Origin of the sequence: Solemya velum gill symbiont (genome assembly GCF_002020255.1) — a bacterium.
Taxonomy (GTDB): domain Bacteria; phylum Pseudomonadota; class Gammaproteobacteria; order Chromatiales; family Chromatiaceae.
The window spans coordinates 1-57,245 of record NZ_MPQG01000008.1 but is presented as its reverse complement, the minus strand read 5'-3'; the positions used below and the strand labels follow the sequence as shown (position 1 = coordinate 57,245).

Here is a 57,245-nt window from a genome sequence, read left to right as displayed (position 1 = left end):
GAGGAAGCACGGGACCAGTGGCTATTATGCATGAATAAAGCTATGGATGACATGGATATAGAGCCTAAACTTCGAGCATTTCTTGATAATGCTTTTTTGCGTACGGCGGATCATATGCGTAACCAGGAACACTGAGTATTTTCAAAGTATCATCGTGGGGCGATTATGCCATCAATCACAGGGCTTTCATTAGTTCTCCACCTGTTCTATACTGAATTTAGTAGAACACAAAGAGAACCTCGATATGTTTGACACCCTGACTCGCAGACAACAGGAGATTTACGATTTCCTGTTCAACAACCAGGAACAGTTCGAACACCCGCCCACCCTATCCGAACTCTGTACGGCAATGGGATTGAGTTCCCGCGGCTCCATGCATAAGCAGGTACAGGCATTGATTGAAGCCGGGCTTGTCGAACCAATGAACAACCAGCGCAGGGGCATTCGCCTGACTGCAAGCTCGATGCAAAGCAGTGGACACGATAGCGGACTGCCGTTGCTGGGGCGCATCGCCGCAGGACAACCGATCGAGGCCGTCTCCACACCGGAAACGCTCGATGTTCCAACATGGATGCACACACAGGCTCCCTGCTACGTGTTACAGGTAAAAGGAGACTCAATGATTGATGAAGGGATTCTGGATGGCGATTTCGTCGTCATAGAGAAGCGTTCGCACGCACGTAATGGTGAAATCATCGTTGCCCTGGTCGAAGGTGAAGAAGCCACCCTGAAACGGATTGAACAACAGGCGACGAGTACAATTCTTCACCCTGCCAACGCGAGCATGTCACCCATGACATATCGTCCTGACCAGGTCGAGATTCAGGGTGTACTGGTGGGGCAGATGCGTAGTTACGTGCATTAGAAAACCCGATCGCGGCGGGGGCGCCGCGTTTAATATGACAATGACACAGCCTAAAACAGGCCTGGACTCAAGCGCTGACCATCAGCTCTTTCATATCAGCAACTGCTGCATGCCAGCCAGAGAAGATTGCACGACTGACAATCGAATGACCGATATTCAATTCGATGACACCCTCTAACCTGGCAACAGGCTGTACATTGTCATAATCGAGTCCGTGTCCCGCATTCACCTGCAGACCGAGCTCACTCCCCTGGATAACTGCCTTACGCACCTTCTCCAGTTCGGCTTCACGCTGCAGCTGGTCTGCGGCATCCGCATAGTGACCGGTGTGAATCTCGATAACAGGTGCACCCACCTCTTTAGCAGCTTCCAGCTGAACTGGATCGGCATCGATAAAAAGTGAAACCCGAATACCTGCCTCTGCAAGTGCAGCACAATAATCTGTCAGCATCTCCTTCTGGCCTGCAACGTCAAGCCCACCTTCAGTGGTGAGTTCCTCGCGCTTTTCGGGTACCAGGCAACAGTCGGCCGGCCCGATGCGTTTGGCAATCCCGAGCATCTCTGTTGTTGCTGCCATCTCGAGATTCATACGTGTTTTCAAACGGCCAATGAGAATTTCAACATCATTGTCCTGAATGTGGCGTCGATCTTCACGCAAGTGAAGCGTAATGGCATCGGCACCTGCCTCCTCGGCCATGAGTGCTGCCTTTACCAGGTCGGGATAAGGTGTTCCGCGCGCCTCACGAAGTGTTGCCACATGGTCAATATTGACGCCAAGTAATCTCTTCATCATGGTCAATTATCCGAAAAGCTCCCTGCTTTTTAATGGTTTGTAATCAAGGTGATAGTCAATCACGCGACGCAACAGCTGCTTCGCTTCCTGACGTAGCTGAATATCATCACACGTCTTATTGTGCAGTGCAATCAATGTCCTGCCCGAGATGATATTCGAGGTGTCTGCTGATAGCTCGACAGGAGATTCAGAAAAGCCCCTGCCCTTTTGGTAAAGGTAGTTTCTGCCCGGTTCAACTGGCTCGTTTTCGAGCGTCACGTCGGTTACCAGCTCATATCCTGCTGCCTGCAGCAGGCGCATCTCAAACAGGCGCAGACTCCAATCCAGGGGGATCTCCCCAACGAGGCTTGAGAGTGTTCTGATGTAATCACCGAAGAGTTGGTCATGTGGCTCAGATCTTGGCACCAGGCGCATCAGCAACTCGTTGAGATAAAGGCCGCAGAAGAGAGGTTTGCCAACCAGGCGATCAAGCTGATAGTCATCCGGCTCAACCTCGTGCAGGCTTTTCACTTCCCCACGCCCTCCCCAGCCAAGCCTCAGTGGAGTGAAGGGCTGCAACAGTCCGGCCGTACTCCCCTTGGCACCGCCGCGAGAAACTGCAGGGAAACGTCCTTCGCCTTCAACGAAAAGTTCCAGCAGCAGGCTGGTGTTTTTGAAAGGACGCCGATGAAGCACAAAGGCGCGCCTCAGCAGTATGCTCATTGATCGGTATAGCCCAGGCTGGCGATAGAGCGCTCATCGGATGACCAGCTCTTTTTAACCTTGACCCACACGTCCAGCCACACCTTGCGTCCGAAACTGCTCTCCATCGACTCACGTGCGATGCGTGCAGTCTCTTTCATGGCTCCACCCTTGTGGCCAAGGAGTATGCCCTTCTGACCCGGCTTTTCGACCCACACAACCGCCGAGATTCGATAGCGTGATCCCTCGTCTTCGAATCGCTCGATCTCGACCGTCACTGCATAGGGAAGCTCCTTTGCATAGCGGCGCGTCAGCTGCTCTCGCAGCAATTCGGCTGCAAGGAAACGTTCAGACCTGTCAGTGACTTGGTCTTCCGGGTACCAGATATCGGCTTCCGGAAGCAGTTTCATCACTTCTGACTCAACCACGTCGACCTGTTTTCCCTGTAATGCAGAGGTTGGAATCATCTGCTCGAACGCATATTTTTTACTCAGCTCTGCCAACAACTGCAAAGCCTCTTCACGCCGTTCGAGCTTATCCATTTTATTAAGCACGAGAATGGTCGGTCTGCCTGAACGTTTAATACCCGCGAGGACTTTCTCATCCTCTTCAGTCCAGCTGCCTGCCTGCACGACAAAAACAATCACATCGACATCGGGCAAGACAGATTCTGCCGTCTGGTTGAGGATACGATTTAGCGCCTTGCCGCCGCGCTTGTGAATGCCCGGTGTATCGACAAAGAGTATCTGGCCTTCATCGGTGGTTTTGATTCCGAGAATTGCATGGCGTGTGGTCTGGGGTTTATGTGAGGTAATCGCGATTTTCTGACCAATCAGACGATTGATCAGCGTTGACTTGCCGACATTTGGACGTCCAACGATAGCTGCATACCCGCAGCGCGTGACTTTATCTTCACTCTGCATCGACTTGTTCCAGTAGTGCGGCTGCGGCAGCCTGTTCTGCCTTGCGGCGTGACCTGCCTATCCCTTCGGATGTGAGTTGCAGGGATTTCACGTTGCACTGTACGGTAAATGTCTGGTGATGCTGTTTACCTTCTGTGCGCAGGATTTCATATTCGGGCAGTTCGAGATTGCGCGCCTGCAGGTATTCCTGCAATCGTGTCTTGGAATCCTTGCCGCAATCATTCAAATCGACCGCCTGGAGACGACTGTCAAACAGTGACAGGATCAGCTTATGCGCCTTGTCGATGCCGCCATCGAGATAGACGGCAGCGATGATAGCCTCGATCGCATCAGCCAGGGTTGAGTCACGTGAGTGTCCACCACTGCGCTGCTCTCCGACGCCCATCTCAAGATATTTTCCAATATCGAGTTCTCGCGCCAGGGAAGCGAGTGTCTCGCGCTTGACAAGTGATGCACGCAAACGGCTTAGCTGCCCCTCACTGGCCGCCTGGAAGCGCTTGTAGAGCCAGTCGGATATCACCATGCCGAGAATGGCATCACCGAGAAATTCAAGGCGCTCGTAGTTGTTACCGCCGGCACTCCTGTGTGTCAGTGCGAGTTCCAGCAGCGCAGGCGAGTCGAACTGATAGTTGATCAGCTCGGACAGTTTCATCAGGGGAAGTTTCAATTAGGAGGAATTTCCACGGAATCGTCAAAATGCAGCAACAGATCGATATTTAACATATATTTTTTCTGTACCGAGTAAGTGACACGTAATACCGTGTGCCTCGTCTCTTCCTTGACAGTGAAATTCTTCTTGTCAAATTCGTAGATCGAATTGGTTCTCAGACGTTTGAAAAACAACTCTTTCATTTGGCTTGTGCTCTTCCCCTTCATGGTCGGATCTTGCTGAAGCTCCTCAAGAATACCGACGATCGTCCTGTTTTGCATGTAAGCCGGCACCGCCTTGAACGCAAAAGTACCGACCAGCACTGCGGCAACGATCAACAACAGGATCGAGAGAGTTGATTCGCCCCGCTGATTTTTCTGTTTATTTAATAGTTTCACCAATACGACTCCACTCAACAGGGAACCCCGGTAAATCAGAATCAAAATTCATCCAGATCATCGAGGCTCGACCAACCAGATTTTTCTCGGGGACGAGACCCCAGCAACGGCTGTCGTTACTGTTATCCCTGTTATCCCCCATTGCAAAATAGTGCCCCTCAGGGATTCTCACGGGACCATCAGCCAACACCTGGCAGCCCGGTCCGAAATCGGGACGGCGCCGGTTAATCAGCACACTATGCTCAACGCCATCCAGTTTCTCACTAGCATGTAATACACCAGTCTCGCGCTTTCCTCCGCCAACACCATTGTAGATTTCCAGTCCTTCAACCTGCTGCGGCTGACCGTTGATATAGAGGATCTTGTCACGATAGGCGACAGTGTCTCCGGGAACGGCAACCACTCGTTTAATATAGTCGATAGAATCATTCATGGGAAATCTGAACACCACAACATCACCTCGTTGCGGTGATCCGGTATCCATGATCTTGCTGTGGCTAACGGGCAGCCTGAGTCCATAGGCATACTTGTTGACGAGAATAAAATCACCAACCAGCAGTGTCGGCATCATCGAGCCCGAGGGAATTCTGAATGGCTCGAAGACGAAAGAGCGCAGAATCAGGACAATCAGAAAGACTGGCAGCAAAGAGTGCGACAGGTCGACCAGGAAGGGTTCCTTGACATCCTTTTTGCGTCGTTTACGCAGGTAGAGTCGATCCAGAAGCCACACGACTCCCATTACAACGACAACTAATACCAGCACTGTTTCTATATCAAAACTCATTCCTGCTCCATTTAGAGATTAAAGGTCATTATGCCTTTTCAGTTAATCCTGGCCAACCTTGAGTACTGCCAGGAATGCATCCTGGGGAATCTCAACACTGCCAACCTGCTTCATGCGCTTCTTGCCCGCTTTCTGTTTTTCGAGCAGTTTTTTCTTACGCGTGATATCACCACCATAACACTTGGCCGTGACATTTTTGCGTAGCGCCTTGACTGTTGAGCGGGCAATAATCTTGCTGCCGATCGCAGCCTGGATGGCGACTTCGAACATCTGTCTTGGTATCAGCTCTTTCATGCGCTCGGTCAACTCGCGACCACGGCTCTGCGATGCGTCCCTGTGGACGATGACAGAGAGCGCATCAACTGCTTCGCCGTTGATAAGGATATCCAGCTTCACCAGTGGTGCAGGCTGGAAACGCCTGAATTCGTATTCAAAGGAGGCATAACCGCGACTGACTGACTTGAGGCGATCGAAAAAGTCGAGCACCACCTCGTTCATCGGCAGCTCCCAGTTAATCTGTACCTGGCCACCGAGATACTGCATGTTCTTCTGGACACCACGTTTCTCGACACACAGTGAGATAACCGGACCAAGCATATTCTGGGGCACGAGAATGGTCGCCTCGATGATGGGTTCACGGATCTCGTCGATCTTGGAGGGATCGGGCAAATCTGCCGGGTTATCAACCTTGATCACCTCGCCGTCGTTACTCAGCACCTCGTAAATTACAGTCGGTGCTGTTGTAATCAGGTCGAGATCATATTCACGTTCAAGGCGCTCCTGCACGATCTCCATGTGCAGCATGCCAAGGAAACCGCAGCGGAAACCGAAACCGAGTGCCTGCGAGGTCTCGGGTTCGTAATGCAAAGCCGCATCGTTAAGACGCAGTTTCTGCAGCGCATCGCGCAGACTCTCGTAATCATCGGAGCTGACCGGGTAGAGACCGGAAAAGACACGCGGGCGCATCTCCTCGAAACCGGGCAATGGCTGTTCGGCCGTCTTATCGAAATGGGTCACGGTATCACCGACAGGTGCACCGTCGATCTCCTTGATACCGGCGATCAGAAATCCAACCTCACCCGGGCCGAGACGTCCGGTAACTGTCTTCTTGGGAGTAAAGACACCCACGTTGTCAGCCTGGTGCTGACGGCCGGTCGACATGATCTTGATCTTGTCCTTGTTCTTCAGCACGCCATTGATGACACGCACCAGCGAGATAACCCCGACATAGGAGTCGAACCAGGAATCGATAATCAATGCCTGTAGCGGCTCATTCTCGTCGCCCTCGGGCGGTGGAATGGTTTCAACCAGCTTGTCGAGCAACTCCTTGATACCAATGCCTGTCTTGGCGCTGACATGCAGGGCATCCTCAGCCTCGATGCCGATAATCTCCTCGATCTCGTTAATGACGCGATCAGGCTCGGCAGAGGGAAGATCAATCTTGTTCAGTACCGGCAGTACCTCGAGGCCCATTTCGATTGCCGTGTAGCAGTTGGCTACGCTTTGCGCCTCAACACCCTGGGCTGCGTCAACAACCAGCAATGCACCCTCGCATGCAGCGAGTGAACGCGACACCTCGTAGGAGAAATCGACATGTCCAGGGGTATCAATGAAGTTGAGCTGGTAGGTCTCACCATCGCTCGCGGTGTAGTCGAGAGTGACGCTCTGCGCCTTGATGGTAATTCCGCGTTCTCTTTCGAGATCCATGGAATCAAGCACCTGGCTGTCCATTTCGCGCTCGGTGAGACCGCCGCACAGCTGGATAAAACGATCTGCAATCGTCGATTTACCATGATCGATGTGCGCGATGATGGAGAAGTTACGTATGTGGCTCAGGTCTGTCATTAGTGGTGATGTTTGTGGTGTCCGGCACTGAAGGAGACCGCCTGCTTCTATCGCACAGCACGGTCAAAAGTTTGCATATTCTAACGAATTTCTGCGCAAACAGGGAGATTAATCCGGATTAACCAGAAAGGCGTCGAGAAGTTCCGGATCGAGAAAATAGTTACAGATGACACGTTCACCGTGGGCCAACACCGGGACCATATCTCCGTAGCGTGTTTCGAGACTCTCATCACGCGAAATGTCGATACAGCTGAATTCAAGGTTATTACGGGAGCGGTAGTCACCCAGCTCGTGCCACATCGACTCGCACAGGTGACACCCCTCCCGGTAATAGAATTCCAGCCTGACCATTCAGCAGCCCCGGCTAAACTCTAGATCAATCAGAGAGTCGAAGCGTCAGCCAGCGTGAACCTTCTTTTTGTTGTACCAGGATCGCAATCGGTTTCTCTTTTGGCAGTTTTTCTACTCCCTTCCTGAAATCATCAACATCCATTATGCGGTGACTCCCGATCATGGCGATGACTTCACCAGTACGAATACCCGCCTTGCGTGCAGGTCCCTCCTGCACCTCTTCGACGATGACGCCGCCCTCTGCGATTCCGAGTTCATTTCGCTGCATCTGGGTCAGGTTCGAGACCACGAGACCCAGAATTGTCTCTTTCTCTTCAGGCTCAGGCTGCGGCTCTTTTTCCAGCATGGCAAGCTGCTCATCAGGCAGTTCGCCTATATTGACAGAGATAGTCTTCTCGTCACCCGCGCGCAGCACAACAACCTGTGCCGGACGGTCGATACTTGCCGAGCCAACCATGGGTGGCAGCTTGGATGACTTCTCAACTGGCTTGCCGTTGAAACGAATGATGATATCGCCGACCTGCATGCCCGCCTTTTCAGCCGGACTGTCAGGCATGACACGAGCCACAAGCGCTCCCATCGGTTTTTCCATATCGAAGGATTCCGCAAGCTCCCTGGTTACGTCCTGGATCAACACACCCAGCCAACCACGCGAGACCTTGCCCTTGGAGCGCAGCTGATCAGCGACATTCATTGCCACCTCGATCGGAATCGAGAATGAGAGCCCCATAAAACCACCGCTGCGGCTGTAGATCTGGGAGTTCACACCGACGACTTCACCATCGAGATTGAATAGTGGTCCGCCTGAATTACCCGGATTAATCGCCACATCCGTCTGGATGAAGGGCACGTAGTTCTCTTCGGGAAGACTGCGACCTTTTGCACTGACAATACCTGCAGTGACCGAGTGATCAAAACCGAAAGGCGAACCGATAGCCAGAACCCATTCACCAACCTTGAGATCTGCCCCGTTGCCAACTTTCACGGTTGGCAGTCCATCCGCATCGATTTTCAGTAGTGCAACATCAGTCTGCTTGTCAGAACCGATAATTTCAGCAGTGAATTCGCGCCTGTCGGCAAGACGTACAATCACCTCATCAGCATCATTCACAACGTGGTGATTGGTCATGACATAACCATCTTCACTGATAATAAAACCGGACCCCAGCGACTCGCTTTTAAAGTCAGGCATCTGGTCAAAATCGAACTGCTCACCAAAAAAACGTTTCAGCAAATCATCAAATGGTGCGCCACCAGGCATCTCGGGTATATCAAAATGATGCTTCCCGGACTTATTACCGGATGTGCCATTCTGCTTAGTGCTGATATTCACCACCGCAGGTGAATTCTTCTCTGCCAGCTCGGTAAAATCAGGCAACTGCGCATGCGCAACTGCAGAGAACAGAAGAGTTAGCGTCATCAGAAATGCACTTACTGGTGCAGTGATTGTCCTTATCATTCAGGTTACCTCGTCAGATTATCCAGTGATACATGATTTCCGGAGACGGAATCAGTTGAACGGCGCAGTTGAATCTCACCAAGCGCTTTTTGTCGGCGCATACGGCTTACCATGAAAAGTACCAGTCCCATGCCGAATAGACCACCGACAACCTGAAATAGTTCCTGCGGCAGTGCTAGCTGGATAGCAATGGAATTTAGCAGCATGGCACCGGCAATCAAGCCCAGCAACGGAAACAGGTAGAGTCGCAGGCTGCCGGAAATAATCGCCTCTTCTGCGATCGACAGGACAACCCTCTCTCCGACAACTGCATTGATGGTATTTGGCAATTGCAGCTGTTGCTGGCGACCGGGAAAAAGTGAAGCGACAATGGAGGTACCACATCCAGATTTGGCACTGCATGAACCGCATGCAGACTGCTGCTCAACCCTGACCTCGATCAAATCACCTGCTACAGCAGTGACAACTGCCTGCTCCTCGATCATTTCCCTGCCGAATTGCGCCTGGCACTACGCAGGAATATCTTGAGAGTATCAAGCGGCGCTTCACCGACTACTGTCAGCTTATGACCATCGACCTTGGTAGAAAGAATACCGACGCCCCCCACGCTGGTCTGGCGGTTATCCTGACCACCACTACCATTCTCTATGTAGAGAGAGAGACGCGTAATACCGTCCGAAAAAACAAAATGGTCACGAGCCTGTCCCGCCGGCTCTGTGTGACTGTAAAGCTCAATAATGAAGCCCGCAGGGATCCCATCAAAACTCCACTCGCCGTCATACTCAACCGCTTCGACGGGTGTCTCGCTAACCTCCTGCGGCTGCGTATCCATTTCCGAGATTTCGATCGTCGTAAACATCATTTGGGAGATGGTGGCGCCTTTGCGGTCAACCACAACACGCCTCAACGGCAGCGCAGTCTCTTTATCAAGATAGAGTCTGTGTCCGTAGCGAAAGGCATCCTTGGGCATTACTGCAACAAGTGTGACCGGGCGGCCTGCAACACGCTCATCACCAATCACCTCAATTCGATAAAGGCTTGCGAGACGCTCAGGGTCAAACGATGCAAGTGTTGGTAAATGTGAACGTCTGCGTTCGGATACTGAAGGCCTCTCTTTATCCGGAGTCAGGCGGGTGATGGTGTAGTCGTCACGGATAATTTCACGTTTCGGGCCGGTCAGTGTCGACAGGTGTTCTTTTTCAAAACCTTCCCTGACGCTATGCACAATATGCATGGCATTGAGGACTTCGCCGGTCTGGTAGACGAAATCGCCCTCATAGTTAAGATTACGCACAGTTTGCGTCATGCGATCGAGAAGCGTTGTTGCCTCGTCTTGTGCAACTGCAGGGGTAAAAAGCAGGAGAGTCAGTGCGAGACTGATTAAGGTACGTTGCATAAACGAAGGATCGACGGAAAGTTTCAGAATCCCTCGTAACCTACCATGGTTGCCAATGGTAGACCAGTGCCAAGTGAACCCCTTGAGAGGCTCTCGTGTTCTTCAAGATAGATCTCAAGTCCATGCCTGTCTGAGCTTGGTTGCTCTGCGTCAGCAGGGGAAGAGACTGTAGTGGGCGCCATCACAACCGCAGGGGCATTGCCACTATTTGCTACAAATGCAGGCTCCTGCACATTTGTTGAAAGGGAGTTGACGCCGAAAATGACTGCAGCTGCAACACCTGCGGCAAGTGCACCGCCGGAGGCAAAGCGCTTGATGCCCTGTGAAATCCCGCCTTTTATCGCAGCCGGTGCCAGAATAACAGGCTCCTCTGCCAGCTGGTTATGGATGCTCTCGAAAAGGTCTGCGTGGTTGATTTCAGCTGTTTCGCCATTGAGACAGGCACGAACGGTCTGATACCTGGCAAGTGTTGCTTTCGCCTCCTCTCGGCTCAGCAAGCTGTCGACTAGCTGCTTGCCATCCTTGTACGAAATTTCACCATCAAGCAGAGCAGAGAGTTGTTCCGGTTCGGGATTTGTCATCTTCTTCATGTTCTCTTTGACTTACGGATTCAATAAAGGTTTCAAACTGTTATCAATTGCTTCACGTGCCCTGAAAATACGTGAACGCACGGTGCCGACCGGGCATGCCATGGTTTCTGCAATCTCTTCGTAGGACATACCGTCAATCTCGCGCAGTGTTATCGCAGTTCTCAGCTCCTCAGGCAGCGAATTAATCGCCTTCCAGACTGCTGCCTCAACCTCGTCACGCATGAGGTGATCTTCAGGCCGCGCACGCTCTTTAAGGCGCTCACCGGCATCCAGCTGTTCGGCAACCTCGGCGTCTACATCCGATCCCGGCGGTCTCCGTGACTGGGAGACAAGGTAATTTTTAGCCGTATTGATCGATATCCGGTAGAGCCATGTATAAAAGGCGCTGTCGCCGCGGAACTTAGGCAGTGCACGGTATGCCTTGATAAAGGACTCCTGCACCACGTCCAGCACATCAGCCTGCTCACGTACATAGCGTGAAACAACCGCTGCAACCTTCTGCTGGTATTTCAGTACCAGCAGGTCGAAGGCACGCTTGTCACCACGCTGCGCGCGCTGTACCAGTTCCAGATCACTCTCTTCAGCCATAGAGCGGGCTCCATGGCTCCGTCTTGCTCAAATTTCCCGATTTAAAATGGGACAATGAAGACGCGGTGAAGTTCATAAATAGTTGCATCAATATCCAGTTCGGCTAGCATCATATATATATTCTATCTTTAAATGCTCAACAAATGCCCTCTTCCCGCTTTAATCATGATGTATTAATCATCGGCAGTGGTGCCGCCGGACTCAGCCTGGCATTGCGACTGGATCAGAAACTGCGCATTGCCGTGATTGCCAAGCGCGAGCTTGAAGAGGGCAATACTTTCTATGCGCAGGGTGGCATTTCCGCAGTTCTTGACGAGGAAGACTCGATAGAATCACATGTACGCGACACCCTGGTTGCCGGGGCCGGCCTGTGCGAAGAGTCGGTGGTACGGGATACTGTCAAGCGCGGCCCCGAAAATATTCAGTGGCTTCTGGACAATGGTGTGCGATTCACTCGCGAGGATGAGCAAGACCCGCGTTCCGAATTCCATCTCACGCGCGAAGGCGGGCACAGTCACCGGCGTGTGATCCACTCGGCCGATTCAACCGGGCAAGAGGTCGAACTCACTCTCGTCTCTCAGGCAAAAAAACGTGACAACATCGACCTGTTCGAAGACCACATCGCTATCGACCTGATTACCAGTTCACGTGGCAGCAAGGCGAAAAGAATTCTCGGCTGCTACATTCTTGATGTCGGTAACGACAGGGTCGAGACCTATGCAGCACCTGTGGTAGTACTCGCCTCAGGCGGTGCCAACAAAGCGTATCTCTATACCAGCAACCCGGATGTCACCACGGGTGACGGCATCGCCATGGCATGGCGTGCAGGTTGCCGTGTCGCCAACATGGAGTTCATCCAGTTTCATCCGACATGTCTTTTCCACCCGCATGCCAAATCATTCCTCATCACCGAGGCACTGCGTGGTGAAGGGGCAACACTGCACCTGCCGAATGGAGAGCGGTTCATGCCGGCATTCGATGAACGTGCCGAACTCGCACCTCGCGATGTTGTTGCGCGCGCCATCGACCACGAGATGAAACGCCTGGGCGCCGACTGCGTTTATCTTGATATTACCCACAAGCCGGCCAGCTTCATCAGGGAGCACTTCCCGACTATCCATGAACGCTGCCTTGAATTCGGTATCGATATCACTCGCGAACGCATTCCGGTGGTTCCTGCCGCACACTACACCTGCGGTGGCGTCATTACTGACAAGGCAGCTCACACCGACATTCCCGGCCTCTATGCAATCGGTGAGACAGCTTATACCGGGTTGCATGGCGCCAATCGCATGGCAAGCAACTCACTGCTGGAGTGCCTCGTTTTCGGCCAGATTGCTGCTCAGAATATCGAAAAACAGATTGCCGACATTGAACCTGTTGGTGAAATCAAACCATGGGATGAAAGTCGCGTCTCGGATTCAGACGAACGCGTTGTCGTCTCACATAACTGGGATGAACTCAGGCGCTTCATGTGGGACTATGTCGGTATCGTTCGTTCCAACAAGCGGCTCGAACGCGCCAAGCGCCGCGCCAACCTGTTACGTCACGAGATTGATGAGTATTACAGCAACTTTCGTGTCAATAATGACCTGCTGGAACTGCGTAACCTGGTTGAAGTGTCAGACCTGATTATCCGCTCGGCTCAACTGCGTAAGGAGAGTCGTGGCCTTCACTACACCATCGACTTCCCCAATAAAGACAAGCAGCAGAAAAAACCGACCGTGCTCATTCCGAACAACTACTACCCGGTCGTCGAGGAAGAGTAACCAGCTTCAGGCTTGCTGGCTGATTGTGTCGCGGTAAGCATGCCAGCTGGCGTGTCCGAGCAGCGGGAAGACGACAATCATGCCGATGCCCAGTGTCACCACCCCGGCAAGCAGAAGGGCACCGATCAGCGCAGCCCACACCAGCATCGGCAGCTTGTTGTTGAGCACGGCATTGATACTCGTCAGGGCACTGGTGATCGCATCGGTGTTCCTGTCCAGCATCAGGGGCAGGGAAAAGACGCTCGTAACGAAGACCAGTGCAGCGAAAAAACTGCCGACGGCAGTGCCGACAGCGAGGAACTGCATCCAGCCCTCGATACCGATATCGTCACCGAGGGGAAAGAAGATGTGCACCATTGATGCGGCGCGCGCCCAGATCAGCAGGATCACCAACAGGATCAGGACGAACAGCAACTCGTTGCGCATGTGCTTGCTGGCCTCCCTGAAACAGTAGCCGGGACGCGGCTCCAGTCCCAGTTCGATCTGGCGGCTGATCGAGTAGAGACCAAATGCGAGCGCCGGACCTACCAGCAAGGCTCCCATGCCGATGGTAAACAGCATGGTGGTGTTCCCGCCCTGGTAGACCAACCAGAAGACCAGCAGCGTAGACAGGTGAATGACACCGCCGTAAGTGAGACTGAAGAGCGGTGCACGGCGAATATCAGCCCAGCCTTTGGCAAGCCACTCGAACGGTGCACGAACACTAATTGTATTTGCCGAAATAAGAAGCGGCTTGATCTCTTCGCCGTTCTCGTCTCTCTCCACTACCACTTCTTTATTGTTATCCAACCTATCCTCCTCCTGTTTAGCTGCTATTGATTGCAACTTTCATGGGACTGTAGAGGTTTTGACCGGGCACGTAATCATGCAGCGCAGCAGAAAAAGGTCGTTAGTTGCTGGTCAGCAAACAGATTCGTGACCAACGACTATCGATTAGTTCTGCAGTATTTGACTCAGGAACAGCTTGGTACGATCCGACTGCGGATTGTTGAAAAACTCGTCCGGTTCATTCTGCTCAATGATCTCGCCACCATCCATAAAGATCACGCGATTGGCAACCGTCTTTGCGAAGCCCATCTCGTGAGTCACGCAAATCATGGTCATACCAGTCTCCGCGAGGCTGATCATGGTATCCAGCACTTCTTTGATCATCTCCGGATCCAGCGCCGAAGTTGGCTCATCAAAGAGCATGATATTGGGATTCATGCACAGACTGCGGGCAATCGCCACGCGCTGCTGCTGACCACCGGAAAGCTGTCCGGGATACTTCTTCGCCTGCTCCGGTATCTTGACCTTCTCGAGGTACTCCATAGCAGCATCCTCGGCCTCCCTGCGCGGCATCTTGCGCACCCATATAGGTGCCAGGCAGCAGTTTTCCAGTACCGTCAGGTGCGGAAACAGGTTGAAGTGCTGAAACACCATACCAACTTCACTGCGAATCGCGTCGATATGTTTCACATCATCAGTCAACTCAGTGCCATCGATAATGATCTGGCCACGCTGATGCTCCTCAAGACGATTGAGACAACGAATCAGGGTTGATTTGCCCGAACCCGAGGGTCCACAGATAACGATGCGCTCGCCCTTGCGTACTGTCAGATCGATATTCTTCAGGACGTGAAATTCACCATACCATTTATGAACATCCTTGAGTTCAATCATCACCTTGTCAGAAACCTCAAGGTTAGCTTTGTTTGCATTTTCTTCAGACATACTCTTAATCCTTATCAGTTTCTCGCATGAGAGGTTTCCAGCTTGCGCTCTAGCGACATGCTGTAACGTGACATACCGAAACAGAAAACCCAGAAAATCAGTGCGGCAAATACATAGCCCTCGATCTCGAACCCGAGCCACTTGGCGTCCTGCGACGCACTCTGGATCATGGAGAGAAGATCGAACAGGCCGATAATCAATACCAGGGTGGTATCCTTGAACAGTGCAATGAAGGTGTTAACGATACCGGGTATAACCAGCTTCAGCGCCTGCGGAAGAATAATCAGCCCCATACTCTGCCAGTAACTCAGACCAAGCGCCTTGGCCGCCTCGTACTGCCCCTTTGGAATGGCCTGCAGGCCACTTCGTACTACCTCGGCCATGTAGGCTGACTGGAACAGCACGATACCGATCATGGCACGTAGCAGCTTGTCAAAGTTCATTCCCTCGGGTAGAAACAGCGGCAGCATCACCGAGGACATGAAAAGCACGGTAATCAGTGGAACACCACGCCAGAACTCGATAAAAACCACGCATACCGATTTGACGATAGGCATACTGGAACGCCGCCCGAGCGCCAGCAGAATTCCCAGCGGCAAGGCTGCAACGATACCGACAAACGAGAGCACCAGGGTCAGAAAGAGTCCGCCCCACATATTCGTCTCAACCAGTTCCAGTCCAAACGAGCCGCCGGAAAAGAGGATGAATGCGATGAAGGGAAAACCGAACAGGATGAAAGCACCCAACCAGGCCTTGTGCTTGAAGCCCTTGATAAACATCGGGATCATCAGGGCAACAAAGAGAACAGCCGCAGTCGAAACACGCCAGACCTCGGCATCCGGGTAGAGCCCCACCATGAACTGTTTGAAGCGCACACTGACAAAAACCCAGCAAGCGCCGCCACTGGTACAGGCATCACGCGAGTCACCGAACCAGTCGGCACTGAATATTGCCCAGTCGAACAATGGCGGAACATAGAGATAAAGAAAATAGAGTGCCGCCAATGTCATGGCAGTATCAAGCGGGGATGGAAACAGGTTGTTTCTGAGCCAGCCTATGACACCGACATTGGTAATCGGTGCAGGCAGATCAGGCTGTGGTACAAATTTCGACATATTATCTCTCCACCAACTGCTTGCGCTTGTTGTACCAGTTCATATAGAAGGAGATCAGCAGGCTCAGTGTCAGGTAAACAGCCATTGTCATGGCGATCACCTCAACAGCCTGTCCTGTCTGGTTCAGTGTCGTGCCTGCGAATACTGCAACAAGATCGGGATAGCCAACCGCCGTCGCGAGTGACGAGTTCTTCGTCAGGTTGAGGTACTGGCTGGTAAGCTGCGGGATGATCACGCGCATCGCCTGGGGAATAATTATCAGGCGAAGTGTCGGAGCATTACGCAGACCCAGTGCATGCGCTGCTTCCGTCTGGCCATGACTGACCGAGAGAATACCCGAGCGCACGATCTCGGCAATAAAGGAAGCCGTATAGATACTCAGCGCCAGCAGCAGTGCTGCCAGCTCCGGGATAATCACCATGCCTCCCTTGAAATTAAAACCCTTGAGAACGGGAAGGTCCCATGCCAGTGGCGTACCGGAGAAGAGGAATACAACTGCAGGCAGACCGATAATCAGGCCAATGCCTGCCCACACGGTATGGAACTGTTTACCTGTAGCATCCTGACGCTTATGTGCCCAGCGGGCAATGAAAAATGTCGCGATGATACCGATAAAAAATGCGGCAATCGTCATCGAGAAGCCAGCCTCGGGAACTGGTGCGCCCATGTAGAGACCACGATTGTTGAGAAACACTGTTTCACCGATACCAATACTCTGCTTGGGACGCGGGAGCTGTGCCAGTACTGCGAAATACCAGAAGAGAATCTGCAGCAGTAGTGGAATATTTCGAAAAGTCTCGATGTAAACAGCAGCTAACCTGCTGACGATCCAGTTTCTCGAGAGACGGGCTACACCAATCAGGAAGCCAAGAATCGTGGCAAGAATAATACCGAGAAATGAGACCAGCACCGTGTTAAGCAAGCCGACGAGAAAGGTACGGCCAAAGGTATGACTCTCGTTGAATTCGATGAGCGACATAACGATACCGAAACCGGCTTCGTTATTAAGAAAACCAAAACCTGTGCTGATACCGCGCTGTTCGAGGTTATGCAGCGTGTTACCCAGAATCGTCAGTCCGAAGTACAGCAGCACCGCAACCAGTAATACCTGGAATACAAGTGCACGGAAACCGGGACGATTCCACAACTTGGCCTTGGCAGGAACAGAGGGCTGTTCATATGCCATAACTATTTACCCGCTTGTACTAAAATCATTACAAATGTGGGGGCGACTGCCCCCACACCTGTTTCAGAACACGCGATTAACGAATCGGCGTGCCGTACTGCAGACCACCCCTGGTCCACAAATCGTTGAGACCACGTGCGATTTTCAGCGGACTGTCCATGCCGACATTACGCTCGAACATCTCGCCGTAGTTACCTACCTGCTTGACGATGTTATAAGCCCATGCATCATCGAGGTTGAGGCCTTCACCCTTGATACCGTCCAGGCCGATGAGACGCTTGACGTTAGGATCAGTACTGTTCTTCTTCATATCATCGATATTGGCAGATGTCACACCGAGCTCTTCAGCATTGACCTGGGCAATGAGTGACCAGCGAACAACCTTGAACCAGGCATCGTCACCCTGGCGCACGACAGGACCGAGAGGCTCTTTTGAGATCACTTCTGGCAATACACCTGCAGCTTCGGGGCTTTTCAGCTTGAGACGCAGCGCGTAGAGTTGAGACTGGTCAGATGTCAGTACATCACAACGACCGGCTTCGAACGCCTTTACAGTCTCTTCCGACTTGTCGTAAGTCACCGGGGTGTAGCTCATGCCCTTGGCACGGAAGTAGTCGGCCAGGTTCAGCTCTGTGGTGGTACCAGCCTGGATACAGACGGCAGCACCATCAAGTTCAGTCGCACTCTTGACGCCAAGATCCTTGTTCACGAGGAAGCCCTGTCCATCATAATAGTTAACACCGGCAAAGCTGATACCAAGCGAAGAGTCACGTGTCAGTGTCCAGGTGGTATTGCGCGACAGCATATCGATTTCGCCAGACTGCAGCGCAGTGAAACGCTCCTTGGCAGTAAGGGGAGTGAATTTAACTGCTTTAGCATCACCGAATACTGCAGCTGCAACCGCGCGGCAGCCGTCTACGTCAATGCCGGTCCAGTTACCCTTGTCATCAGGAGCAGAGAAGCCTGTCAGACCAGTGGTTACACCACACTGGACAAAGCCCTTTTTCTTGACTGCATCAAAAGTGGTGCCAGCATTTGCATTTGATGATATGAGAACGGCTGATGCAATTGCTGCAACAGCTAAATAGTTTTTCTTCATCATTCCTTTTATCTCCATTTAAGGTGCTGACGAAATGAAACCGTCAGTAACAGCATTCCAGCCAGCAACTCAGTTTTTGTCATATTTATTGTTCTACCAAAAACTTCAAATCACCTAGGTAGACGGCTAGTCTGCCACGATTCATCATGCAAAAGAAAGCCCCTGACTGAAGATAAGTAACTGCTGATAAAGTTCGACGACAGCTGCAAAATGTTGGAGTATGATTTTGTGCATAGCAGTACTTCAGGGATTATCAGGAATAATGCACCCAGGTTATTTGTCAGTTGAAACCCACCCTCAGCACCAGGGCATCATCCGCTTTGGCAAGCAACTCTATGCGCCAAAGTTGCCGGATGGCGAGGCTGGCGGGCACATCTGCTACCTGGCCCGTTTTAATGATATCGATGCAGCCATGATGCATATTCACGAAGCGCTGCGACATCAACTTGTTGACCTGGACAATCACCGCTACAGGGTGAAAGTTGCAGATGCCATCGCCGCTGTCAAAAGTCGGCAGCTGAAACAGAGTGAAACATGGATCGATCCGGATCTGGACGATGAGACCATGCAAAGCATTGATGCAAGTATAGCCCGATACAAGCAACGACAGGCACGATTCGAGGAGTTGATGAAACTCGTGGCAAAAGCCGCAATCGTAGTGTTGCTGGCGGAAGCCGTGATGATGACGCTATTCTTCTGATGGAAGGCAATTGCACCAAAAGCTACTGAGATGTGTTGCTGCTGGAGTGTGGGATATTCATACGCAGCTTAATTTGCCGCGCTACCTTTCTGCTCCTCTTCGATTCGCTTCAGGTCATCAATGTTGGCGCAGAAGCCGAGATCCGTCTCCTCCTGACGCTCCTCTGACAGCACATCGTCACACAACTCCTTGTCTTCGCAGGCATCACATTTTTCCATGTGAGTTTGAATATCAACTCCATGTTGCGTGTGCAGGTATTCCGACCTGTTGATACCGAGAAAACCAAGCATATTGGAGATGCGCAAGCTATCCAGACCTTTATCCAGCTGATTGCGATAAGTGTGACCTGTAACCAGGTTGCGGGCAATTGCGTAGGGCATTACCAGCGCCACGGCGAGCACCAGCAGCGCCAGAACCAGTACACCAAGCATGCTGCCTATTTCCATTGGTAGACTCATACGCTTTCACATCCAGATTAAACAGGTAATAATCAGGAATTATCAATGGCGGCACACAGATTAAAATTGATAAATATCAATCAAGACGTATATAAGAGCATGCTAACCCTATGAGTTACAGCAACCTGATAGAGACCCATGAACTGGCCAGACTGCAGAAAGAGTCAGCGGCTGATCAGCAACCGGTTGTGATCGATTGCCGTTTTGACCTGGCAAACACTGACACCGGCGAGCAGTCCTGGATGCAGTCCCACCTGCCGAATGCAAGCTATGCTCACCTCGACCGGGACCTCGCCTCGGAAGTGACATCCGTAACCGGTCGGCATCCGCTGCCCGATGTGGAAGAACTGGTCAATCGACTTGAGGCCTGGGGAATCAGTAATGATTCACAGGTTGTTGTCTATGATGATATGTCGGGCGCTTTCGCTGTACGCCTGTGGTGGATGCTACGCTGGCTGGGCCATACAAAAGTCGCCGTTCTCAACGGAGGCTGGCAGAAGTGGATTGCTGAACAGCGACCGCTCGAAAACACGGCACCGCAAACAGAACCCGGCCACTTCAAGGCGACAACTGACAACCTTCAATGGCTCGACAAGCAGTCAGTCGCCGAGGGCCTTGAGAAGCACGCAATCACGCTTGTTGATGCCCGTACTGCTGAACGCTTCGACGGAATCACGGAGCCGATCGACAGGATTGCCGGGCATGTTCCAGGTGCCATTAACCACCCTTTCCAGAACAATCTCGATGAAGCCGGCTGCTTTCTGCCTGCCGATGCACTCAGAGAGCAATACAACAGGCTGCTTGGAGATAGTGCTGCCGAAAGTGTCGTACACATGTGTGGCTCTGGAGTTACATCGATCCACAACATGCTGGCGATGGAGATAGCAGGCATGCATGGATCAAAGCTCTATGTCGGCTCATGGAGTGAGTGGATTCGCGATATGTAGAAGAGGATGCACCATGACGAAAGCCATGTGATCAGACCCCATCAATCTACGGGCAACGGGAAAAATAATATGGCCGCTCATTCTCAGTCCCGGGTGATCCGTATGCTACAAATTTGAGCTGGTTATTTTCAAAGTCGATATAACGTTTGTATGGCATGCCTGGAATCTCACTGGCCAAATGAATTCTCATATAATTGCCACTCTCCTCTATAGACAGAGGGACTTTCACTGCATTTGATTTTGTTTTCACCGGTACCAGAAGCTGAATGCCGCTTGTATCATAATGCGCATTGATATAGGGCAATGCTGATGAAAAAAAGAGATGATCGGGTTTTGCTTCACTCGCCTTTATGAGTAAAACACCATTATACGTTGAGTTGTACTTAAGGTTTGGAAAGGCATGAATGTTAGCAATTTCTCTTCTACCAACACATCCCCCATAGAACGACTCTCCAGCCGCATTAACCTGTTGCCATTCTCCTTGGTACCACTGCAATAAACTACGATTCTTGTCATCTTCATCTAATGCATATGCGCATGTTGAAAAGGATATGAATATTGAAAGGAGTAAAGTACGCATGCCCGATTGTTTTCTCAGTTGTGAGTTAATTGACCTGGAATGACACCAGACCCATCGTCTCTGACCTGATCGAAAACAAGAATGGCATGACGAAAGTTATACTGCAGCAATTACCTTGAGCTGTTGTTCCTGCGCCAGAAGAACCAGGTCAGGGTTGCATGGATCAAGAGGCCAGTCGCCGACAGGTAACCCACCATTCCATCATAGCTGCCAACCAGAACACTCAATGGTTCACTCGAATCGACCTTGGTGATCTTGCGCACAACCTTGATCACGAAAACGAATCCCGCATGCAGGCCAATAACATAGGCAAGATTACCAGTGCGTTCACGCACGATAGCAAGATAGAGACCCACTGCAAAGAGACCGATAAATGAGTCCAGTGTCGCCCAGTCTGCGAGCTGATCAAAACTCCCCTGCAAGATCAGGAAACCACTGTACCAATGCAGAGGCTCACCCTCTGGCAGCGGCAGCGGCTTGATAAAGTGCATCGAACCATAGAGCAGGCTTGATAGCAGCAAGGCAACAGGAAAGCCGGCATTCTTGCGCATCGCACCGTAGATGCCGCCGCGAAAGAAGGTCTCCTCGATAAAACCGATGAGAATACCGCCGAGGAGCCCCCCGATGATCGCCTTCAGCAGGATCATTGCGAAATCGTCACCAATGGGCTTCAGATAGCGGATATCGAGAACAATCAGGACAACACTCAGCAATGACAGAATGCCAATCCCCATCAGCAGGCCCCTGAACAACTCTGCGATGAAGAGCCTGCGCTCAAGGCCATAACCAAGCGCCTGCTTGTTGTTAAGGCCATACCAGGCGAGTAAAAACAGGAATATCGGTATCAGGAACAGTTTGCCGGTGGTATTCATCAGCTTATGCGGCCCCCGTGACGAGAGCTCGGGGAAAGCATCATATAGAGGTGCATTCACCAGCGCGCTGAGAAGCAAGGCAACTACAATCGCCAATATAAAAGCTGCTAGGACACGCAAACCGGAAAGCATATGAATTGTCTGTCTATTCAGTTGTCATCAACAAATGATATTAGCATTCATTGCCGGTGAGTTTCGCCCTTGGCTCAACCCACCCTGTGGTAATTAACTATTCAGGATCAACTCTTCGGCTCGCGCGATGCCTTCTTGCGCTCATGTTCCTTGAGGTGACGCTTGCGGATACGGACAGCGCTGGGTGTGATCTCGACCAGTTCATCATCCTCGATCGCTTCCAGTGCCTGCTCGAGTGAATACTTGAGCGGTGGCGTCAGAATCAGGTTTTCATCAGTACCGGCAGCACGGACGTTGGTCAACTGCTTCGCCTTCAGCGGGTTAACAGTGAGATCGTTGTCACGTGAATGCAAACCGATAACCTGGCCTTCGTAAACCTCTTCAGCATGACTGATGAAGAGCTTGCCACGATCTTGCAGGTTGAAGAGTGCATAGCCGAGCGCCTTGCCGGTGCTGTTGGAAATCAATGCACCATTGTGACGTGGTGCAATTCCACCCCTCTGGGTCGGACCATAGTGATCAAACACGTGGTAGATAAGACCGGTACCGGAAGTGAGTGTCATGAACTCGGTCTGAAAACCGATCAGTCCGCGTGATGGAATAATGTAGTCGAGACGCACACGGCCACTACCATCTGGCATCATGTTCTTGAGATCACCCTTGCGCTCACCGAGTGCTTCCATGATGCCACCCTGGTTCTTCTCTTCGACGTCAACAGTCAGCTGCTCGTACGGTTCGCATACATCACCGTCAATCTCGCGGAAAATAACTTCAGGACGTGATACCGCCAACTCGTAACCCTCGCGGCGCATGTTCTCAAGTAGAATCGACAGGTGCAGTTCACCACGACCGGATACCTTGAATTTCTCCGGATCAGTACCCTCCTCGACGCGCAGTGCCACGTTGTGGATCAGTTCACGTTCGAGACGCTCCTTGAGCTGGCGTGAAGTCAGGTACTTGCCCTCTTTGCCGGCAAACGGCGAGGTGTTGACCTGGAAGGTCATGGAGACTGTTGGCTCATCAACAGACAAGGGAGGCAGCGCCTCAACAGTCTCAGGATCACACAAGGTATCCGAGACATTCGGTGCAGAAAGACCGGTAATGGCAATGATGTCACCCGCAGAAGCCTGCTCCACTTCATTCCGTTCAAGGCCGATATAACCGTAGACCAGGCCAATCTTGGCCTTGTACTCTTCACCACCTGGCTTGACAACAACCACCTGCTGATTGGGCTTGACCCTGCCACTCGTGACACGACCAACACCGATTGCACCAACGTAACTGTTGTAGTCGAGGTTCGATATCTGCATTCTGAACGGACCTTCAGGATCGACGTCCGGTGATGGACAATGTTCCACGATAGCCTCAAACAGCGGCTGCATGTCACCTTCACGATCCGTGTCCTCTATGCTCGCATAGCCATTGATTGCCGATGCGTAGATAATCGGAAAATCGAGCTGCTCATCTGTGGCGCCAAGGCGGTCAAAGAGATCGAATACCTGGTCAATGACCCAGTCGGGGCGTGCACCCGGCTTGTCGATTTTGTTAACCACGACGATCGGACGCAGGCCATGATCGAATGCCTTCTGGGTCACGAAGCGTGTTTGTGGCATCGGTCCTTCCTGTGCATCAACGAGCAGCAAGACTGAGTCAACCATCGACAGAACACGCTCAACTTCACCGCCGAAATCAGCGTGGCCGGGAGTATCTACTATATTGATGCGGTAGTCGTTCCAGACAATCGCCGTGTTCTTGGAGAGAATCGTGATACCACGCTCTTTCTCAAGATCGTTAGAGTCCATGACTCGCTCGACGGGACCGAAGCGCTCGCCAAGTGTGCCGGATTGTTGTAGCAGCTGATCGACGAGTGTTGTCTTGCCATGGTCGACGTGCGCGATGATGGCGATATTTCGTAATTTCTGGATCACAGAGAGTTCCTGACAGGAGGGATTTAAGTTCAAGGCGGCGCATTATAACAGGACTGAAAGAAAACGCCCCTCTAATTGTTCCGAGGCAAAATCACTCCCTGTATCTGAATCCTCGTGACTTTGTCAGGGTTATACCTAAGGTTGGCTCAAAGTTTTCCACAATTGCTGTGGATAACTTTGTGAGTAAGATAGGAATCTCATCGCAATCGCCTGATGGCAAAAGGGTTGTAATAAATTGGTCATTTTTTATACAGATTTAAAATGACATTTATTTCAAAGAGTTAAAGCGTTTTTCTACGTGATCACTGAACCCTAGTCAGCTAAGGGGTTAATTTCTAGTAGCAGGATGGGTTATGTGGATAAACGCCCTTATGTATATACAAATGCTTTGCTTATAGAAGCACTTTCTGATGTTGTGATGTACCCTCTACCAGCAACAGAGTCACCCGAATTTAGAACTGCTTCCAGCCGCTTGTCAGCCCTGCTTCGAACCTGTCAGATCCCAGGAGAAAGTGCAGTCGAGTTCCGACAGCACTGCGATCAAACCACTCTCACCATCATTGAGAATAATTGACAACGGAGTGCGTCGACCAAAACGACGATGTGGCTGGCGAATCCACATTCCGGCCATGCGCGGATTCATAGGATAAGTTGTGCGAAGTGCATCGGCAATTCTGAGCAGGTAGCCAGCACGGCGCAGAACCTTCTCATCTTCCGGAAAGGGCTCAATACCCTCACGGAACTTGTGAAAGCTTCTTGATCGAACATTGGAAGGCATGGCGAGAAGCGCCTGCATTTCACTCGTTTCGAGTCGCCACAAATCGAGCAGCCTCATCACATGTTGCGTGATTTCAGTTCTTGCCTCTTTCTTGTTTGCTGCTGCTTCAGTCATGATTCCGCCAAAAACTCCGGTGAGGAATTACCTATTAATTTAGTCAGGTATTGTAGCATGCCGAATCTTCATCGGGCAGCCATGTCTTCTGTATGCTTTTTTGCGACGCACAATCACACCTCCCGTCGTGTTAGAATTCCCCCTCATTGCAGTCTCCCGAATAGATCTACGACGCGAATTGATATTGTACACACGCCCACCCCTGGTCATCCTCTACCTGGCATTGCTTGCCCCGGCAGCACTACACCTACCACAGCCACTGTTGCCATCACTGACTGACCTGTTTGAAATCGAATCCGCCGATACCGCCCTGCTGATGACGGCAACACTGCTACCACTTGGCCTCATGCCGATTGCCTATGGGTATCTGCTTGAGGGTGTCTCGACACGCACCATGTTGTATGTCTCTGCGATTGGTATCGCAATCACCCAGTTGTGGATGTGGGCCATGCCTGATTACAGCAACTGGTTTGCTGCCCGTGTGGCATTGGGACTACTGCTGCCGGCACTGATGACTGCAGCAATGACCTACGCTTCGGCCACGGTAGAAAAGAGTGCTCGCCCGCATGCCATGGGGCTCTATATAGCCGGTACCATCATTGGTGGCTTCTTTGGTCGCATGATGGCGGGCTGGGTGTCTGAATCCTTCGACCTCGTCTCTCCACCGCTGGTAATGGCGTTCCTCTATCTCTGCGCAATTCCTGCCCTGCACAAGCTACCACGTGAGGCAGGTGCCGGTTTTGCACGGATTCGCTGGTCTATTGCTAAAGATATCTTCGCCCTGCCCCGTTTTCGCGCCGCCTATACAACGACCTTTATCGTCTTCTTTATATTCACCGCAGTTACGACCCTGCTGCCGTTCGAAATGCGCCGTATCGATCCCCTGGTCACGAATATCGAACTGGGACTGCTCTACCTCGGTTACCTGGTTGGCCTGATAGTCAGCCTGAACATCCGCAGGCTCAAGGCACGCTTCAAGCCGGAGACGCGCCTGGTGATCTCCGGGTTGCTGATGTACATCATCGGCACCGTGACCCTGCTCAAGGACGACTATCTCTATGCAGTTGGCAGTCTCTTTTTCTTCTGTGGCGGCATGTTCCTTGTCCACACAACGCTGACCGGACTGCTCAATCGCAGCCTGGATCATCATCACGGCGTCATTAATGGTCTCTACCTTGCGTTCTACTACACAGGCGGGGCACTCGGCTCACACATACCGAGCCGGGTCTACGCAAATTCAGACTGGGAGAGTGTCATCTTCCTGTGCAGCGGCCTGATCATTTTCACCCTGTTCCTGATACATGAGCTGAAACAGGAGCCGGCGCTGGAAGATTCAAAGGAAAAGTGAAATAGTCAACGCTTGCCGAGACCACCCCAGATCTGCCACTTTTTCTTTTTCACAGGCGGCAGAATATCCGCGGGAGGCAGTTTACTCATGACCCAGCCCGGGGGCGGCGGATTGTCTGAATATCCGCATGAAACTCCGAGGTTACCCGGATCGTAGATTTTGACAAGCGAGGGATTACGCAAGTCATCAGCATAGACAATACCGCAATAATCCTCCTTGTGCCCTGTGCGCAGAATCTCATCCATCTCATCGATAAAACTGCTAACTCCCGCCTCGTCAGACGGCTGTGATGGTGGCGGGTTGCCTACCGAGTAGAGATACCAGCCGCCATCTGCATCGTTACGCAATTGCTGCCACAGCTCATCGAGTTGCGGCCAACGCAGCGTGGAAACAAATCTTCCCTTGAATGCGGTCAGAAAATCGGACATCTCTCTCACTCTTTAACAATTTTGAGGCAGAAACCTTGTCCACAAAGCATAGCACCCCCCTTTCAGGGGAAAAAGTCAGAATCTCTACCCTGACGGGATATTTATGGATACAATCCGATCCTTGCTCTGAAATATTGACAGCCATAATGACAGTACTACTCAAATCAGATCTGCCACACCTTGAACTCCTGCACAGCGGTAAAGTGAGGGATATCTACGCCATCGACGACGCGCACATGCTGATCGTCAGCAGCGACCGCCTGTCGGCATTTGATGTCATCCTGCCACAGCCGATTCCCGGCAAGGGCGAAGTCCTGACCCGTGTCGCCAATTTCTGGTTTGATCGCACAAAGAATATTGTTCCCAACCATCTCAGTGACATGCCACTGAAATCAGTCGTTCCCGATGCGGCACAACGCGAACAACTCGGTGACAGGGCGATTATCGTCAAGCGCCTCAAGGCACTGCCGGTCGAGGCAATCGTGCGCGGCTACCTGATTGGTTCGGGCTGGAAGGATTATCAGAAAACAGGTTCTGTCTGTGGCATTGAGCTACCGACTGGCCTGCAGCAGGCTGACAAGCTGCCTGAACCTATCTATACCCCGTCAACCAAGGCTGCCGTGGGTGGGCATGACGAAAATATCAGCTACGAACAGACTATCGAACTGCTGGGTGAAAAGATGGCTACACAGGTTCGCGACACGAGCCTGAAAATCTACACCGAGGCGGCAGACTACGCACGCAAGCGCGGCATCATCATTGCCGACACCAAGTTCGAATTCGGTGTTGATGATGAAGGCACCCTCTACCTGATCGACGAGGTACTGACCCCGGATTCATCGCGCTTCTGGCCTGTCGACCAATACCAGCCCGGCAGCAGTCCGCCAAGCTTCGACAAGCAGATCGTGCGCGACTACCTGGAAACACTCGACTGGGACAAGCAAGCACCCGGACCCGAGCTGCCGGCGGAGATCATTGAAAAGACAGCGGCCAAGTACGCCGAGGCCGAGGAAATCCTGACCAGGTAAGCTGGTCACGGCTAAACCCTCTCTATCATGAACCAGGGAAAGACACCTCGTATCGCTATCTACACCACGCGCGCCTGCAGTCACTGCAGGCAGGCAAAACAGGCGATGAAAAAATGGGGTGTGCGTTTCCAGGAGTTCGATATAGAGAATAACCATCGTGCCTGGGCCGAGTTTCAGCGTCTCAAGGCACGAGGCGTACCTGTGATCACCGTCGGCAAACGCAAACTCTTCGGCTACGATGAGAAGCGTCTGAAAAAGCTGCTTGAAGAAGCAGGTGTGTCGCTGCGGACTTAAGCGGGTACAGAATCGACCTGGCGGCCTGCTGTCAGCTGCTGGGTACGAACGATCGCACGCAAATCTTCCACGGCGACATCGAACGTATCATTGACGACAATGAAGTCATACTCCTGGTGATGCGACATCTCGCTCATCGCATCACGCATGCGACGTTCAATAATCTCTTCACTATCCTGACCACGCCCGGAGAGGCGCTCGTGCAAGGCCTCCACGCTCGGCGGTACGATAAAGATGGAAACTGCTTCTGGAAAGCGTTCACGCACCTGGCGCGCACCCTGCCAGTCAATCTCCAGGATCACGTCCCTGCCCGCTTCCAGTTCCCTGCGGACTGACGACTCTGCCGTACCATAAAAGTTGTCGAACACCTGTGCATGCTCAAGAAACTCGTCATCGGCAACCATCTGCTGAAATGTATCAACGCCGACAAAATGGTAGTGCACACCTGTCTCTTCTCCCGGACGTGGCGCACGGGTCGTATGTGACACACAGACATTCAGGTCATCGCGGCCATCAACCAGCACTTTCAGGAGTGATGTTTTTCCTGCACCGGAGGGTGCCGAGACAATATAGAGAGTTCCTTCTTGCATGATTCACACTATTTCAGATGGAGGGAATGATTAGAAAAAAGATTGTACGCGTTTTCTATTACTGACTGAAGTATTGATAACCGAACCTGTACCTTACTTGAAGATTTTGTCATTACCTTACTCTTCATGGGCTATACTGATAATTATCAATCGAAAGCGATTGATTGCAATCCAGCCATAAAGAAGCTGGTCTTAACTATCAGTGGATTATCCACAATACGATCAAACTCACCAAAGCCGAGGCCTTCAAATGAAAACAATAATTTTTTCAACTCTTGCTGCAGCCCTGATGTTCCAACCCGTTCTTGTCTTTGCCGACGATGCCTCGATTGCACGCGGCGGCAAACTCTATGACAAGTGGTTCAAAGTTATTTTATTGGTGCAGAGAAACCTGCAGACACCCACCCCGCCTGGCCGGCATCAAATACCAAGAAAAAAGGCGATACAACACACAGATGCAAGTCCTGTCACGGATGGGACATGATGGGCAAGGATGGTGCCTATGCATCCGGCTCCTATAAAACCGGCATTGGCGGCCTCACGCACCTGCAGGGTGCCGATAATGCAGTCGTCATTGCAGCAATGAAAGATGCAACTCACGGCTTTGCAGGAAAAATGGATGAACAGGACTTCACCGACCTCGCAGACTTTGTTACCAAGGGCCAAATCGATATTGACGCTGTGATTGAGCGCGAATCAAAAAAAGCAAATGGTGATGCAGCAAATGGCTCACGTTATTACGGTACAGTCTGCGCAGGCTGCCACGGCAAGGACGACATGATGCCAAAAGATATGCCTCCACTTGGCAAACTGGCCAACAAGAACCCCTGGGAAATCATCCAGAAAACTCTGAACGGCCAGCCAGACGAGAAAATGCCGGCAATGCGTGCTTTTGACCTGCAGGTTTCTGTCGATATCCTGGCATATCTCCAAACACTGCCAAAAGAGTAATCAGCGCATTCGATAATGCCGATTCATTTCGCCGGTGTGGCCTTGACGCCACACCGGTCAACATGAGTAAACACCTTGATCAAGAAATTCCTGAAATGGTTTTTTCGCCCCACAACACGTTATGGATGGGGCCTGATTCTGATCGTCGGTATAGTGATAGGAACCCTGCTATGGAATGGTTTGAACTGGAGTATGGATCGAACCAACACACTTGAATTTTGTATCTCCTGTCATGAAATGAATGATTACGCATACGCCGAATACAAGGAGTCCGTGCATTTCACAAATGCATCTGGTGTGCGTGCCATATGCTCGGACTGTCATGTCCCCAAAGAGTTTTTCCCCAAGTTGTTGCGCAAAATTCGGGCAACCAATGAACTCTTTCACCACCTTGCCGGCACAATCGACACATCAGAAAAGTATGAACAACACCGTCTTGCCATGGCAGAACGCGTGTGGGAAAGCATGGAAGCCAGCGATTCACATGAGTGCCGAAACTGCCACAGCTATGAATCGATGAACTTCCATGAACAGCGCCGCAGATCAGCCGAGAAAATGCAGGAAGCGATAGAAAAGGGTGAGGAAACCTGCATCGACTGCCACAAGGGCATTGCTCACAAAAATCCGCTTGCTGACGAAGAGGATGTGACTAATCAGCAGGTCTGGTTTATCTCGCCCGCCGGAAAGGATAGACTCAGATAATGAAAGATAAAAGCGTTTCCCTGGTTCTTGGCAGTGGTGGTGCGCGCGGCATTGCTCACATCGGTGTGATCCGCTGTCTGGAAGAGAATGGCTACACTATCGAGTCAATATCAGGTTCATCGATGGGCGCTCTGTGATTGGTGGCATCTACGCCACTGGCAAGCTCGAAGCCTACGCCAAGTGGGTATGCGCTCTCGAGAAACTGGATGTCATCAGGCTACTTGACCCGGGCTTCGGTATCGGTGCCGGCATCTTCAGGGGAGAAAAGATCATCTCTGTATTGCGCGACATGGTAGGCGAATACCAGATTGAATCCCTGCCGATCTCGTACACGGCCGTCGCATCGGATATCAACCGGCAGCGTGAAGTCTGGTTAAAGTCTGGCCCCCTGTTCGATGCGATACGGGCATCCATTGCCATACCGACACTATTTACGCCCGTCTATTCAGGCGGACGCATGCTTCTTGATGGTGGCCTCGTCAACCCGGTCCCCATCGCACCGACTGTACGAGACAACACACAATTCACATTCGCCGTTGACGCAGGAGCCCCGGTACGTCACGATCTTGTCAACAGGGAATCATCACAAGCAGTGCCTGAAAAGAGCAATCCCAACAACAACTGGTACAGGCGCAATATCGACAGCTTTCTTGAAAATTTGCAGCTCAAGTCGCCGCATCCAGAGCATCAGGATATGGACAGCCTGGAAATTATCAGCCGATCCATCGATACCATGCAGGCACTGATTACGCGTTTTCAGCTTGCCGCCTACCATCCTGACATGCTGATCAAGATACCGATTAATATCTGCACCATCTACGAATTCTACAAGGCAGAGATGCTGATTGATTTCGGTTACAGGGTGACGCAGAAGAACCTGGAAAAGATAGAATCGGAGTAATTCGGGCCGTCCCAAGGGTAGGATTTCGTCACCCCGGCATTGACCGGTCTGAAAAGCCTTACTTGCCCCAGGAATCCCGCAAGGTCACAACGCGATTGAAGATCAGGCGTTCGCCTCCACTATCCGAATCACGGCAGAAATAGCCTTCGCGCTCAAACTGGAACTGCTGTCCGGCAGTTGCATCGACAAGTGACGCCTCGACGCGTGCATTCTCGCAAGTGACGAGGGAATTGGCGTTGAGGTGCTGCTTCCAGTCCTCAACTGTCTTGTCGGCATCCGGTGCAGGATGGTCCAGCAGGCGATCGTAGAGACGCACTTCTGCTGGTTCACTGTGGCTTGCAGATACCCAGTGAATAACGCCCTTGATCTTTCTGTCTGGTGGATTGGCACCAAGCGTATCCGGATCGTAGCTGCATTTAAGCTCAACAATCTCGCCGCTATCATCCTTGATCACTTCGTCACAACGAATCACATAGGCATTACGCAGCCTGACTTCTTCACCAGCGACCAGGCGTTTCCATTTCTTGTTGGGCCTGACTTCGATAAAGTCATCCCTGTCGATATAAACCTCGCGGGTCAGCTTAACCGGCCGCTGGCCCATCGACTCATCCTTGGGATGATTCGCTGCCGGCAACTCCTCAGACTCGCCTTCAGGATAGTTGGTGATGGTCACCTTGAGCGGATTGAGAACTGCCATGCGACGCGGTGCGCAGCGGTCGAGGTCTTCACGTATACAGGCCTCGAGAAGTTCCATCTCGATACTGTTATCCGACTTGGTCACACCGATGCGTTTTGCGAACTCACGCAAGGCCACCGGCGTGTAACCGCGGCGTCGCAATCCTGCAATGGTCGGCATGCGCGGATCACTCCAGCCTTCAACAAGATTCTCGTCAACCAGTTGTGTGAGCTTGCGCTTGCTCATTACCGTGTACTGCAGGTTGAGACGTGAAAATTCGATCTGGCGCGGATGGCACTCGATGGAGATGTTATCCAGTACCCAGTCATACAGGGGACGATGATCCTCAAACTCAAGCGTACACAGAGAATGCGTGATCCCCTCGATCGCATCAGAGATCGGGTGGGTAAAATCATACATCGGGTAGAGCACCCACTCGGCACCTGTCTGGTGATGAATTACGCCGTGGCGAATGCGATACAGCACCGGGTCACGCATGTTGAGGTTGGGAGCCGCCATATCGATCTTGGCGCGCAGCACCTTGGATCCGTCCTCGAAATCACCGGAACGCATCTGCTTGAACAACTCGAGATTCTCCTCGACTGAACGGCTGCGGTAAGGACTCTCTTTGCCGGGTTCGGTCAGGGTACCGCGATACTCACGCATCTGTTCGGCATTCAGTTCACAGACATAGGCCTTGCCCTGCTCGATCAATTCGACAGCGAAGCCATAAAGTTGTTCGAAATAGTCGGAAGCAAAATAGAGCGCATCCCATTTGTAGCCAAGCCACTCGACGTCTTTCTTGATTGCCTCGACAAACTCCTTGTTCTCCTTGTGCGGATTGGTGTCATCGAAACGCAGGTTACAGGTGCCCTGGTAGTCGCTGGCGATGCCAAAATTGAGAACAATCGACTTGGCATGACCAATATGCAGGTAACCATTGGGTTCCGGCGGAAAACGGGTTGCCACCTTGTCGTGCTTACCGGCAGCGAGTTCCTCGTCAATGATCGTGCGAATAAAGTTGCCTGGCACTGTGTTTGTCGTCTCTGACATCAGGCTTCACCCATGGCTTCAATATGCGCAATCGCGTTGTCGATACGCCTGATAACTGCACCACGTCCAATCAGGAAGAGTGTCAGGTCCAGTTCGGGAGATGGCGCACCATCAGTTACGGCTGCGCGTAACGGCATCGCAACCTTGCCAAACCCGGTATCCAGTTTCTCTACCGTGCTCTTGATGACAGCATGAATCGCCTCACGCTCCCAGTTCTCAAGTTTAGCCAGTTGTTCACCTGCCATTCTCAGCGGTTCCAGTGCTGCCGGCTTTAACGCTTTGGCAGATGCCTTGGAACTGTATGACTCCGGATCACTGTAGTAGAAGAGAGAGATGTCGGCGAGTTCCTCAAGGGTGGTTGCTCGCTCACGTTGTGCCTCGACCACGGCAACAAGATCGGGACCCATCGCCGGATCAATATCACGCTTGCCAAGATGTCCGGACAGCAGACGTGCAACACGTGCAGGATCGTTATCCTTGATGTATTGCTGATTCAGCCAGTTGAGTTTTTCGGTATTGAAACTCGATGCAGCACGATTGATCCCCTCGACACTGAACAACTGGACCATCTCGTCGAGTGAGAATATCTCCTGGTCACCATGTGACCAGCCGAGTCGCACCAGGTAGTTGAGCAGTGCCTCAGGCAGGTAACCATTTTCCATGTACTGCATGACGCTGACAGCTCCATGGCGTTTCGACAAACGCGCGCCGTCATCGCCAAGGATCATCGGGACGTGTGCGTATTCAGGAACAGGCAACTCAAGCGCCCGGAGCATATTGATCTGTCGCGGTGTGTTGTTGAGATGATCATCGCCGCGGATAACATGTGTGATCTCCATATCGGCATCATCAACAACAACAGTCAGGTTGTAAGTCGGTGAACCATCGGTACGGCGGATAATCAGATCATCAAGCTCGTTATTACTGAAGGCAAGTTCACCGCGTACCAGGTCGGTAAAACAGACGTCACCATCATCAGGATTGCGAAAACGGATAACATGCGGCTCATCGGTAGAGACCTGTGCTTCACGGCAGTGACCATCGTACCGTGGCTTCTGCTTGTTACGCATCTGCTCATCACGAATCTCGTCGAGACGCTCTTTCGAGCAGTTACAACGATACGCCTGCCCGCTCTCAAGCAGTTTGTCGATGGCGGCATCATAGTGTTCAAAACGCTCTGTCTGGTAGAGCGGACCTTCATCATATTCCAGGCCCAGCCAGGTCATGCCCTCAAGAATGGCGTTGACCGACTCACGCGTGGAACGCTCCAGGTCTGTATCTTCGATACGCAGAACGAACTGCCCGCCATGGCGGCGTGCATAAAGCCAGGAAAATAGCGCTGTTCGTGCACCGCCAACATGCAGAAAACCTGTCGGGCTGGGTGCAAACCTGGTACGAATTGTCATGATTTCTCCATGTCACCCGTAACAGGGTGAGCAAAACTGTCGGCCAGATTATTCTGAAAGAATTTCAATATCGTTAGTATCCCTGAGCCACTCGATATAGGCAGATAACGCTTTTTTGCCACGTGTGTCAGCAAGTTGCTTGCTCAGTTCATTGCGTGCCGCTTCGCCAGTCGCAGCGACATCTCCATCAGTCACTGACTTGAGTTCAATTACGGCGTGATTGCCTGTCACAAGTGCTGCCGTGGTGTAGGCAGACTGCTCACCGCTTTGCTGCAGAGCAAATGCAGCGCTGATAATTGTGCTCGGGATATCACTGGTGTCACGTGACACCTGTTTGTCAGCCTCAACATCCAGACCCTCACTCTGTGCAACAACATCGATTGTTTCTCCCGCCTCAAGACGAGTAAGTAAGGTGGCTGCTTTTTTCGATGCGATTTCTGATTTAGCCTTAAGCTCAAGCTGCTGGCGAATCAGGTCGCTGACTTCTTCAAACGGCTTGGTGGCAACATCACGATGCTCCAGCAGTCGAACCACGACGACTTTCTCGGTATCGAGCTCAATCACTTCACTGTTGTAGCCCTGCTCTTTTACGTCATCGCCAAATGCAGCAAGCATCACCTTGGATGTTCCGATACCTTCGGGATTACCAGTGCGTGCCAGCCAGTCGCTCTCCTGCACCTTCACGCCAAGAGCTTCTGCAGCGGGTACGAGTGAATCGGGTGAATCATAAACAAGATTCGCCAGCTGTTCTGCATAGTCGTAAAAGAGACGTTCTGCCTCATCCTGCTGCAGCTGTGTACGAATACTCTCTTCAACATCAGCAAGAGGCTTCACACCACCACCCTCGATGTCGGTTACTTCAATAATGTGGTATCCAAAACGTGAACGTACCAGTTCGCTGATTTGTCCCTTCTCAAGAGCAAAGGCAGCATCCTCGAACGGCTTGACCATCACACCTTTGTCAACCACGCCGAGATCACCACCGGCGTTCGCAGAACCCGGATCAGCTGAGTGCTCTTGTGCCAGTTGTGCAAAATCTGCACCATCGTGCAGCTGTGCAAGTACTGCCTCGGCCGCAGCCTTTGCTTCCGCATCTGATTGCTTGCTGTCTACAGTAAAGAGAATATGACGCATGCTGCGCTTCTCATCTGCAGTCCAGCTCTGCTGATGATCATTGTAATAGGTCTGAATGGCAGCAGGATCGATCGAGATGTCACTGGCGATAATGTCGCGACTCAGTTCTAGGTATTCAAGGCGAACCTGTTCAGGTTGCATGTAGTTTGCAGGATTTTCATCGTACCAGGCACGAATCTCTGCATCGGTTACCAGCTCAGTATCTGCATCCTGATCATTGGTTACAACCAGGTAGGAGATCAATCGCTGCTGCTCCTTGAGACTGATATAACTATCCAGTTCGGCATCGCTGACAATGGAAGTGTCACTGACAGCACGGCGCAGCACATCGACTGAAATATCCTGACGGATCAGATTTTCAAACTGGGCAGGTGAGCGCCCCTGCTGCTGCAGGCTTAATTTGTACAAGTCGGCATCGAATTTTCCATCTTTCTGGAAAGTAGGATACTGGCGAATCTCTTCCCGGACCATGCCGTCACCCGCACGAATACCTTGCTGTTGTGCATGGCCACTAACAAGGTAGTCGCTGATCATTCCATCGAGTACCTGCTTGCGCAACGCTTCATCAGAATAGGCCTCGGGAATTTTTCCGCCAAAAACTTCACGTAGCTGACTGCGAAAGCGTTCGATACTGGACTCGAGTTGCCGCTGCGAGATTTCTGATCCCGCAACCTTGGCGGCAACCGGTTCACCACTCACACCAAGGTATTCCTGTATCCCCCACAGGGCGAACGGAATGGATATGAAGCCGACGATTACCCAGGCAATCCAGCCCTGTGCCTTATCCCTAATTGCTTGCAACATGCTATTAACCTGCTTTGTCTGTCTGTTTATGCAAAAAAAATGGGGCATCCATGCGGATGCCCCAATTCTTCAAGGTGGCGGAGCGGACGGGACTCGAACCCGCGACCCCCGGCGTGACAGGCCGGTATTCTAACCAACTGAACTACCGCTCCAATAAATGGTGGGTGCTGAGGGGATCGAACCCCCGACCCTCGCCTTGTAAGGGCGATGCTCTCCCAGCTGAGCTAAGCACCCTTATGCTGAGGCGCGCTAGTTTACTGCATCCTTAAGTGCTTTACCAGCCTTAAATGCAGGATTTTTTGAAGCTGCTATTTTGATCTCTTCACCGGTGCGCGGGTTGCGGCCTGTACGTGCTGCACGGTCACGAACCTGGAAGGTTCCAAAACCAATAACAGATACTGTGTCCCCATCTTTCAGAGCACCAGTAATGGCGTCAATTGCACCGTCAAGTGCACGTGCGGCTGATGCTTTTGAGATATCTGCAGAGTCGGCAATGGCGTCGACAAGTTCACTCTTGTTCATGATATTTTTATCCTCTTATGAAGTGGTATCGGGTTAGCTTTGTAATTTATACCCGAATGCGTGATTACACACATCTATCTTGCAGGTGTCAAGCTTGTAAAAGGCTTATTTTTTCTCTAGGGAAAAGGGTCTGACATAGTTGCTGTGCAACAATCATTTGAGCATCAATGGCTTGCATATATTTCATGACAATTCGCCGCCCAATAACATTTTTCTTGTTACCGCATATCTACCATCCTTAACCAAGAAAGCAGCCATCCATGGCTGCTTGTAAGGGTCATCCTGAATAGCACTAATTAATGCTTGGTGACACTGCCCTTGCGCGCCGAACGCTTCTTTGTGGTGCGTGATTTGGCAGGTGCTGCTGCAACCACTTCGGCTGGCTCCGGACGACGTGTCAGTGCAATATCGAATACCTCATCGATCCACTTGACCGGTCGGATGTCGAGACCTTCCTTGACGTTCTTTGGAATCTCGACAAGATCCTTCTCATTCTCCTCGGGAATTACAACCGTCTTGATACCTCCACGGTGTGCAGCGAGCAGTTTCTCCTTGAGACCTCCGATCGGCAATACTTCACCACGCAGGGTAATCTCACCCGTCATGGCAACGTCCGCCTTCACCGGGATGCCTGTCAGTGCAGAAACCAGAGCAGTACACATACCAATACCAGCACTCGGTCCATCCTTTGGAGTTGCACCTTCAGGCACGTGTATATGCGCCTCCTGCTTCTGGTAGAAGTCTGGTGCAATACCGAGTGTCTCGGCACGGCTACGTACAACTGTCATGGCTGCATGAATCGACTCTTTCATGACATCACCAAGCTGTCCGGTCTGGATCATACCGCCCTTGCCCGGCACCGGTACCGCCTCGATACGCAGCAGTTCACCACCGACTTCAGTCCATGCAAGTCCGGTAACCTGGCCAACCAGGTCATTTTCATCCGCCACACCAAAGCTGAAGCGTTTGACGCCCAGGTACTTTTCAAGTTGCGCCGGTGTCACCTTGACCTTTTTCGCCTTCGTCTTCTTCAGTAGCAGGTCCTTGACCACCTTGCGGCAGATCTTGGCGATTTCACGTTCGAGATTACGTACACCCGCCTCACGTGTGTAGTAACGCACGATGTCACGCAGTGTGGCCTCGGTGATAACGAGCTCTTCTTTCTTGAGACCGTTGTTCTCTTTCTGTTTCTCGACGAGATAGTTCCGGGCGATATTGACCTTCTCATCTTCCGTATAGCCGGAGAGACGAATCACCTCCATACGATCAAGCAGCGCCGGCGGGATATTCATACTGTTTGCAGTGGCAACGAACATCACTTCGGAGAGATCAACATCAACTTCAAGGTAGTGATCCTGGAAGGTGTGGTTTTGTTCAGGGTCGAGCACTTCAAGCAGTGCAGAGGCCGGGTCGCCACGGAAATCCATCGCCATCTTGTCGATTTCATCGAGCAGGAAGAACGGGTTTTTGGTTCCGACACGACTCAGGTTTTGTACGATTTTGCCTGGCAGTGCTCCGATATAGGTTCGCCTGTGGCCGCGAATCTCGGCCTCATCACGTACGCCACCAAGTGCCATACGGACAAACTTTCGTCCGGTTGAACGTGCAATCGACTGGCCAAGTGAGGTCTTGCCCACGCCGGGTGGACCGACAAGGCAGAGAATGGGGCCTTTCAGCTTACGTACACGTTGCTGTACAGCGAGATACTCGAGAATGCGTTCCTTGACCTTCTCCAGGCCATAGTGATCAGCATCCAGAACCTCTTCAGCCACACCGATATCATTCTTGATGCGGGTACGTTTTTTCCAGGGAACATCTGTCAGGGTATCGAGATAATTGCGTACAACCGTCGCTTCCGCCGACATCGGCGACATCATCTTGAGCTTGTTAAGCTCGGTGATCGCCTTCTCCTTCACCTCTTTCGGCATTCCTGCCTTCTCGATACGCTCGGTGAGTTCCTCGATTTCGTTAGGCGCGTCTTCCATCTCGCCGAGCTCTTTCTGAATCGCCTTCATCTGCTCATTCAGATAGTACTCGCGCTGGTTCTTTTCCATCTGCTGCTTGACGCGGCCACGAATCCGCTTCTCGAGCTGCAGTACGTCATTTTCACCTTCCATCAGCCCCATCAGGTGCTCAAGACGAAGCTGGATGTTGGAGATTTCGAGAACCTGCTGTTTCTCGTCGAGCTTCAGCGCCATGTGCGCTGCCATGGTGTCAGCGAGGCGACTTGGGTCATCAATACTCGCCAGCGATGTCAGCACCTCAGGCGGAACTTTCTTGTTGAGCTTGACGTAGTCGTCGAACAGCGAAGTTGCCGAACGCATCAGCACTTCCATCTCCTGCTCATCGATTGTCAGCTGCTCTTTGACGGCCGTGGGAGATGCGCGGAAAAACTCTTCAGTATCTGTGAATTCGCCTACGTTGACGCGGAACACGCCCTCAACCAGCACCTTGACAGTTCCATCAGGCAGCTTCAGCAGCTGCAGGATGTTGGCCAGTGTACCGATCTCGTAAAGCTGTTCGACCTGCGGATCCTCAAGGTCGGCGTCGCGCTGGGCAACGAGCAGGATCGGCTGATCGTTACGGGTCGCATAATCGAGTGCGCGAATCGATTTTTCGCGCCCCACGAAAAGCGGGATAACCATGTGCGGATAGACAACGACGTCACGCAGCGGCAATACCGCGACATCTGCCGGAATCTCTGTAATCTCTTTTTTGGAACTCTGTCCTGCCATGTGCACCTCGGCTAATGCAGTTTCTCCCCTTTAGTGGGGAGAATTGAATCGGGGAGGATTGGCTGGAACCTGGTTGTCAGGCATCCGCAGATGCTGCTACCTGGCTGTCACCGCCCTCGATAATTATATAGGGGTCAGTGTCGCCGGAAACAACCGCTTCATCAACCACGACTTTACTGACGTTATCCATGGAGGGGATGTCGTACATGGTATCGAGCAGGATCTGCTCGAGAATTGTGCGCAATCCACGCGCGCCTGTTTTGCGCTCCATCGCCTTGCATGCAATCGCATGCAGGGCATCCGGACGCACTTCGAGTCCGCATCCTTCCATCTCGAAAAGTTTTCCGTACTGCTTGGTCAACGCATTTTTCGGCTCGGTCAGAATCCGCACCAGTGCTTCCTCGTCGAGTTCCTCGAGCGTGGCAACCACGGGCAAACGACCGACAAATTCGGGGATCAGTCCGTACTTGATCAGGTCTTCCGCCTCAACATCGGAGAAAACTTCACCAAGATTGCGCTCTTCGTCCTTGCTGCGAACATCTGCAGAGAATCCAATGCCGCCCTTCTCGGAACGGTCACGAATAACCTTCTCGAGGCCGGAAAAAGCGCCGCCAACGATAAAAAGGATATTTGAGGTATCAACCTGCAGAAACTCCTGCTGGGGATGCTTGCGTCCACCCTGCGGTGGTACCGATGCAACGGTGCCTTCGATCAGCTTCAGCAGTGCCTGCTGTACACCTTCACCGGAAACGTCGCGGGTGATCGAAGGGTTGTCGGATTTGCGTGAAATCTTGTCGATTTCGTCGATGTAGACGATACCGGACTGCGCCTTGTCGACATCATAGTCACACTTCTGCAGCAGCTTCTGAATAATGTTCTCGACATCTTCGCCAACATAGCCCGCTTCAGTCAGGGTTGTTGCATCTGCAATCGTGAAAGGCACATTGAGCAGGCGCGCGAGCGTCTCGGCCAGCAGTGTTTTACCTGAACCGGTCGGACCGATGAGCAGAATATTACTCTTGGTAATTTCGACGTCACCCTCTTTCACTTCCGCGTTGAGACGCTTGTAGTGGTTGTAGACCGCGACAGAGAGGACTTTTTTGGCGCGTGCCTGGCCGATGACGTACTCGTCAAGGCGTGAATTCAGTTCATATGGCTTGGGCAGCGACTCTGACTCTTCAGATGCCGCTTCCTGCATCTCTTCACGAATAATATCGTTACAGAGTTCAACGCATTCATCACAGACGAATACGGAAGGCCCGGCGATCAGTTTACGCACCTCGTGCTGGCTTTTTCCGCAGAAAGAGCAGTAGAGAAGCTTGTCGTCGCCAGATTTTGTTTTGTCGTCACTCATTCAATCAACTACTTTAGTAAATAGACGTATAGAGAACATATTATCCCATTCTTTGCAGAAGGCAAACATTTGGCTACCCGCCTGCTTTGCAGGGGATTACAGGATAATGTGGCATTCATCCCGTCATACCGGCCTTGAGCCGGTTTCCAGGAGTGTGTGCGCGGTTCCGAAGGGACCCCCGGTCATGCCCGGGGTGACGAAAATACGAAGTCCGGGTGGGGATGCCTGTTTTTATCAGGCAGGACGCTCGTTGAGAACCTGGTCAATCAGGCCGTATTCAACTGATTCCTCGGCGCTCATGAAGTTATCGCGCTCGGTATCCTCGCCAATCTTCTCAATTGACTGGCCAGTGTGACTGGCAAGAATCTGGTTGAGCTTTTCACGCACCAGGAGGATCTCCTTGGCATGAATCTCGATATCAGTCGCCTGACCCTGGTAACCGCCCAGCGGCTGGTGGATCATGGTACGTGAATGCGGCAAACAGTAGCGTTTGCCCGCCTCACCTGCGGCCAGCAATACAGCGCCCATGCTCGCAGCCTGGCCAATACACATGGTACTGACATGCGACTTGATGAACTGCATGGTGTCGTAGATTGCCAGTCCGGCAGTGACAGATCCGCCAGGAGAGTTGATGTAGAGATGGATATCCTTGTCAGGATTCTCGGACTCGAGAAACAGCAGCTGCGCAACGATCAGGTTCGCCATGTGGTCCTCGATAGGACCGACTACGAAAATAACCCGCTCTTTCAGTAGCCTGGAGTAGATATCATAGGCACGTTCGCCTCTGGATGTTTGCTCGACAACCATCGGGACCAGCCCGATATTGCTGGTTTCCAGTGCGCCGTTGTTATGAATATCACTCATGCCTGTTTCCACCCCTGTGGTAATAACTGTTTATGCAGAAAGCTCGTCGAATGATGAGGTCTTGTTCTCGACCTGCATCTCCTCGCGCAACAAATCATAAACCTGGTCTTCAAGAACAAGGTTTTTGACCGGATCGAGTCGCTCAGGGCTACCATAGTACCACTCGATAACCTCTTCAGGCTTCTCGTAGGAGCTGGCGTAGAGCTCGACAGTCTCACGGATGCGTTCATCGCTAGGCGTCAGGCTGTTCTGGCTCATGATTTCAGACACCAGCATACCCAGCTTAACGCGACGCTCCGCCTGCTCCTTGAAGAGGTCGATCGGCAGTTCAAAACCGGGCTGTGCTGCGCCCTGCTGCTGCATGTTCTGCTTGGTCTCTTCCATCATGCGCTTGGCTTCATCATCAACCATTGCTGAAGGAACGTCCATCTCATGCTGCTCGAGCAGCACATCCATAACCGCTTCCTTGTTCTTCTGCTTGACCTTCTGAATCAGTTCGCGCTCCATGTTGTCGCGGATATCCTTGCGAAAAGAGTCTACGTCGCCGTCCTCGATACCAAACGCCTTGACGAAATCCTCGTCAACTTCCGGCAGGATCTGCTCGGCAACAGACTGGACAGTAATATCGAATACTGCCGGCTTACCTGCAAGATGCTCAGCCTGGTAATCTTCAGGGAAAGTGACGTCAACCGTGCGCTCATCGCCTGCACTTGCACCGAGAATACCGGCTTCGAAACCCTCGATCATGCTGCCGGAACCCAGTACAAGAGGAACACTCTCGGCTGCACCGCCTTCGAACTCTTCTCCGTCAACCTTGCCGACAAAGCTGATAGTGACCTGGTCACCATCGGCAGCTGCGCGCTCGACAGTATCGAAAGTCGCTCGCTGCTGACGCAGCTTGTCGATCATGGTGTCGACATCGGCATCGGTAACTTCAGCTTCGATAATCTCGACTGAAGCAGTGTCCATTTTGTTGATCTTGATCTCAGGCATGACCTCGATGTTGGCAACGTAGGCAAAACCTTCGCCTTCATCCTTGATGTCATCAATGCTGGGATCACCGGCCGGGCGCAAACCCTCCTGGGTGATTGCATCGTAATAAGAGTGCTGGATCAGGTCGCCCCACGCTTCCTGTCTTGCTGACTGGCCAAAACGCTGGCGTACAACGCTTAACGGCACCTTGCCTGGGCGGAAACCGTCGAGGCGGACAGTTTTGGCAATCTCTTGCAGCTTCTTTTCAACAGCCTGGTTGACCTGCTCGGCAGGAAGCTCAACAGTGACGCGGCGCTGAAGGCCTTCGAGTGTTTCAACGGAAACTTGCATGGGTCATCTCTCCGGCAGTCTCACTGCCTGTCATCAATATCAAAATAGTAGTCGTAAAAAAATATGGTGCGAAAGGAGAGACTCGAACTCTCACGCCTTGCGGCACAGGAACCTAAATCCAGCGCGTCTACCAATTCCGCCACTTTCGCAATCGCTCACAGAAGCGCCTGAATCAGAGGCACCCTGAAAAGAGAATCGCGGATTATAGCGACAAATGCACTCCGTTTGAAATGCCTATTTTCAAACAGGCCTGTTCTTCCTCAATATTTCCCGGTCATCCTTGCCCGTCTCAATGACAAACTCCGGCCTCACTGATTAAAATTGGCCAAATCTTCCTTGTTCAACAGAAATACCCCGTCACCACCGTATTCAAACTCCAGCCATACGAAGGGCAACTCCGGAAATGTCTCGACCAGCGCACCGGCAGCCGAACCGACTTCAACAATCAGAACACCGCCCGGCAGCAGGTGATCGTGCGCCTGCGAGAGAATCCGTCTGACGATATCAAGCCCGTCTGCCCCCGCTTCAAGTCCGAGCTTTGGTTCACTATGGTATTCGCCCGGCAGGGCAGCATACTCGTCACTGCTGACGTAAGGAGGGTTACTCACAATCAGGTTGTACTGTTTGCCGCCGAGCCCGTCGAACAGGTCAGACTCAACTGCCCTGACCCGCTCACCGAGCCAATGGCGTTCAATATTCTGATTCGCGACCTTCAGCGCCGCCGGTGAGATATCGGCAAGATCGACCTCTGTATCAGGAAGTTCCAGTGCAGTAGCAATACCGATGCAGCCACTGCCGGTACACAGGTCAAGCACATGCTCAAGTGAATCTGGATCGATCCACGGCTGGAAAGCGTCGAGAATCAGCTCTGCAATCGGCGAGCGTGGCACTAGCACGTCCGGTGTGACAATAAAGTTGTGCCCGGCAAACAGCGCTTGGCCAATCAGGTAGGCAAGCGGTACGCGATCATCAACCCGGCGCTGCAGCAGGATTTCTATCTTCTGCGCTTCGGTGGTGGTCGCGCGTGTATCCAGAAAGGGCTCAGGCAGCGTGTGGTCCAGCCCAACGGCATGCAGCACCAGGGCGAGTGATTCATCGAGTGCGTTATCCGTGCCATGACCATAAAAAATACCCTTGGCCATAAACAGGGAGGCACCCCAGCGTACCCAGTCACGCAGGGTCTGCAAACATTGTTGCGGGTCGGAAGTGGTTGCGGTCATCAGATTCAGTTACGAGAAAAGAGGGGAATCCATGTTAGTCGATTCGCAGGGTGAATTCAGGCAAATTCGTCAAAACCGGCCAGCTTGTACCATTTTTTTGCCTCTTCCTCGTCCTTTGGTACCCCCCTTCCCTCCTGGTACATCATCGCCAGCGTTGTCATGGAGCCGACCAATCCCTGATCAGCAGCCTTCCTGAACCACTCAATCGCTTTTTCACCATTCTGCTCGACGCATTCGCCTTCCATAAACATGAAACCCAGGCCATGCTGTGCGATACCCATGCCACTCTCTGCCGCAGCCTTCATATATTTATAGGCGAGCAGCTCATTCTCCACCATGCCCAGACCGTTCTGCGCCATGATCGCCATGCGATACTGCGCCTCGGGATTGCCCTCTTCGGCCAGTGGTGCCAGCAAGGGGGCTGCGGAGTTGAAATGCTTTGATTCAAAAGCGGCAATGCCGCTTGAAAGGTCCATATCCAGATTTTGTTCACTCATGCCGTGTATTCCTCTTGTTCTCTGTTACCGGGTTCAGGAGAGCTGTTATCGCCTGCACAGCGCGCCGTCGCTTTTTTTGTAGCCGTTTGGCCGGATCGCAACGCGGTTAATGATTTTTGCGCACAGTCGATCACGCTCATCGTAAAAGCCATATTCGAATACTGGTGTTGCACGGCCCTTCGATTCAAGTGTCTTGCTGATGATCTCCTCTTGCTCTTCATCCATGGAGAAGCGCAACTCCAGGTCAGTGCGTGCTTCGTGAATAAAGTCGATCTCCATGTGTCGTGTCCATACCGCGTTTCCTGGAAAGATGTTTGCACACATCAGCGCGGCGATCGGATCTGCCAATGATGCCATAGCACCGCCAAACATACCCCCGCCCGGATTGCGGTTGAAACTGTTAAGCGGTAAACGAATCACCACCTTGCGGCCATCATTTTCCATGCGCAAAACGCGGATGCGCATCGCCCTGAAAGGAGGATAGAATTCAAGTCGGCGTTCTGGCGAAAGCAGACCGGATCGTTTAACAAGCTTATAAATCATATTCATCAGCCTATTTTAGTGGCAGAATCGCATCCATGCAGACAGAAATCAGTGAAATATATCTCGGAACCAAAGATGGCGAGGAGGCAGGACGCATCCTGCGCACCTGCGTGCACTGTGGTTTTTGCACCGCCACCTGCCCGACATACCAGCTTTTAGGCGACGAACTCGATGGTCCGCGCGGGCGTATTTACCAGATCAAGCAGATTCTCGAAGGCGCACAGGCAACAGGCACAGTTCGCATGCACCTTGACCGCTGCCTTACCTGTCGTAGCTGCGAGAGCACATGTCCATCGGGTGTCGACTATGCGCGCCTGCTCGATATCGGCCGTAACCTGGTCGAAGATACACGCTCTGCACCGGATAAGCTTGTGCGGAAGCTGATGCTCAATGTTCTGCCCTATCCCGCACGTTTTGCTCCTGCCGCAAAACTGGGTACGTTTTTCAGTTTCATGCTGCCGCAAAAACTGAGCGGAAAACTGCCGAAATCGACCAAATCCACCATGAGCTGGCCAACATCCAGTCACCAACGCAAGGTTGCCGTACTCAGCGGCTGTGTGCAGCCGACGCTGGCACCTGATATTGACACCTCCCTCGCCGTGGTGCTTGAACGCGCCGGCATCGAGACAGTACCGATTCGCAACAGCTGTTGCGGCGCGCTGCCAGCCCATCTCACCGACGAGGCTCGTGCAGAGAAGATGGCGATCGAAACCATCGACCTGGTATGGCCACTGGTTGAAGATGGTATCGAGGCGATCATCAGCACCGCCAGCGGCTGTGGTGTAACGCTCAAGGAGTACGACTGGTTATTGCGCCACAACGACGCCTACAGCGAGAAAGCCAAGCGCGTCAGTGAACTGGCATCAGATCCGGTTGAAGTCATCGAAAAATCACTCGACAGTTTTGAAGGACAACCCGGCAAGGGCCAAACAGTCGTTTACCATCCCCCCTGCACACAGCAGCACGGCATGAAGATCAAGGGGAATGTAGAAAAGGTACTAACGACGCTTGGCTATGAACTCCTGCCATTCAACGATGCGCATCTCTGCTGCGGCTCGGCAGGAACCTATTCACTGTTCCAGCCGACAATCTCGTCAGAACTTCGTGAACGCAAGCTAGAACAGCTGCAACAGCCCGGTGCCAGCGCTATTGCAACTGCCAATATCGGCTGTATGACGCATCTCGGTGAGAAGAGTGACCTGCCTGTGATTCACTGGTTATCGCTGGTTGCAGACTCTCTCAATTCACGACCAAACAGCTGATAACGCACCTGTCCGGCACTCTTCTCTTTCAGCGGTTTCCAGCTGGGTGGCAGCTGTGCCTCGGGTTCGTCACTGCCCTGTTCGATGTAGATCAGGGCATCGTCCGCAAGCCAGCCATCTGACTCAAGCAGTTCGATAACCGGCTGCAGCAGGTTTTTCCTGAAAGGCGGGTCGAGGAAGACGATATCGAAGCTGCTGCCGTCCGACTGCTGCAGGAACTTGCGGGCATCGCGCTGCTGTACCCTGATATCCACATCCGGCGAATCGAGCAGCGCTGCATTCTGTCGCAACACTTCGCACACCTGGCGATTCATCTCCACCAACATGACTTCACGTGCACCACGCGATGCAGCCTCGAACCCCAGCGCACCGGAACCGGCAAACAGGTCGAGTACCCGCGCACCCTGGATGCGGTTCTGCAGCCAGTTGAAGAGGGTTTCACGCACCCTGTCAGTCGTTGGTCGAAGCCCTTCCGGGGCAACGAACTGCAGACGCCGGCCGCGATGTTCACCACCAATAATGCGCAGGCTGTTCTTGTGTCGCCCGCCCACTGGCTGATTACTCCTGCTTCTCTGCAGGAGTGCCGTTTTCGCTGCTGTTGCCAACCAGGACAGTGGCGAGATTATTCGGATGAACGCGACGCTTGAATGCTGAATGAATCTGCTCTGCAGTGACAGCCTCAACCCTGCTGACAAAAGTTGCAAGGTAGTCGAGCGGGTAGTCATAGAAACCAATCATGGCGATGTACTCAACAATCTTGCTGTTTGACGAGACACGCAGGGGAAAACCACCGCTGATATTGTTCTTGGAACGCTCCAGGCGCTCTTCCGGTGGGCCATTTTTAATGAAGTCAGCAAGCTGTTCACGCATCACACCAAGTGCCTCTTCGGCACGTTCATTACGCGTCTGCGCCACCATCATGAAGGGACCTTCAGCGCGCATCGGTGAAAAATAGCTGTAAACACTGTAGGAGAGACCGCGCTTCTCACGCACCTCTTCAGACAACATTGACACCAGGCCGCTGCCTCCGAATACGTGGTTACCTACATAAAGTGGAAGATAGTCAGGGTCACTGCGTGACATGCCTGGCTGACCAAGATAGATATGTGTCTGCGTCGAGGGAAAGTCGATACTGAGGCTTTCGCCCGTGCTGAATGTGACCTTCGGCAGCGGTGCTGCCTTTTCACCGGCAGGCATCTCCGCGGTAATCTGCTCAACCACTTTTTCTGCCTGTGCACGATCCACTGCACCGACGATGGCAACAACAAGGTTCGAAGCAACATAGTACTGCTTGAAATAGTTGCGAATATCCTCGACCGTAATCGCCGCCACACTAACGGCATTTCCGGACGGGTTATGACCATACGGGTGATCGCCATAAAGTGATTTGTAGAAGGCTTTACTGGCGACAGTACCGGCATTCTGTTTCTGCTGCTCAAGCCCCACCAGAACCTGCTGGCGACGACGCTCGATCTCTTCCTCGTCAAACTGCGGCTGCGTGACAACGGCTGCAATGGTGTCGAGGCTCTGGTTCAACACCTCCTCGTCATCAGTCAAAGTACGCAGCGAGACAATCGCCATGTCGCGTAGTGAACTGGTGGTAAAGCGCGCACCAATATTTTCAAAACGCTCTGCCAAATGGTTGGCATTCCACTCGCCTGCTCCGTCGTTAAGCAGTGTATTCGTCAGTGCAGCAATACCCGGTTTACTATCATCTCGCGCACTGCCTGCATCGAATACCATGCGCACATCAACCATCGGCAGATCAGGCACATGCACATACATCACCTTGGCGCCCTTGGCTGTGATCCAGGACTGAATTTCAGGTGTTGCCTGTGCAGTCAGCGGTAACAGAAGCACCAGCAACAGGGAGACAATCCTGCGACCATTATGAGCCATGCTTCACCCCCACATGCGGCCTGGATTTTGATTCGGCCTGCTTCTCATCCATGGGCTGCGGATCGAGAATGGCAATCGTCATGTTATCCGGTTGCAGGTATCTTTGTGCAACCTCCTGCACCTGTTCGGGAGTCACCGCCCTGAGCTTTTCAACATAGCTGTCAGTCAGGCGCCAATCGAGTCCGACTGTCTCCAGCATGCCGATCTGCATCGCCTGGTAGAAAACCGAGTCTTTCTCATACACCTTGCTGGCAACAGTCTGGGTCACAACGCGCTTGAGCTCATCTGCTGCAACCGGTTCAGCCTTGACCTTTTCAATCTCGGAGAGCAACGCTTTCTCCAGGTCCTTGATACTGCGTCCCTCTGCTGGAACACCGTCAAACATCACCATGCCGGGAAGGCGCGTGTAGGCGTTATAACTCGCACCTGCACTGTTGGCGATACTGCTGCCACGAATCAGGGAACGGCTCAGACGAGCACTGTCACCACCATCCAGAACAGCTGCAAGCGCCTCCAGTGCATATGGCTCCCATGCATTCTCTTCGCTAACCGTGGTAACAACCGGCGCCTTGAAGCCCATCAGCAGGTAAGGCTGCTTTGCCGGTGCCTTGACCTGCAGGCGCGTCACACCATTGTGTGCAGGCTCGACAGGCGTCTTCATGACTGGCAGGTCAGACGGAGGTAACTGGCCAAATGTCTCCTGCGCCATGGTGTGAATCTTTTCTGCGTCAACGTCACCAACCACAACAAGTGTTGCGTTGTTTGGTGCATACCAGAGCTGATACCAGTCGCGCAGGTCTTCGATTTTCAGGTTCTCGAGATCACTCATCCATCCAATGATGGGGCGACGATAAGGCAGCACACGCCAGGCCACTGCGTTGAACTGCTCGTAAGTCAGTGCTGTTGGCTTATCCTCGGTGCGCAGGCGGCGCTCCTCGGTAACGACGTCGCGCTCTTTCTGAAACTCTTTCTCGTCGAGCAGCAGGTTGCGCATGCGATCTGCCTCGAGGTCGAAGGCGATATTCAACCGGTCTGATGAGAGTGTCTGGAAATAGGCGGTGTAGTCACGACCTGTGAAGGCATTTTCACGCCCGCCGTTTTCGGAGATGATTTTCGAGAATTCATTCGGGCCATAACGCTCTGTTCCCTTGAACATCAAGTGCTCAAGGACATGCGATATACCTGTCTGCCCTTCCGGTTCGTAGGAAGAACCAACCTTGTACCAAACTTGTGAAACAGCGATCGGTGCACGATGATCTTCCTTGACGATCACTTTCATACCGTTCTCCAGTTCAAACTCCTGAACCTGGGATGCCTGTACGGCGAGAGGAAACAGAGCGATTGTGGCCAGCAATCCCAAAAAGGCCGATCCTGTCTTTGTCATACTGCTCCTGAACCTGTCTTCAATTATTGTTCTGATCATTCGATGATTCTCCCGTATAAACGGGTTCCATTCTTTACTTTAAAGTTGCTTTGCAGATTATGCCTGCCAACCCGGACGACTGCCATGTCGGATCTCAACATGGCGCAAACAGTTCGTCATGGATGCGCTTTTTTGACATACTTCATGTATGACAGGTTCAATCTAATTTCCCAAATGCCCGAGATAACCCTATTCGCCCTGCTGCTAATCCTTGCCGGCTACCTGGTTGGCTCCATTTCGAGCGCCATCATCGTTTGTCGACTGATGGGACTACCCGACCCACGTGAACAGGGCTCAAAAAATCCAGGTGCCACCAATGTATTACGCCTGGGCGGAAAAAAAGCAGCTGCGATTACATTGGCCGGAGATTGGCTGAAAGGTTTACTCCCTGTTCTCGCTGCAAAGATGCTGGAGCAGCCACTTGATGTCATCGCACTTGTCGGACTCGCTGCATTTCTTGGACACCTCTACCCGATCTTTTTCGGTTTCAAGGGCGGTAAAGGTGTTGCCACGGCACTCGGTGTGCTGTTCGGATTTTCACTCCTGACCGGGCTGGGCGTGGTTGCCGTGTGGCTGGTCATGGCGCTGCTGTTTCGCTACTCGTCACTGGCAGCACTGACAGCCATGGCGATGGCTCCGGTAATCGTCTACCTGCAGTGGAACAACGCTTTTCTTACTGCATGCCAAACCCTGATTACGGTGATTCTCTTCTGGCGTCACAGGACGAACATAGAGAGACTGCTGAACGGTACCGAGGGAAAGATCGGCCAGAAAGGCTGAATCACTCTGCTTTCAGAGGTTCAAGCTCAGTCATCGGCCAGCGCGGCGTTACCTGGAAGCCGGCATCTTCATCATGCAAGCCCGCCTGTAAACGCTGCCAGCCTGCAAAAGCGATCATGGCGCCATTATCCGTACAGAATTCCGGACGCGGGTAGAGCACCTCAACACCCTTTTTCTGCAACTCTGTTTCCAGCTTTTCGCGTAAGCGGCGATTGGCGCTGACGCCACCCGCCATCACCAGGTGAGTTACCTTTGTCTGTTCAACAGCCCGGCGACACTTGATGACAAGGGTGTCGACCACGGCATCTTCAAATGCACGTGCGATATCGGCACGGGTCTGATCGTCGAGTGGCTCATGCTCCTGCATTGTGTTCAGGGCAAAGGTCTTCAGGCCACTGAAGCTGAAATCGAGACCCGGTCGGTCTGTCATCGGGCGAGGAAAACGGAACCTGGATGCATCCCCCTGCTCTGCCAGCTTTGCAAGCTCCGGCCCACCGGGATATGGCAGGCCAAGCAGTTTGGCAGTTTTGTCGAAAGCTTCACCGGCAGCGTCATCGAGTGATTCACCAAGCAGACGATAGTCGCCGATACTGGTCACTTCAACGAGTTGTGTATGCCCGCCTGAGACCAGCAAGGCAACAAAAGGAAACGCCGGTTGGCGACTTTCGAGCAAAGGAGCGAGTAAATGCCCCTCCATATGATGAATTCCGATCGCGGGCACATTCCAGGCCCAGGCGATGCTTCGGCCCACGGCTGCACCGACCAGCAATGCGCCAACCAAACCCGGTCCACGGGTGTAGGCAACGCCATCGATATCGCTCTCCTGCAACCCACTCTCAACCAGTAACTGCTTGATTAACGGGATAGTTTTGCGCACATGGTCACGCGAGGCGAGTTCCGGCACCACGCCGCCATATGGGGCGTGAACATCAATCTGGCTATGCACAAGGTTGGCAATCAGACCCTCATTTGAGTCATAAATGGCGACGCCGGTTTCGTCGCAGGAGGTCTCTATTCCAAGAATCTTCATTAGAAATTTTGCAATTTGGCTGAAATCGACTACAATTTCGCGCTTTATTGCCTTCCGGTCAATATTTACCGGTAATTAAATTGATTCTTTTCTGAGGAAAGACATGCCAAGCGTACGCGTTAAAGATAACGAACCCTTTGAAGTCGCACTGCGACGTTTCAAACGCTCCTGTGAAAAAGCAGGCGTTCTTGCCGAGGTTCGCCGTCGCGAATTCTACGAGAAGCCAACTTCCGAGCGTAAGCGTAAAGCTGCAGCAGCAGTCAAGCGCAACATGAAGAAGGTGTCTCGCGAAAGCCGTCGTTTCGATCGTCAGTACTAAGTTAATACTGTACTGACCGATAACAGACTCTACCCTCCCGGTACCCCTCATGCTTAAACAGCAGCTTACGGATGACATGAAAGCCGCCATGAAAGGTGGTGACAAGTCACGCCTGGGCGTTATTCGCCTTATCCTTGCTGCCGTCAAGCAAGTCGAGGTCGATACGCGGGAAGAACTCTCCGATGCGGATATCACCGGTGTACTGACCAAGATGGTCAAACAGCGTCGTGATTCAGTCACCCAGTACACAGATGCTGGCCGCACTGAACTCGCTGATCAGGAGACCTACGAAATCGGTATCATCGAGGGATATCTTCCCGAGCAGATGTCCGAAGACGAGGTAGCTGCAGTGATTGACGAGATCATCGCTGCAACTGGTGCCAGCGGCCCCAAGGACATGGGAAAGGTGATGGGACAGCTCAAGGGCAAGTTACAGGGCAAGGCAGACATGGGTGCAGCCAGTGCACTCGTCAAGCAGAAGCTGACCGGCTAACCCTGACACACCCGCTGCCATACCAATCAACAAACCTGGCTGCATTGTAGGTTAAACTACGGCAATGGCAGGCAGGATCCCAAACGAATTTATCGACCAGCTTCTTGCACGCGTTGACATTGTTGACGTGGTGGAGCATCGCGTTCCGCTGAAAAAAGCCGGCGGTGAGTTCCAGGCCTGTTGCCCATTCCACACTGAAAAAACCCCCTCTTTCACCGTCAGTCCGCAAAAACAGTTCTATCACTGCTTTGGCTGTGGTGCGCATGGAACCGCGATCGGTTTTCTGATGGAGTATGAACACCTCAGCTTTGTCGAAGCCATCGAGGAACTCGCCAAGCAGGCGGGAGTGGAAGTACCGCATGAAGGCGGTTCGGTGCAAAAAGGCCCTGATCTTCAACCAGTCTATGCCTTGCTTGAGGCTGCCAGCAATTTCTACCAGCAACAGCTGAAAGACAAGCAGCAGGGAAAACGTGCTGTCGACTACCTGAAAGAGCGCGGCCTCTCCGGCGAAATCGCCCTCACCTTCGGTATCGGCTACGCGCCACCGGGATGGGATAACCTGCTCTGTGCACTCTCCTCGCAACACACCTTGCGTAATTTCGAGAATGCGGGCCTAAGCAGCCAGCGTGATAACGGCAACCCATATGACCGTTTCCGTGATCGCATCATGTTCCCGATCCGCGATACACGCGGTCGCGTCGTCGGTTTTGGCGGACGCATTATTGGCGACGACAAACCCAAGTATCTCAACTCACCTGAAACCCCGGTGTTCCACAAGGGCACGATTCTCTATGGGCTCTACGAGGCGAGACGTGCAAACCATGGCGAGGATTACCTTGTTGTTGTCGAGGGCTACATGGACGTGGTGGCACTTGCACAACATGATATTAACAACGCTGTTGCGACCCTCGGCACGGCAACAACCGAGAAGCACCTGGAATTGCTGTTTCGTACCGTCGACAAGGTGGTCTTCTGTTTCGATGGAGACCGTGCCGGACGTGATGCTGCCTGGAAAGCGCTGCAGACCATTCTGCCGCTGATGAAAGCCGGCCGCGAGGCACGTTTCCTGTTTCTTCCCGATGGAGAGGATCCGGATTCTCTGGTACGCAAGGAGGATTCAGATGCCCTGCGCCAGCGCTTCATGGATGCACCGCCACTCTCCGGGTACCTGTTTGATCATTTTCAACAGCAGATTGATACCGGCACTCTGGATGGGCGAGCACGCTTTTCAGATGCCATTACACCCTTCATTGAAAAAATCCCTCCCGGTACGCTGAGAGACCTGCTCAACAGAAAACTGGAACAGATTACCGGGTTGGAGAGCCGTACTCCGGATTCGACACCCGCACCGGCACAACAGCCGACCACCCAAACCCCGGCGCAGCCATCCACCCCGGTTCGCCTGGCACTGCGTATTCTGCTCGAACGCCCACAGCTGATTCTGGATTTTGAACCACGGCAAGGTTGGCAAATGGCGCAAGTGAAAGGTGTCGATCTTCTGAGTGAAATCATTGATTTAATTAGAAATAATCCAGAAATAAGCAGCGCTCGAGTAGTCACACACTGGCACGGAAGCGCAATTGGGGAGCATCTGCAGCATCTCCTTCAGGGGCCACTGGACATTCCCGAAGAGGGTCTTTCAGAAGAGTTACGCGGTTGTTTTCGCCAGCTTGCGTCCCAATATCAGAAGCGGCAGCTGAAGCAACTACTCAGCCGCCCCCTGCATCAACTGGGAGATGAGGAGAAGAAACAGCTCAGGGAGCTCCTGGACGACGGGGAAAATGCAGTAAAAGGGTGAAACCTTCTGGAATATTCAGATATAACCGACTATAATACCTGATTCTTTTTAAGTTCGTCTCATGGCCTAGCTTTTCAGGCCATTTTATTTGCGTGGTGGAAATTCAGTTTATGAGCCAAATGAACCAAGCACAACAGGTCTCCCAGATCAAACTGCTGATTGATAAAGCAAGAGAACAGGGCTATCTGACCTATGCTGAAGTAAACGACCATCTCCCTGATACGATTGTCGATCCGGAGCAGATCGAAGACATCATTCGCATGATTAACGACATGGGAATTAACGTCTACGAGACAGCACCCGATCTCGACGAGACGACCATGGACGAAGCTGCGCCAGCAGACGATGATGCTGCGGAAGCAGCTGCTGCTGCACTGGCTTCTGTTGATACAGATTTTGGCCGCACAACTGACCCGGTACGCATGTATATGCGTGAGATGGGTACGGTAGAGCTCCTGACTCGTGAAGACGAACTGCGCATTGCCAAGCGTATCGAGGACGGCCTTCGCCAGGTCTCCACGGCTGCTTCAATGTACCCGCCTGTTATAGAGGATCTCCTCGAGCGATTCGAAATCGCACAGAGCGAGGAAGGCAAGCTAACCGACGTCATTTCGGGCTTCATTGACTTCGATGATGTGACACCTGCAACGCCTGTCTCCAAGGCAGACCAGGAAGCGAACAGCAGTGACGACGATGACACTCCCGCTGACACAGGCCCTGATCCAGAAGAGACCAAGCGCCGCGTTACCGGACTGAAGCGTAACTACAATGCCCTGCGCAAGGCAATGGATGCTGGCGACGCTGCCAAGGCTCAAAAGAGCCAGGAAAAGGTCACAGAATTCTTTACCGAGTTCAAACTGATCCCTGCCGTATTCATCGCGATTACCATGCGTGTCAAAAGCGCAGTGAACAACATCCGCACATATGAGCGTGAAATCATGGCACTGTGTATCGATGCTGGCATGGAGCGCAAACAGTTCATCACCTCATTCCCCGAGAATGAAACAAACTCCGACTGGATCAAGATCCAGGCGAAGGCCAAGGGCGCACCCAAGGCTGCACTGCTCGAAATTGCTGATGAAGTGCAGAAGATTCAGAACCGCTTGTTGATCGTGACAGAACACGCAAGCCTGGGCATCACCCAGCTCAAAGAGCTCAACCGCATGATGTCGATTGGTGAAGCCAAGGCACGCCGTGCAAAGAAAGAGATGGTCGAGGCAAACCTGCGACTGGTTATCTCGATCGCCAAGAAATACACCAACCGCGGCCTGCAGTTCCTTGACCTGATCCAGGAAGGCAACATCGGCCTGATGAAAGCTGTCGACAAGTTCGAATACCGTCGCGGCTACAAGTTCTCGACCTATGCAACATGGTGGATCCGCCAGGCAATCACCCGTTCGATTGCAGACCAGGCGCGCACTATCCGTATTCCTGTGCACATGATCGAGACCATCAACAAGCTCAACCGCATCTCGCGCCAGATCGTCCAGGAACAGGGGCGCGACGCAACACCGGAAGAGCTGGCTGTAAAGATGGACATGCCGGAAGACAAAATCCGCAAGGTACTCAAGATTGCCAAAGAGCCTATCTCAATGGAGACGCCAATTGGTGATGATGAAGATTCGCATCTTGGTGACTTCATCGAGGACTCAAACGCAGTCACGCCAATCGACTCGGCAACCATCGAAGGCCTGCGTGAAGCAACCCAGAACATGCTCTCCGGACTCACAGCACGTGAAGCCAAGGTCCTGCGCATGCGTTTCGGCATCGACATGAATACCGACCACACCCTTGAGGAAGTTGGTAAACAGTTCGATGTAACACGTGAGCGTATTCGCCAGATAGAAGCAAAGGCCCTGCGCAAACTGCGCCACCCTACCCGTTCGGAGCGTCTGCGCAGCTTCCTCGACGAGTAAATGAAAAAGCGCCGGTAGCATAATCTGTAAAAAGCAATTATCCTACCGGCGCACCTTCACAGGGCCGTTAGCTCAGTTGGTTAGAGCAGAGGACTCATAATCCTTTGGTCCGGGGTTCAAGTCCCTGACGGCCCACCACTTTTCAATGACTTAGCCAGTTTTGGCTAAGTCATTTTTGCTTACACACTGCTTACACACTCCAAAACCACTATTTTCATGCTCATCTAATGGCGTGAGTTCATGAAATTGCACGGTACAGCTACGCTTAATGACTGCTTTCGGCCAGAAGTGGACATTCAATCTCTCGAAAAATCGGGAATAAAAAAACCCCGCACTATGGCGGGGTCTTCATCTACTTGTTGCCGTAGGAACAGAGGAAAGTGACTAGAATTGCATCCTAAAGCCTAGGTTCACCGATGTATTCGAGTAGTCCATTTCCAAAGTGCCAGTACCATCACAGCCAGTACCATCTGAATTACAGCCATAACCGTATCCAAACTCTGGATCATTGAGTGCGGTTACATAGCGAACATCCAATACGACTGATACCGTCGGAGAGACAGCGTAAGAAACACCAGCAATGCCCTGGATACCGATGACACCATCACTGCCATCAACAATGCCAGTACAACAACCGCCGTTTGAATGTAATGGATTATCGTGCTCAGTGTGACGTGCATTGTTTACATCAATATCCATGTAGCCAACACCAGCACCAAGGAATGGTGTAAACATGGAGCCGGAATCAAAATCATACAGGGCGTTAAGGAAGAGACTCGTGTTCGTTACACTCCCGCTTCCATCCATATCGTTGAAGCTATCCACATCATTTTCCCTGTGACTTAGTTCGAGTTCAGCACGCCACCCATTGTCATATCCGTAACCCCCTTTTAGCGTCCAAATCAATCCACCATCAAAGTCCGTGGGATGATCTCCTGAGCTTGATCCGTCTAAAAAGTAAGTATAGTCATCTAGCCAACTGTAGCCGACATCAACACCAAAGTATGCTCCCTTGGTGGCGCCTGCAATGGCTGAACTGGCTAGTGCGGTCTGGAAAGCGACTGCAAAAGCTGTAATGAGGATTATTCTTGGTTTCAACATAATGCTCTCCTTAATTCGTTGTTTCTGTTTTGCATACTCTCGCGGATTCAACTCACTAGTGCAACGGATGGGTTAATCCCGAAAAATACTTGATTGGGCGTTTTAATGCCAAGACATTTTCGGGGACGATTGTTCAGT

58 protein-coding genes, 4 tRNA genes and 1 pseudogene (1 of these 63 running past the window's edge) are annotated in these 57,245 nt (G+C 52.2%); 19 read left to right on the top strand and 44 right to left on the bottom strand.

Features of this window, described 5'->3' with window-relative positions; translation table 11 throughout:
- On the top strand, window positions 1-135 hold the 3' end of the coding sequence (locus BOW06_RS07155; protein WP_179115140.1) for a group II truncated hemoglobin. Its footprint begins 258 nt before the window's first position; the window shows 135 of its 393 coding nt (coding positions 259-393); its start codon lies off the left edge, out of view; it ends in the stop codon at window positions 133-135.
- Between the two features lie 109 nt (window positions 136-244).
- Window positions 245-865 carry a transcriptional repressor LexA gene (gene lexA, locus BOW06_RS07150; RefSeq protein WP_043118634.1) on the top strand — a complete coding sequence of 207 codons (621 nt, stop codon included), beginning with the start codon at window positions 245-247 and terminating at the stop codon, window positions 863-865.
- 67 nt (window positions 866-932) lie between these two features.
- On the opposite strand, the gene pdxJ is transcribed toward lexA, so the two are convergent.
- From pdxJ to rpoE, 13 genes are all read right to left on the bottom strand, one after another.
- Entirely contained in the window at window positions 933-1,658 is a 726-nt protein-coding gene (pdxJ, locus tag BOW06_RS07145) for a pyridoxine 5'-phosphate synthase (RefSeq protein WP_370602488.1), read from the bottom strand.
- Window positions 1,659-1,664: 6 nt separating this feature from the next.
- Window positions 1,665-2,360, bottom strand: a complete 696-nt coding sequence (recO, locus tag BOW06_RS07140; RefSeq protein ID WP_043118631.1) for a DNA repair protein RecO — start codon at window positions 2,358-2,360, stop codon at window positions 1,665-1,667.
- Window positions 2,357-3,262, bottom strand: coding sequence for a GTPase Era (gene era, locus BOW06_RS07135; protein ID WP_043118629.1), 906 nt, complete (start codon window positions 3,260-3,262; stop codon window positions 2,357-2,359). Before era ends, recO begins: the two co-directional genes overlap by 4 nt.
- On the bottom strand, window positions 3,252-3,914 hold the full coding sequence (gene rnc / locus BOW06_RS07130) for a ribonuclease III (RefSeq protein ID WP_078454598.1): 663 nt from the start codon (window positions 3,912-3,914) through the stop codon (window positions 3,252-3,254). The genes era and rnc overlap by 11 nt, the downstream gene beginning before the upstream one ends.
- 11 nt (window positions 3,915-3,925) lie before the next feature.
- Window positions 3,926-4,309 (bottom strand): DUF4845 domain-containing protein, encoded by a 384-nt coding sequence (locus BOW06_RS07125; protein ID WP_043118627.1) that lies wholly within the window; start codon window positions 4,307-4,309, stop codon window positions 3,926-3,928.
- Window positions 4,293-5,093 carry a signal peptidase I gene (gene lepB / locus BOW06_RS07120; RefSeq protein ID WP_043118625.1) on the bottom strand — a complete coding sequence of 267 codons (801 nt, stop codon included), beginning with the start codon at window positions 5,091-5,093 and terminating at the stop codon, window positions 4,293-4,295. The genes BOW06_RS07125 and lepB overlap by 17 nt, the downstream gene beginning before the upstream one ends.
- Window positions 5,094-5,135: 42 nt before the next feature.
- Entirely contained in the window at window positions 5,136-6,938 is a 1,803-nt protein-coding gene (lepA, locus tag BOW06_RS07115; protein WP_043118623.1) for a translation elongation factor 4, read from the bottom strand.
- Window positions 6,939-7,046: 108 nt separating this feature from the next.
- Complete coding sequence (locus BOW06_RS07110) at window positions 7,047-7,289, bottom strand: glutaredoxin family protein (RefSeq protein ID WP_043118622.1); 243 nt, start codon at window positions 7,287-7,289, stop codon at window positions 7,047-7,049.
- A 25-nt stretch (window positions 7,290-7,314) separates the two neighbouring features.
- Window positions 7,315-8,748 (bottom strand): DegQ family serine endoprotease, encoded by a 1,434-nt coding sequence (locus tag BOW06_RS07105; RefSeq protein ID WP_078454589.1) that lies wholly within the window; start codon window positions 8,746-8,748, stop codon window positions 7,315-7,317.
- 5 nt (window positions 8,749-8,753) lie between these two features.
- Entirely contained in the window at window positions 8,754-9,233 is a 480-nt protein-coding gene (locus BOW06_RS07100) for a SoxR reducing system RseC family protein (protein ID WP_052132329.1), read from the bottom strand.
- Window positions 9,230-10,144, bottom strand: coding sequence for a MucB/RseB C-terminal domain-containing protein (locus BOW06_RS07095; protein WP_052132328.1), 915 nt, complete (start codon window positions 10,142-10,144; stop codon window positions 9,230-9,232). Before BOW06_RS07095 ends, BOW06_RS07100 begins: the two co-directional genes overlap by 4 nt.
- Before the next feature lie 23 nt (window positions 10,145-10,167).
- A complete protein-coding gene (locus tag BOW06_RS07090) occupies window positions 10,168-10,734 on the bottom strand; it encodes a sigma-E factor negative regulatory protein (RefSeq protein WP_043118620.1) in 567 nt (188 codons plus the stop codon).
- A gap of 12 nt (window positions 10,735-10,746) precedes the next feature.
- Window positions 10,747-11,322: an RNA polymerase sigma factor RpoE gene (gene rpoE, locus BOW06_RS07085; RefSeq protein WP_043118618.1), complete on the bottom strand. Its 576-nt coding sequence runs from the start codon at window positions 11,320-11,322 to the stop codon at window positions 10,747-10,749.
- Between the two features lie 143 nt (window positions 11,323-11,465).
- On the opposite strand from rpoE, the gene nadB reads away from it, so the two are divergent.
- The gene (gene nadB, locus BOW06_RS07080; protein ID WP_078453999.1) at window positions 11,466-13,091 is read left to right on the top strand and encodes an L-aspartate oxidase; all 1,626 of its coding nucleotides are present in this window, start codon (window positions 11,466-11,468) and stop codon (window positions 13,089-13,091) included.
- 6 nt (window positions 13,092-13,097) lie between these two features.
- On the opposite strand, the gene BOW06_RS07075 is transcribed toward nadB, so the two are convergent.
- The 5 genes from BOW06_RS07075 to BOW06_RS07055 form a co-directional block, all read right to left on the bottom strand.
- The gene (locus BOW06_RS07075; protein ID WP_052132327.1) at window positions 13,098-13,880 is read right to left on the bottom strand and encodes a DUF2189 domain-containing protein; all 783 of its coding nucleotides are present in this window, start codon (window positions 13,878-13,880) and stop codon (window positions 13,098-13,100) included.
- 144 nt (window positions 13,881-14,024) lie between these two features.
- Window positions 14,025-14,804: an amino acid ABC transporter ATP-binding protein gene (locus BOW06_RS07070; protein WP_043118616.1), complete on the bottom strand. Its 780-nt coding sequence runs from the start codon at window positions 14,802-14,804 to the stop codon at window positions 14,025-14,027.
- A gap of 14 nt (window positions 14,805-14,818) precedes the next feature.
- Window positions 14,819-15,919 (bottom strand): amino acid ABC transporter permease, encoded by a 1,101-nt coding sequence (locus tag BOW06_RS07065; RefSeq protein WP_043118614.1) that lies wholly within the window; start codon window positions 15,917-15,919, stop codon window positions 14,819-14,821.
- A gap of 1 nt (window position 15,920) precedes the next feature.
- Window positions 15,921-17,105 (bottom strand): amino acid ABC transporter permease, encoded by a 1,185-nt coding sequence (locus tag BOW06_RS07060; RefSeq protein ID WP_078462837.1) that lies wholly within the window; start codon window positions 17,103-17,105, stop codon window positions 15,921-15,923.
- 76 nt (window positions 17,106-17,181) lie between these two features.
- Window positions 17,182-18,207 (bottom strand): amino acid ABC transporter substrate-binding protein, encoded by a 1,026-nt coding sequence (locus BOW06_RS07055; RefSeq protein WP_370602480.1) that lies wholly within the window; start codon window positions 18,205-18,207, stop codon window positions 17,182-17,184.
- Between the two features lie 259 nt (window positions 18,208-18,466).
- On the opposite strand from BOW06_RS07055, the gene BOW06_RS07050 reads away from it, so the two are divergent.
- Window positions 18,467-18,904: a hypothetical protein gene (locus tag BOW06_RS07050; RefSeq protein WP_052132326.1), complete on the top strand. Its 438-nt coding sequence runs from the start codon at window positions 18,467-18,469 to the stop codon at window positions 18,902-18,904.
- A gap of 68 nt (window positions 18,905-18,972) precedes the next feature.
- Here the strand turns inward: BOW06_RS07050 and BOW06_RS07045 are convergent, their stop codons facing one another.
- Window positions 18,973-19,362, bottom strand: a complete 390-nt coding sequence (locus BOW06_RS07045; RefSeq protein WP_143555817.1) for a DUF6455 family protein — start codon at window positions 19,360-19,362, stop codon at window positions 18,973-18,975.
- A 110-nt stretch (window positions 19,363-19,472) separates the two neighbouring features.
- Between BOW06_RS07045 and BOW06_RS07040 the strand changes: the two genes are divergently transcribed.
- Complete coding sequence (locus BOW06_RS07040) at window positions 19,473-20,309, top strand: sulfurtransferase (RefSeq protein ID WP_078453201.1); 837 nt, start codon at window positions 19,473-19,475, stop codon at window positions 20,307-20,309.
- Between the two features lie 46 nt (window positions 20,310-20,355).
- Here the strand turns inward: BOW06_RS07040 and BOW06_RS07035 are convergent, their stop codons facing one another.
- From BOW06_RS07035 to BOW06_RS07020, 4 genes are all read right to left on the bottom strand, one after another.
- Window positions 20,356-20,889 carry a hypothetical protein gene (locus tag BOW06_RS07035; RefSeq protein WP_043118609.1) on the bottom strand — a complete coding sequence of 178 codons (534 nt, stop codon included), beginning with the start codon at window positions 20,887-20,889 and terminating at the stop codon, window positions 20,356-20,358.
- Between the two features lie 110 nt (window positions 20,890-20,999).
- Window positions 21,000-21,857 carry a CPBP family intramembrane glutamic endopeptidase gene (locus tag BOW06_RS07030; RefSeq protein ID WP_162181121.1) on the bottom strand — a complete coding sequence of 286 codons (858 nt, stop codon included), beginning with the start codon at window positions 21,855-21,857 and terminating at the stop codon, window positions 21,000-21,002.
- A gap of 143 nt (window positions 21,858-22,000) precedes the next feature.
- On the bottom strand, window positions 22,001-23,821 hold the full coding sequence (gene typA / locus BOW06_RS07025; RefSeq protein WP_078462836.1) for a translational GTPase TypA: 1,821 nt from the start codon (window positions 23,819-23,821) through the stop codon (window positions 22,001-22,003).
- Window positions 23,822-24,296: 475 nt separating this feature from the next.
- On the bottom strand, window positions 24,297-24,713 hold the full coding sequence (locus tag BOW06_RS07020; protein WP_043118604.1) for an antitoxin Xre/MbcA/ParS toxin-binding domain-containing protein: 417 nt from the start codon (window positions 24,711-24,713) through the stop codon (window positions 24,297-24,299).
- Between the two features lie 178 nt (window positions 24,714-24,891).
- Here BOW06_RS07020 and BOW06_RS07015 point away from each other — a divergent pair, with 178 nt between their 5' ends.
- Window positions 24,892-26,061, top strand: a complete 1,170-nt coding sequence (locus BOW06_RS07015) for an MFS transporter (RefSeq protein WP_179115857.1) — start codon at window positions 24,892-24,894, stop codon at window positions 26,059-26,061.
- 5 nt (window positions 26,062-26,066) lie between these two features.
- Here the strand turns inward: BOW06_RS07015 and BOW06_RS07010 are convergent, their stop codons facing one another.
- The gene (locus tag BOW06_RS07010) at window positions 26,067-26,489 is read right to left on the bottom strand and encodes a hypothetical protein (RefSeq protein ID WP_043118600.1); all 423 of its coding nucleotides are present in this window, start codon (window positions 26,487-26,489) and stop codon (window positions 26,067-26,069) included.
- A gap of 146 nt (window positions 26,490-26,635) precedes the next feature.
- Between BOW06_RS07010 and BOW06_RS07005 the strand changes: the two genes are divergently transcribed.
- Entirely contained in the window at window positions 26,636-27,517 is an 882-nt protein-coding gene (locus tag BOW06_RS07005) for a phosphoribosylaminoimidazolesuccinocarboxamide synthase (protein WP_043118596.1), read from the top strand.
- 27 nt (window positions 27,518-27,544) lie between these two features.
- A complete protein-coding gene (locus BOW06_RS07000; RefSeq protein ID WP_043118592.1) occupies window positions 27,545-27,811 on the top strand; it encodes a glutaredoxin family protein in 267 nt (88 codons plus the stop codon).
- Here the strand turns inward: BOW06_RS07000 and gmk are convergent.
- On the bottom strand, window positions 27,808-28,401 hold the full coding sequence (gmk, locus tag BOW06_RS06995) for a guanylate kinase (RefSeq protein ID WP_043118590.1): 594 nt from the start codon (window positions 28,399-28,401) through the stop codon (window positions 27,808-27,810). The genes BOW06_RS07000 and gmk overlap by 4 nt on opposite strands.
- 250 nt (window positions 28,402-28,651) lie before the next feature.
- On the opposite strand from gmk, the gene BOW06_RS06990 reads away from it, so the two are divergent.
- The 4 genes and pseudogenes from BOW06_RS06990 (at window position 28,652) to BOW06_RS06975 (ending at window position 30,955) form a co-directional block, all read left to right on the top strand.
- Window positions 28,652-28,885, top strand: coding sequence for a hypothetical protein (locus tag BOW06_RS06990; RefSeq protein ID WP_078455212.1), 234 nt, complete (start codon window positions 28,652-28,654; stop codon window positions 28,883-28,885).
- The gene (locus tag BOW06_RS06985; protein WP_078454586.1) at window positions 28,882-29,352 is read left to right on the top strand and encodes a c-type cytochrome; all 471 of its coding nucleotides are present in this window, start codon (window positions 28,882-28,884) and stop codon (window positions 29,350-29,352) included. Before BOW06_RS06990 ends, BOW06_RS06985 begins: the two co-directional genes overlap by 4 nt.
- A gap of 75 nt (window positions 29,353-29,427) precedes the next feature.
- Window positions 29,428-30,054, top strand: a complete 627-nt coding sequence (locus tag BOW06_RS06980; RefSeq protein ID WP_143555818.1) for a NapC/NirT family cytochrome c — start codon at window positions 29,428-29,430, stop codon at window positions 30,052-30,054.
- Window positions 30,054-30,955, top strand: a pseudogene (locus BOW06_RS06975) (patatin-like phospholipase family protein). The gene BOW06_RS06980 and the pseudogene BOW06_RS06975 overlap by 1 nt, the downstream one beginning before the upstream one ends.
- 58 nt (window positions 30,956-31,013) lie before the next feature.
- Here BOW06_RS06975 and BOW06_RS06970 read toward each other — a convergent pair.
- The 14 genes from BOW06_RS06970 to BOW06_RS06905 form a co-directional block, all read right to left on the bottom strand.
- The gene (locus tag BOW06_RS06970; protein ID WP_043118581.1) at window positions 31,014-32,684 is read right to left on the bottom strand and encodes a glutamine--tRNA ligase/YqeY domain fusion protein; all 1,671 of its coding nucleotides are present in this window, start codon (window positions 32,682-32,684) and stop codon (window positions 31,014-31,016) included.
- Window positions 32,684-34,090: a glutamate--tRNA ligase gene (gene gltX, locus BOW06_RS06965; RefSeq protein ID WP_043118578.1), complete on the bottom strand. Its 1,407-nt coding sequence runs from the start codon at window positions 34,088-34,090 to the stop codon at window positions 32,684-32,686. The genes BOW06_RS06970 and gltX overlap by 1 nt, the downstream gene beginning before the upstream one ends.
- Window positions 34,091-34,138: 48 nt before the next feature.
- The gene (locus BOW06_RS06960; RefSeq protein WP_043118575.1) at window positions 34,139-36,028 is read right to left on the bottom strand and encodes a SurA N-terminal domain-containing protein; all 1,890 of its coding nucleotides are present in this window, start codon (window positions 36,026-36,028) and stop codon (window positions 34,139-34,141) included.
- A 75-nt stretch (window positions 36,029-36,103) separates the two neighbouring features.
- Window positions 36,104-36,180 (bottom strand) — tRNA-Asp (locus BOW06_RS06955).
- Window positions 36,181-36,186: 6 nt separating this feature from the next.
- Window positions 36,187-36,262: transfer RNA gene (locus BOW06_RS06950), tRNA-Val, on the bottom strand.
- A 15-nt stretch (window positions 36,263-36,277) separates the two neighbouring features.
- Window positions 36,278-36,550 carry a non-specific DNA-binding protein Hbs gene (gene hbs / locus BOW06_RS06945; RefSeq protein ID WP_043118574.1) on the bottom strand — a complete coding sequence of 91 codons (273 nt, stop codon included), beginning with the start codon at window positions 36,548-36,550 and terminating at the stop codon, window positions 36,278-36,280.
- A gap of 296 nt (window positions 36,551-36,846) precedes the next feature.
- Window positions 36,847-39,285, bottom strand: a complete 2,439-nt coding sequence (gene lon / locus BOW06_RS06940) for an endopeptidase La (protein ID WP_043118572.1) — start codon at window positions 39,283-39,285, stop codon at window positions 36,847-36,849.
- 76 nt (window positions 39,286-39,361) lie between these two features.
- Entirely contained in the window at window positions 39,362-40,639 is a 1,278-nt protein-coding gene (clpX, locus tag BOW06_RS06935; protein WP_043118570.1) for an ATP-dependent Clp protease ATP-binding subunit ClpX, read from the bottom strand.
- 234 nt (window positions 40,640-40,873) lie between these two features.
- Window positions 40,874-41,503: an ATP-dependent Clp endopeptidase proteolytic subunit ClpP gene (clpP, locus tag BOW06_RS06930; RefSeq protein WP_078455135.1), complete on the bottom strand. Its 630-nt coding sequence runs from the start codon at window positions 41,501-41,503 to the stop codon at window positions 40,874-40,876.
- 30 nt (window positions 41,504-41,533) lie between these two features.
- Window positions 41,534-42,826, bottom strand: coding sequence for a trigger factor (gene tig, locus BOW06_RS06925; RefSeq protein WP_043118566.1), 1,293 nt, complete (start codon window positions 42,824-42,826; stop codon window positions 41,534-41,536).
- A 64-nt stretch (window positions 42,827-42,890) separates the two neighbouring features.
- Window positions 42,891-42,975, bottom strand: a tRNA-Leu gene (locus tag BOW06_RS06920).
- Between the two features lie 159 nt (window positions 42,976-43,134).
- Window positions 43,135-44,046 (bottom strand): 50S ribosomal protein L3 N(5)-glutamine methyltransferase, encoded by a 912-nt coding sequence (gene prmB, locus BOW06_RS06915; protein WP_043118565.1) that lies wholly within the window; start codon window positions 44,044-44,046, stop codon window positions 43,135-43,137.
- Between the two features lie 56 nt (window positions 44,047-44,102).
- Complete coding sequence (locus tag BOW06_RS06910) at window positions 44,103-44,543, bottom strand: tetratricopeptide repeat protein (protein ID WP_043118563.1); 441 nt, start codon at window positions 44,541-44,543, stop codon at window positions 44,103-44,105.
- A gap of 45 nt (window positions 44,544-44,588) precedes the next feature.
- On the bottom strand, window positions 44,589-45,086 hold the full coding sequence (locus tag BOW06_RS06905) for a DUF4442 domain-containing protein (RefSeq protein WP_078454597.1): 498 nt from the start codon (window positions 45,084-45,086) through the stop codon (window positions 44,589-44,591).
- A 35-nt stretch (window positions 45,087-45,121) separates the two neighbouring features.
- Here BOW06_RS06905 and glcF point away from each other — a divergent pair, with 35 nt between their 5' ends.
- On the top strand, window positions 45,122-46,348 hold the full coding sequence (glcF, locus tag BOW06_RS06900; protein WP_043118560.1) for a glycolate oxidase subunit GlcF: 1,227 nt from the start codon (window positions 45,122-45,124) through the stop codon (window positions 46,346-46,348).
- On the opposite strand, the gene rsmD is transcribed toward glcF, so the two are convergent.
- From rsmD to BOW06_RS06885, 3 genes are read right to left on the bottom strand one after another with little or no spacing between them, the layout of a single operon-like run.
- Entirely contained in the window at window positions 46,297-46,899 is a 603-nt protein-coding gene (rsmD, locus tag BOW06_RS06895; RefSeq protein ID WP_143555894.1) for a 16S rRNA (guanine(966)-N(2))-methyltransferase RsmD, read from the bottom strand. The genes glcF and rsmD overlap by 52 nt on opposite strands.
- Before the next feature lie 7 nt (window positions 46,900-46,906).
- On the bottom strand, window positions 46,907-48,247 hold the full coding sequence (locus BOW06_RS06890) for a M16 family metallopeptidase (protein WP_043118555.1): 1,341 nt from the start codon (window positions 48,245-48,247) through the stop codon (window positions 46,907-46,909).
- Window positions 48,237-49,670, bottom strand: coding sequence for a M16 family metallopeptidase (locus tag BOW06_RS06885; RefSeq protein WP_143555895.1), 1,434 nt, complete (start codon window positions 49,668-49,670; stop codon window positions 48,237-48,239). The genes BOW06_RS06890 and BOW06_RS06885 overlap by 11 nt, the downstream gene beginning before the upstream one ends.
- A 174-nt stretch (window positions 49,671-49,844) precedes the next feature.
- On the opposite strand from BOW06_RS06885, the gene plsY reads away from it, so the two are divergent.
- The gene (plsY, locus tag BOW06_RS06880; protein ID WP_043118552.1) at window positions 49,845-50,450 is read left to right on the top strand and encodes a glycerol-3-phosphate 1-O-acyltransferase PlsY; all 606 of its coding nucleotides are present in this window, start codon (window positions 49,845-49,847) and stop codon (window positions 50,448-50,450) included.
- 1 nt (window position 50,451) lies between these two features.
- On the opposite strand, the gene tsaD is transcribed toward plsY, so the two are convergent.
- A complete protein-coding gene (gene tsaD / locus BOW06_RS06875) occupies window positions 50,452-51,480 on the bottom strand; it encodes a tRNA (adenosine(37)-N6)-threonylcarbamoyltransferase complex transferase subunit TsaD (RefSeq protein WP_043118550.1) in 1,029 nt (342 codons plus the stop codon).
- A 103-nt stretch (window positions 51,481-51,583) separates the two neighbouring features.
- On the opposite strand from tsaD, the gene rpsU reads away from it, so the two are divergent.
- From rpsU to BOW06_RS06850, 5 genes are all read left to right on the top strand, one after another.
- A complete protein-coding gene (rpsU, locus tag BOW06_RS06870; RefSeq protein ID WP_043118548.1) occupies window positions 51,584-51,799 on the top strand; it encodes a 30S ribosomal protein S21 in 216 nt (71 codons plus the stop codon).
- A gap of 49 nt (window positions 51,800-51,848) precedes the next feature.
- On the top strand, window positions 51,849-52,292 hold the full coding sequence (locus BOW06_RS06865) for a GatB/YqeY domain-containing protein (RefSeq protein ID WP_043118547.1): 444 nt from the start codon (window positions 51,849-51,851) through the stop codon (window positions 52,290-52,292).
- A 64-nt stretch (window positions 52,293-52,356) separates the two neighbouring features.
- Window positions 52,357-54,090 carry a DNA primase gene (gene dnaG / locus BOW06_RS06860; protein ID WP_043118546.1) on the top strand — a complete coding sequence of 578 codons (1,734 nt, stop codon included), beginning with the start codon at window positions 52,357-52,359 and terminating at the stop codon, window positions 54,088-54,090.
- Window positions 54,091-54,209: 119 nt separating this feature from the next.
- Window positions 54,210-56,006 carry an RNA polymerase sigma factor RpoD gene (rpoD, locus tag BOW06_RS06855; RefSeq protein WP_043118855.1) on the top strand — a complete coding sequence of 599 codons (1,797 nt, stop codon included), beginning with the start codon at window positions 54,210-54,212 and terminating at the stop codon, window positions 56,004-56,006.
- A 61-nt stretch (window positions 56,007-56,067) separates the two neighbouring features.
- Window positions 56,068-56,144 (top strand) — tRNA-Ile (locus BOW06_RS06850).
- A gap of 246 nt (window positions 56,145-56,390) precedes the next feature.
- Here the strand turns inward: BOW06_RS06850 and BOW06_RS06845 are convergent.
- On the bottom strand, window positions 56,391-57,107 hold the full coding sequence (locus BOW06_RS06845) for an outer membrane protein (protein ID WP_043118544.1): 717 nt from the start codon (window positions 57,105-57,107) through the stop codon (window positions 56,391-56,393).
- Window positions 57,108-57,245 lie beyond the last annotated feature (138 nt).

Coding starts and splice junctions, on each gene's coding strand:
- BOW06_RS07070 (WP_043118616.1), bottom strand. CDS start 14,804: ATGTCTGAAGAAAATGCAAACAAAGCTAACCTTGAGGTTTCTGACAAG.
- BOW06_RS07105 (WP_078454589.1), bottom strand. CDS start 8,748: ATGATAAGGACAATCACTGCACCAGTAAGTGCATTTCTGATGACGCTA.
- BOW06_RS07060 (WP_078462837.1), bottom strand. CDS start 17,105: ATGGCATATGAACAGCCCTCTGTTCCTGCCAAGGCCAAGTTGTGGAAT.
- era (WP_043118629.1), bottom strand. CDS start 3,262: ATGCAGAGTGAAGATAAAGTCACGCGCTGCGGGTATGCAGCTATCGTT.
- plsY (WP_043118552.1), top strand. CDS start 49,845: ATGCCCGAGATAACCCTATTCGCCCTGCTGCTAATCCTTGCCGGCTAC.
- rnc (WP_078454598.1), bottom strand. CDS start 3,914: ATGAAACTGTCCGAGCTGATCAACTATCAGTTCGACTCGCCTGCGCTG.
- clpX (WP_043118570.1), bottom strand. CDS start 40,639: ATGAGTGACGACAAAACAAAATCTGGCGACGACAAGCTTCTCTACTGC.
- BOW06_RS07005 (WP_043118596.1), top strand. CDS start 26,636: ATGACAGTACTACTCAAATCAGATCTGCCACACCTTGAACTCCTGCAC.
- lon (WP_043118572.1), bottom strand. CDS start 39,285: ATGGCAGGACAGAGTTCCAAAAAAGAGATTACAGAGATTCCGGCAGAT.
- pdxJ (WP_370602488.1), bottom strand. CDS start 1,658: ATGATGAAGAGATTACTTGGCGTCAATATTGACCATGTGGCAACACTT.
- lepB (WP_043118625.1), bottom strand. CDS start 5,093: ATGAGTTTTGATATAGAAACAGTGCTGGTATTAGTTGTCGTTGTAATG.
- BOW06_RS07100 (WP_052132329.1), bottom strand. CDS start 9,233: ATGATCGAGGAGCAGGCAGTTGTCACTGCTGTAGCAGGTGATTTGATC.
- prmB (WP_043118565.1), bottom strand. CDS start 44,046: ATGACCGCAACCACTTCCGACCCGCAACAATGTTTGCAGACCCTGCGT.
- BOW06_RS07000 (WP_043118592.1), top strand. CDS start 27,545: ATGAACCAGGGAAAGACACCTCGTATCGCTATCTACACCACGCGCGCC.
- nadB (WP_078453999.1), top strand. CDS start 11,466: ATGCCCTCTTCCCGCTTTAATCATGATGTATTAATCATCGGCAGTGGT.
- clpP (WP_078455135.1), bottom strand. CDS start 41,503: ATGAGTGATATTCATAACAACGGCGCACTGGAAACCAGCAATATCGGG.
- BOW06_RS06910 (WP_043118563.1), bottom strand. CDS start 44,543: ATGAGTGAACAAAATCTGGATATGGACCTTTCAAGCGGCATTGCCGCT.
- BOW06_RS06905 (WP_078454597.1), bottom strand. CDS start 45,086: ATGATTTATAAGCTTGTTAAACGATCCGGTCTGCTTTCGCCAGAACGC.
- recO (WP_043118631.1), bottom strand. CDS start 2,360: ATGAGCATACTGCTGAGGCGCGCCTTTGTGCTTCATCGGCGTCCTTTC.
- BOW06_RS06890 (WP_043118555.1), bottom strand. CDS start 48,247: ATGGCTCATAATGGTCGCAGGATTGTCTCCCTGTTGCTGGTGCTTCTG.
- BOW06_RS06985 (WP_078454586.1), top strand. CDS start 28,882: ATGATGGGCAAGGATGGTGCCTATGCATCCGGCTCCTATAAAACCGGC.
- BOW06_RS06865 (WP_043118547.1), top strand. CDS start 51,849: ATGCTTAAACAGCAGCTTACGGATGACATGAAAGCCGCCATGAAAGGT.
- gmk (WP_043118590.1), bottom strand. CDS start 28,401: ATGCAAGAAGGAACTCTCTATATTGTCTCGGCACCCTCCGGTGCAGGA.
- BOW06_RS07065 (WP_043118614.1), bottom strand. CDS start 15,919: ATGTCGAAATTTGTACCACAGCCTGATCTGCCTGCACCGATTACCAAT.
- BOW06_RS06960 (WP_043118575.1), bottom strand. CDS start 36,028: ATGTTGCAAGCAATTAGGGATAAGGCACAGGGCTGGATTGCCTGGGTA.
- BOW06_RS07045 (WP_143555817.1), bottom strand. CDS start 19,362: ATGAGTCTACCAATGGAAATAGGCAGCATGCTTGGTGTACTGGTTCTG.
- BOW06_RS07055 (WP_370602480.1), bottom strand. CDS start 18,207: ATGATGAAGAAAAACTATTTAGCTGTTGCAGCAATTGCATCAGCCGTT.
- BOW06_RS06990 (WP_078455212.1), top strand. CDS start 28,652: ATGAAAACAATAATTTTTTCAACTCTTGCTGCAGCCCTGATGTTCCAA.
- BOW06_RS06885 (WP_143555895.1), bottom strand. CDS start 49,670: ATGATCAGAACAATAATTGAAGACAGGTTCAGGAGCAGTATGACAAAG.
- BOW06_RS07050 (WP_052132326.1), top strand. CDS start 18,467: ATGCACCCAGGTTATTTGTCAGTTGAAACCCACCCTCAGCACCAGGGC.
- lepA (WP_043118623.1), bottom strand. CDS start 6,938: ATGACAGACCTGAGCCACATACGTAACTTCTCCATCATCGCGCACATC.
- rpsU (WP_043118548.1), top strand. CDS start 51,584: ATGCCAAGCGTACGCGTTAAAGATAACGAACCCTTTGAAGTCGCACTG.
- BOW06_RS07020 (WP_043118604.1), bottom strand. CDS start 24,713: ATGACTGAAGCAGCAGCAAACAAGAAAGAGGCAAGAACTGAAATCACG.
- lexA (WP_043118634.1), top strand. CDS start 245: ATGTTTGACACCCTGACTCGCAGACAACAGGAGATTTACGATTTCCTG.
- rpoD (WP_043118855.1), top strand. CDS start 54,210: ATGAACCAAGCACAACAGGTCTCCCAGATCAAACTGCTGATTGATAAA.
- BOW06_RS07110 (WP_043118622.1), bottom strand. CDS start 7,289: ATGGTCAGGCTGGAATTCTATTACCGGGAGGGGTGTCACCTGTGCGAG.
- BOW06_RS07010 (WP_043118600.1), bottom strand. CDS start 26,489: ATGTCCGATTTTCTGACCGCATTCAAGGGAAGATTTGTTTCCACGCTG.
- BOW06_RS06970 (WP_043118581.1), bottom strand. CDS start 32,684: ATGTCAGAGACGACAAACACAGTGCCAGGCAACTTTATTCGCACGATC.
- hbs (WP_043118574.1), bottom strand. CDS start 36,550: ATGAACAAGAGTGAACTTGTCGACGCCATTGCCGACTCTGCAGATATC.
- tsaD (WP_043118550.1), bottom strand. CDS start 51,480: ATGAAGATTCTTGGAATAGAGACCTCCTGCGACGAAACCGGCGTCGCC.
- dnaG (WP_043118546.1), top strand. CDS start 52,357: ATGGCAGGCAGGATCCCAAACGAATTTATCGACCAGCTTCTTGCACGC.
- gltX (WP_043118578.1), bottom strand. CDS start 34,090: ATGACAATTCGTACCAGGTTTGCACCCAGCCCGACAGGTTTTCTGCAT.
- rpoE (WP_043118618.1), bottom strand. CDS start 11,322: ATGGCTGAAGAGAGTGATCTGGAACTGGTACAGCGCGCGCAGCGTGGT.
- tig (WP_043118566.1), bottom strand. CDS start 42,826: ATGCAAGTTTCCGTTGAAACACTCGAAGGCCTTCAGCGCCGCGTCACT.
- BOW06_RS07090 (WP_043118620.1), bottom strand. CDS start 10,734: ATGAAGAAGATGACAAATCCCGAACCGGAACAACTCTCTGCTCTGCTT.
- glcF (WP_043118560.1), top strand. CDS start 45,122: ATGCAGACAGAAATCAGTGAAATATATCTCGGAACCAAAGATGGCGAG.
- BOW06_RS07040 (WP_078453201.1), top strand. CDS start 19,473: ATGAGTTACAGCAACCTGATAGAGACCCATGAACTGGCCAGACTGCAG.
- BOW06_RS06845 (WP_043118544.1), bottom strand. CDS start 57,107: ATGTTGAAACCAAGAATAATCCTCATTACAGCTTTTGCAGTCGCTTTC.
- BOW06_RS07035 (WP_043118609.1), bottom strand. CDS start 20,889: ATGCGTACTTTACTCCTTTCAATATTCATATCCTTTTCAACATGCGCA.
- BOW06_RS07095 (WP_052132328.1), bottom strand. CDS start 10,144: ATGCAACGTACCTTAATCAGTCTCGCACTGACTCTCCTGCTTTTTACC.